Source organism: Saprospiraceae bacterium (genome assembly GCA_016712145.1).
Lineage (GTDB): Bacteria > Bacteroidota > Bacteroidia > Chitinophagales > Saprospiraceae > Vicinibacter.
In genome coordinates this window covers 1,922,501-1,980,171 of record JADJRO010000001.1, presented here as the reverse complement: position 1 = coordinate 1,980,171, position 57,671 = coordinate 1,922,501, and the positions used below count along the sequence as shown (strand labels likewise).

The 57,671-nt window shown below is 37.0% G+C and carries 48 protein-coding genes, 1 tRNA gene and 2 pseudogenes (2 of these 51 running past the window's edge); 27 read left to right on the top strand and 24 right to left on the bottom strand.

Going from position 1 to position 57,671, the window contains the following annotated elements:
* From IPK91_08390 to IPK91_08350, 9 genes are all read left to right on the top strand, one after another.
* On the top strand, positions 1–1,168 hold the final stretch of the coding sequence (locus IPK91_08390) for a hypothetical protein (GenBank protein MBK8297276.1). 4,862 nt of this gene lie to the left of the window's left edge; only the last 1,168 of its 6,030 coding nucleotides appear in the window; its start codon lies beyond the left edge, outside the window; the stop codon is at positions 1,166–1,168.
* A 113-nt stretch (positions 1,169–1,281) separates the two neighbouring features.
* Positions 1,282–2,301: a T9SS type A sorting domain-containing protein gene (locus tag IPK91_08385; protein MBK8297275.1), complete on the top strand. Its 1,020-nt coding sequence runs from the start codon at positions 1,282–1,284 to the stop codon at positions 2,299–2,301.
* A gap of 81 nt (positions 2,302–2,382) precedes the next feature.
* Positions 2,383–3,519 carry a cystathionine gamma-synthase gene (locus tag IPK91_08380; GenBank protein ID MBK8297274.1) on the top strand — a complete coding sequence of 379 codons (1,137 nt, stop codon included), beginning with the start codon at positions 2,383–2,385 and terminating at the stop codon, positions 3,517–3,519.
* Between the two features lie 160 nt (positions 3,520–3,679).
* Positions 3,680–4,369, top strand: coding sequence for a succinate dehydrogenase cytochrome b subunit (locus tag IPK91_08375; protein MBK8297273.1), 690 nt, complete (start codon positions 3,680–3,682; stop codon positions 4,367–4,369).
* 6 nt (positions 4,370–4,375) lie between these two features.
* Positions 4,376–6,379 carry a fumarate reductase/succinate dehydrogenase flavoprotein subunit gene (locus IPK91_08370; protein ID MBK8297272.1) on the top strand — a complete coding sequence of 668 codons (2,004 nt, stop codon included), beginning with the start codon at positions 4,376–4,378 and terminating at the stop codon, positions 6,377–6,379.
* 204 nt (positions 6,380–6,583) lie between these two features.
* Positions 6,584–6,946 (top strand): four helix bundle protein, encoded by a 363-nt coding sequence (locus IPK91_08365; GenBank protein MBK8297271.1) that lies wholly within the window; start codon positions 6,584–6,586, stop codon positions 6,944–6,946.
* 57 nt (positions 6,947–7,003) lie between these two features.
* A complete protein-coding gene (locus IPK91_08360; protein MBK8297270.1) occupies positions 7,004–7,747 on the top strand; it encodes a succinate dehydrogenase/fumarate reductase iron-sulfur subunit in 744 nt (247 codons plus the stop codon).
* A 53-nt stretch (positions 7,748–7,800) separates the two neighbouring features.
* Positions 7,801–7,874 (top strand) — tRNA-Asn (locus IPK91_08355).
* 58 nt (positions 7,875–7,932) lie between these two features.
* On the top strand, positions 7,933–8,871 hold the full coding sequence (locus IPK91_08350) for a bifunctional hydroxymethylpyrimidine kinase/phosphomethylpyrimidine kinase (GenBank protein MBK8297269.1): 939 nt from the start codon (positions 7,933–7,935) through the stop codon (positions 8,869–8,871).
* On the opposite strand, the gene IPK91_08345 is transcribed toward IPK91_08350, so the two are convergent.
* The 3 genes and pseudogenes from IPK91_08345 to rlmN all read right to left on the bottom strand — a co-directional run bounded on the left by IPK91_08345 (position 8,868) and on the right by rlmN (position 10,684).
* Entirely contained in the window at positions 8,868–9,089 is a 222-nt protein-coding gene (locus IPK91_08345) for a helix-turn-helix transcriptional regulator (GenBank protein MBK8297268.1), read from the bottom strand. The two genes, IPK91_08350 and IPK91_08345, sit on opposite strands and share 4 nt — an antisense overlap.
* Entirely contained in the window at positions 9,086–9,553 is a 468-nt protein-coding gene (locus tag IPK91_08340) for a hypothetical protein (protein ID MBK8297267.1), read from the bottom strand. Before IPK91_08340 ends, IPK91_08345 begins: the two co-directional genes overlap by 4 nt.
* Positions 9,554–9,638: 85 nt before the next feature.
* Positions 9,639–10,684 (bottom strand): annotated as a pseudogene (rlmN, locus tag IPK91_08335) (23S rRNA (adenine(2503)-C(2))-methyltransferase RlmN).
* 85 nt (positions 10,685–10,769) lie between these two features.
* On the opposite strand from rlmN, the gene IPK91_08330 reads away from it, so the two are divergent.
* Positions 10,770–11,795: a DUF3089 domain-containing protein gene (locus IPK91_08330; protein ID MBK8297266.1), complete on the top strand. Its 1,026-nt coding sequence runs from the start codon at positions 10,770–10,772 to the stop codon at positions 11,793–11,795.
* A gap of 732 nt (positions 11,796–12,527) precedes the next feature.
* On the opposite strand, the gene IPK91_08325 is transcribed toward IPK91_08330, so the two are convergent.
* From IPK91_08325 to rpsA, 6 genes and pseudogenes are all read right to left on the bottom strand, one after another.
* On the bottom strand, positions 12,528–13,637 hold the full coding sequence (locus IPK91_08325) for an IS110 family transposase (GenBank protein ID MBK8297265.1): 1,110 nt from the start codon (positions 13,635–13,637) through the stop codon (positions 12,528–12,530).
* Positions 13,638–14,019: 382 nt separating this feature from the next.
* Positions 14,020–15,258, bottom strand: a complete 1,239-nt coding sequence (locus IPK91_08320; protein ID MBK8297264.1) for an ABC transporter permease — start codon at positions 15,256–15,258, stop codon at positions 14,020–14,022.
* A gap of 79 nt (positions 15,259–15,337) precedes the next feature.
* Positions 15,338–16,147 (bottom strand): inositol monophosphatase, encoded by an 810-nt coding sequence (locus IPK91_08315; GenBank protein ID MBK8297263.1) that lies wholly within the window; start codon positions 16,145–16,147, stop codon positions 15,338–15,340.
* 103 nt (positions 16,148–16,250) lie between these two features.
* Positions 16,251–17,096 (bottom strand): phytoene/squalene synthase family protein, encoded by an 846-nt coding sequence (locus IPK91_08310; GenBank protein MBK8297262.1) that lies wholly within the window; start codon positions 17,094–17,096, stop codon positions 16,251–16,253.
* Complete coding sequence (crtI, locus tag IPK91_08305; GenBank protein MBK8297261.1) at positions 17,093–18,571, bottom strand: phytoene desaturase; 1,479 nt, start codon at positions 18,569–18,571, stop codon at positions 17,093–17,095. Before crtI ends, IPK91_08310 begins: the two co-directional genes overlap by 4 nt.
* A 560-nt stretch (positions 18,572–19,131) precedes the next feature.
* A pseudogene (gene rpsA / locus IPK91_08300) lies at positions 19,132–21,041 on the bottom strand (30S ribosomal protein S1).
* 190 nt (positions 21,042–21,231) lie between these two features.
* Here rpsA and IPK91_08295 point away from each other — a divergent pair.
* The 3 genes from IPK91_08295 to IPK91_08285 all read left to right on the top strand — a co-directional run bounded on the left by IPK91_08295 (position 21,232) and on the right by IPK91_08285 (position 25,158).
* Positions 21,232–22,890 (top strand): AMP-binding protein, encoded by a 1,659-nt coding sequence (locus IPK91_08295; GenBank protein ID MBK8297260.1) that lies wholly within the window; start codon positions 21,232–21,234, stop codon positions 22,888–22,890.
* Positions 22,891–23,385: 495 nt separating this feature from the next.
* Positions 23,386–24,252 (top strand): hypothetical protein, encoded by an 867-nt coding sequence (locus IPK91_08290; GenBank protein MBK8297259.1) that lies wholly within the window; start codon positions 23,386–23,388, stop codon positions 24,250–24,252.
* Between the two features lie 192 nt (positions 24,253–24,444).
* Positions 24,445–25,158, top strand: coding sequence for a glycosyltransferase family 2 protein (locus IPK91_08285; GenBank protein ID MBK8297258.1), 714 nt, complete (start codon positions 24,445–24,447; stop codon positions 25,156–25,158).
* Positions 25,159–25,472: 314 nt separating this feature from the next.
* Here IPK91_08285 and IPK91_08280 read toward each other — a convergent pair whose 3' ends face one another.
* From IPK91_08280 to IPK91_08270, 3 genes are read right to left on the bottom strand one after another with little or no spacing between them, the layout of a single operon-like run.
* Complete coding sequence (locus IPK91_08280) at positions 25,473–25,766, bottom strand: transposase (protein ID MBK8297257.1); 294 nt, start codon at positions 25,764–25,766, stop codon at positions 25,473–25,475.
* A 25-nt stretch (positions 25,767–25,791) separates the two neighbouring features.
* Positions 25,792–26,319, bottom strand: a complete 528-nt coding sequence (locus IPK91_08275; GenBank protein ID MBK8297256.1) for an IS3 family transposase — start codon at positions 26,317–26,319, stop codon at positions 25,792–25,794.
* On the bottom strand, positions 26,306–26,626 hold the full coding sequence (locus IPK91_08270) for a transposase (protein MBK8297255.1): 321 nt from the start codon (positions 26,624–26,626) through the stop codon (positions 26,306–26,308). Before IPK91_08270 ends, IPK91_08275 begins: the two co-directional genes overlap by 14 nt.
* Positions 26,627–26,870: 244 nt before the next feature.
* Between IPK91_08270 and IPK91_08265 the strand changes: the two genes are divergently transcribed.
* The 4 genes from IPK91_08265 (at position 26,871) to IPK91_08250 (ending at position 30,124) form a co-directional block, all read left to right on the top strand.
* On the top strand, positions 26,871–27,296 hold the full coding sequence (locus tag IPK91_08265) for a hypothetical protein (protein MBK8297254.1): 426 nt from the start codon (positions 26,871–26,873) through the stop codon (positions 27,294–27,296).
* On the top strand, positions 27,287–27,523 hold the full coding sequence (locus IPK91_08260) for a hypothetical protein (protein ID MBK8297253.1): 237 nt from the start codon (positions 27,287–27,289) through the stop codon (positions 27,521–27,523). Before IPK91_08265 ends, IPK91_08260 begins: the two co-directional genes overlap by 10 nt.
* A 353-nt stretch (positions 27,524–27,876) precedes the next feature.
* Positions 27,877–29,376 (top strand): replicative DNA helicase, encoded by a 1,500-nt coding sequence (gene dnaB, locus IPK91_08255; GenBank protein MBK8297252.1) that lies wholly within the window; start codon positions 27,877–27,879, stop codon positions 29,374–29,376.
* Positions 29,351–30,124 (top strand): rRNA pseudouridine synthase, encoded by a 774-nt coding sequence (locus IPK91_08250; GenBank protein MBK8297251.1) that lies wholly within the window; start codon positions 29,351–29,353, stop codon positions 30,122–30,124. Before dnaB ends, IPK91_08250 begins: the two co-directional genes overlap by 26 nt.
* 57 nt (positions 30,125–30,181) lie before the next feature.
* Here the strand turns inward: IPK91_08250 and IPK91_08245 are convergent, their stop codons facing one another.
* Complete coding sequence (locus IPK91_08245; GenBank protein ID MBK8297250.1) at positions 30,182–30,571, bottom strand: DUF4783 domain-containing protein; 390 nt, start codon at positions 30,569–30,571, stop codon at positions 30,182–30,184.
* Positions 30,572–30,680: 109 nt separating this feature from the next.
* On the opposite strand from IPK91_08245, the gene IPK91_08240 reads away from it, so the two are divergent.
* The 6 genes from IPK91_08240 to IPK91_08215 all read left to right on the top strand — a co-directional run bounded on the left by IPK91_08240 (position 30,681) and on the right by IPK91_08215 (position 37,732).
* Positions 30,681–32,252, top strand: a complete 1,572-nt coding sequence (locus IPK91_08240; protein ID MBK8297249.1) for a 2,3-bisphosphoglycerate-independent phosphoglycerate mutase — start codon at positions 30,681–30,683, stop codon at positions 32,250–32,252.
* Positions 32,253–32,260: 8 nt separating this feature from the next.
* The gene (gene nadA, locus IPK91_08235; protein MBK8297248.1) at positions 32,261–33,274 is read left to right on the top strand and encodes a quinolinate synthase NadA; all 1,014 of its coding nucleotides are present in this window, start codon (positions 32,261–32,263) and stop codon (positions 33,272–33,274) included.
* A 45-nt stretch (positions 33,275–33,319) separates the two neighbouring features.
* Complete coding sequence (locus tag IPK91_08230; GenBank protein ID MBK8297247.1) at positions 33,320–34,144, top strand: outer membrane beta-barrel protein; 825 nt, start codon at positions 33,320–33,322, stop codon at positions 34,142–34,144.
* Between the two features lie 388 nt (positions 34,145–34,532).
* Positions 34,533–35,441 carry an ATP-binding cassette domain-containing protein gene (locus IPK91_08225; protein MBK8297246.1) on the top strand — a complete coding sequence of 303 codons (909 nt, stop codon included), beginning with the start codon at positions 34,533–34,535 and terminating at the stop codon, positions 35,439–35,441.
* Positions 35,422–36,744: an ABC transporter permease gene (locus IPK91_08220; protein MBK8297245.1), complete on the top strand. Its 1,323-nt coding sequence runs from the start codon at positions 35,422–35,424 to the stop codon at positions 36,742–36,744. Before IPK91_08225 ends, IPK91_08220 begins: the two co-directional genes overlap by 20 nt.
* A gap of 34 nt (positions 36,745–36,778) precedes the next feature.
* Positions 36,779–37,732 (top strand): hypothetical protein, encoded by a 954-nt coding sequence (locus IPK91_08215; protein MBK8297244.1) that lies wholly within the window; start codon positions 36,779–36,781, stop codon positions 37,730–37,732.
* A 56-nt stretch (positions 37,733–37,788) separates the two neighbouring features.
* Here the strand turns inward: IPK91_08215 and IPK91_08210 are convergent, their stop codons facing one another.
* From IPK91_08210 to IPK91_08200, 3 genes are all read right to left on the bottom strand, one after another.
* Entirely contained in the window at positions 37,789–38,868 is a 1,080-nt protein-coding gene (locus IPK91_08210) for a ferredoxin--NADP reductase (GenBank protein MBK8297243.1), read from the bottom strand.
* A gap of 66 nt (positions 38,869–38,934) precedes the next feature.
* Positions 38,935–39,333, bottom strand: a complete 399-nt coding sequence (gene mscL, locus IPK91_08205) for a large conductance mechanosensitive channel protein MscL (protein ID MBK8297242.1) — start codon at positions 39,331–39,333, stop codon at positions 38,935–38,937.
* A 58-nt stretch (positions 39,334–39,391) separates the two neighbouring features.
* Positions 39,392–41,644: an aconitate hydratase gene (locus tag IPK91_08200; protein MBK8297241.1), complete on the bottom strand. Its 2,253-nt coding sequence runs from the start codon at positions 41,642–41,644 to the stop codon at positions 39,392–39,394.
* Positions 41,645–41,833: 189 nt separating this feature from the next.
* Between IPK91_08200 and IPK91_08195 the strand changes: the two genes are divergently transcribed.
* Positions 41,834–42,349: a hypothetical protein gene (locus tag IPK91_08195; GenBank protein MBK8297240.1), complete on the top strand. Its 516-nt coding sequence runs from the start codon at positions 41,834–41,836 to the stop codon at positions 42,347–42,349.
* A gap of 201 nt (positions 42,350–42,550) precedes the next feature.
* Here the strand turns inward: IPK91_08195 and IPK91_08190 are convergent, their stop codons facing one another.
* The 3 genes from IPK91_08190 to IPK91_08180 all read right to left on the bottom strand — a co-directional run bounded on the left by IPK91_08190 (position 42,551) and on the right by IPK91_08180 (position 49,589).
* On the bottom strand, positions 42,551–45,349 hold the full coding sequence (locus IPK91_08190; GenBank protein MBK8297239.1) for an insulinase family protein: 2,799 nt from the start codon (positions 45,347–45,349) through the stop codon (positions 42,551–42,553).
* 66 nt (positions 45,350–45,415) lie between these two features.
* A complete protein-coding gene (locus tag IPK91_08185; protein MBK8297238.1) occupies positions 45,416–46,177 on the bottom strand; it encodes a TIGR02757 family protein in 762 nt (253 codons plus the stop codon).
* A 112-nt stretch (positions 46,178–46,289) separates the two neighbouring features.
* A complete protein-coding gene (locus tag IPK91_08180) occupies positions 46,290–49,589 on the bottom strand; it encodes a T9SS type A sorting domain-containing protein (GenBank protein MBK8297237.1) in 3,300 nt (1,099 codons plus the stop codon).
* Positions 49,590–50,152: 563 nt separating this feature from the next.
* On the opposite strand from IPK91_08180, the gene IPK91_08175 reads away from it, so the two are divergent.
* Entirely contained in the window at positions 50,153–50,350 is a 198-nt protein-coding gene (locus IPK91_08175) for a hypothetical protein (GenBank protein ID MBK8297236.1), read from the top strand.
* A 418-nt stretch (positions 50,351–50,768) separates the two neighbouring features.
* On the opposite strand, the gene IPK91_08170 is transcribed toward IPK91_08175, so the two are convergent.
* From IPK91_08170 to IPK91_08150, 5 genes are all read right to left on the bottom strand, one after another.
* Complete coding sequence (locus IPK91_08170; protein MBK8297235.1) at positions 50,769–52,382, bottom strand: T9SS type A sorting domain-containing protein; 1,614 nt, start codon at positions 52,380–52,382, stop codon at positions 50,769–50,771.
* A 66-nt stretch (positions 52,383–52,448) separates the two neighbouring features.
* The gene (locus IPK91_08165; protein MBK8297234.1) at positions 52,449–53,303 is read right to left on the bottom strand and encodes a hypothetical protein; all 855 of its coding nucleotides are present in this window, start codon (positions 53,301–53,303) and stop codon (positions 52,449–52,451) included.
* Between the two features lie 100 nt (positions 53,304–53,403).
* Positions 53,404–53,616: a hypothetical protein gene (locus IPK91_08160; protein ID MBK8297233.1), complete on the bottom strand. Its 213-nt coding sequence runs from the start codon at positions 53,614–53,616 to the stop codon at positions 53,404–53,406.
* Between the two features lie 146 nt (positions 53,617–53,762).
* The gene (locus IPK91_08155) at positions 53,763–54,263 is read right to left on the bottom strand and encodes a M24 family metallopeptidase C-terminal domain-containing protein (protein ID MBK8297232.1); all 501 of its coding nucleotides are present in this window, start codon (positions 54,261–54,263) and stop codon (positions 53,763–53,765) included.
* Complete coding sequence (locus tag IPK91_08150; protein MBK8297231.1) at positions 54,164–55,555, bottom strand: aminopeptidase P family N-terminal domain-containing protein; 1,392 nt, start codon at positions 55,553–55,555, stop codon at positions 54,164–54,166. The genes IPK91_08155 and IPK91_08150 overlap by 100 nt, the downstream gene beginning before the upstream one ends.
* Positions 55,556–55,731: 176 nt before the next feature.
* Here IPK91_08150 and rpoN point away from each other — a divergent pair, with 176 nt between their 5' ends.
* Positions 55,732–57,288, top strand: coding sequence for an RNA polymerase factor sigma-54 (rpoN, locus tag IPK91_08145; protein ID MBK8297230.1), 1,557 nt, complete (start codon positions 55,732–55,734; stop codon positions 57,286–57,288).
* Between the two features lie 246 nt (positions 57,289–57,534).
* Positions 57,535–57,671 carry the 5' portion of a lycopene cyclase domain-containing protein gene (locus IPK91_08140; GenBank protein ID MBK8297229.1) on the top strand. 685 nt of this gene lie beyond the right edge of the window, so the window shows 137 of its 822 coding nt (coding positions 1–137); its start codon is at positions 57,535–57,537; the stop codon falls past the right edge of the window.

Here is a 57,671-nt window from a genome sequence, read left to right as displayed (position 1 = left end):
AGGAGTTAGTCAATCGGTGCTTATTAATTCAGGCACAAATTATGACAGTTTGGATGTTGCCATTGTTCCATTTTTATCATTAGGCGGATTTATTTGGGAAGACAAAAATGGAAATGGAGTACAAGAACTAGGCGAACCAGGAATTAAAAATGTTCAGGTTTTACTTTATGATGCAGTAAGTAAAGCCCAATTGAAAACTACATTGACAGATCAAAATGGCCGGTATTTGTTTTCTAAATTAAAATCCGGTACCTATTATGTGAAGGTCAATCCACCAGCAAATTCCAAATTCACAATTCCAAATGCAGATACTGATTTAACAGACAGTGATATTGATAACAGCAACGGATTAAATACCAGTGCTAATTTAATTTTAAGTATCAATTCATTAAACCCCAATTTAGATGGGGGCTTGTATCAATGTGCATCTATTTTCGGAACGGTTTGGAATGACGTAAATTACAATTCAGTTTACAACCCTTCTGAACGCGGAATCAATGGTTTACTGGTGCGTTTGTACAACAATTTAAATCAAACTTTATACGCAGTACAATTGACAGGTCCTAAACCAGGAACCCCTTCAATCGATGGATATTATTCATTTGATTGTGTTCCACCAGGAACTTATTATGTAAAGTTTGAAAATCTTTCTGGATTTTCATTTGGTTCTCCATTTATGACAAATGATCCTTTGTACGATTCAGATGTTACCCATCTGCATGGATCAGGGACTACAAATAATCTGAATTTAATCAGTGGAACCACCATTAAAGGAATTAATGCCGCAGAAAGTAAGATTCCAACCGGTGCGACACTGAAAGGGAAATCGGATCTCAATAATTCAAATCATGCATTTGATTTTGCAGACATACCGAATCAGGATGGTGAATTGCAAGGGGTAGTTCAACATAAAAAATATCTGGATATCTACCCAGTGCCTGCGAGTAATGAACTGTATATCGAACTCAAGGGGCTTGAAGCGTTTCCTGCTTATTTAAGATTTTATGATTTTCAAGGAAATTTAGTTAAGGAGCTATTAGTAAACAGTTTGGAAGAATGTCAGCATTCTTTAAAAGTAGATATTCATTCATTTATAACGGGTCATTATCGTCTTATTTTAAAATCCGGAGATACGGTATTGATGAAGGATTTTGTAGTGATTCGGTAAACAGTTTTGTAAAATGCTAGATTTGGATAGATATTTTTAAGATATTTGCACAAAATATACGTAAGCACCAGTTTAAAATTCAGCTTACTCTTAAATAATTATAAAAACAGCCTATGAAGTCATTTTTTACATTTTTAGCACTGAGTTTATGCGGAATTACGTTTTCGCAAATAAGCTATACCTCGGCCAATGCACCAAAACCGGGTCACAAATCAGAATATAAATTTCTTGAAAATCTTCAGGGGATCGATTTAAATGCCTTGACTCAAGCAGGTTCAGATAAAACATGGAATGTTACAGGTCCGGACGTGGACGGATATAATGAAGGTTTTATTTCTATTGATGCGTATCCATTTAAAAACCTATTTCCTACCGCAAATATGGCATCTATAGATCTGGATGAGCCAGACACAAGCTTTACCATGGTAGAAGTGAATAGTAACGGAGTTTATTGGTTGGGTTCTTACGATACCAGCACAACCATAGTATGGAAAGACAAATATATTTTTGTTCCATTTCCATTAAATTTTGGACAAAATTTTCAAAATGGAACAGAAGCTGACGTAACTCAGGGGACAACCACAGGAAAAATTGAAATTCAATCCAATGCAAATGCAGATGGATGTGGAATGCTAACCACTAACGAAGGAACTTACCCTGTATTAAAAGTTAAAACAAAGCAAATTACAGAAATCACCGTTTCGGGAATACCATTCGGTAGTTCTACCTTTGAATACCATCATTGGTATGCTTCTGGAATTGTTGGTCCGGTTGCTGAGTTTACAATCAGTGAAACAGAATCCATTTTTACAGGAATAGAAAATGATACGACCATTCGCTTCCTTCATAAACAAGAATTGGTTGCAGGTGAAACTATAGAAAAGATAATTCCAAAACTAAACTTAACTCCAAATCCAGCGACTGATTTTTTTCAAATGGAAATCAACGGAATTGATTATGATCAGGCAGTTTATACTTTGATTAATTCAGAAGGGAAGACAGTGGATTCAGGTAATTTTAATAGGAATCAAAATCAACCGATCGCAATTCAAAACCTTTCGGCTGGAAATTATTTTGTACAGGTAATTTTAGATAAAAAAACCTTATTATTTGATATTCTCCATAAACAGTAATTCATACTCTAGACTTATAAACCACAAAGTTTACTATAAGCTTTGTGGTTTTTTTTATTTAAACCATTAATAATAAAATTAATGAAATTCAATACGAAAGTGATTCATTCAGGAGTACATCCGGATCCTTCAACAGGGGCAATCATGACCCCAATTTTTCAAACGTCTACCTATGTTCAGGATGGCCCGGGCAATCATAAAGGATTTGAATATGCACGCACTCAAAATCCAACCCGACAAGTGCTTGAGGAAAATTTGGCAGCACTCGAAAATGGTTTTGGTGGAATTTGTTTTGGCAGCGGATTGGCCGCTATGGATGCAGTCATTAAATTATTGAAAAGTGGAGATGAAGTGCTCGCAACAAACGATTTGTATGGAGGCTCGTATCGCTTGCTTGTGCGAATATTTAAACAATTTGGAATTGATAGCAGATTTATACCCATGCAAGATGCTCAGTTTGTTGCATCCCAAATTAAAGACAACACCAAATTGATCTGGATAGAAACGCCAACAAATCCAATGTTAAATATTGTTGACATTGCTGCCATCTGCCAAATCGCTAAACAACGAAATATCTTAGTTTGTGTTGATAATACCTTCGCTTCTCCATATTTACAAACACCTTTAGACTTAGGTGCAGATTTAGTGTTGCATTCAGCTACAAAATATTTAGGAGGACATTCCGATGTGGTCCATGGTGCGATCATCAGCAAGACCAAAGAATTGTACGAGGCACTTAAATTCATCCAAAATGCCAGTGGGGCCGTTCCGGGTCCGATGGATTGTTTTTTAGTATTGCGAGGCATTAAAACCCTCCATTTAAGAGTTCAACGTTCATGCGATAATGCAAATCAGATTGCTAATTATTTAGTAAAACATCCCAAAATCTCTAAAGTCCTGTTTCCGGGGTTTGAAGATCATCCGGGACATGTGATAGCCAAAAAACAAATGAATGATTTTGGAGCAATGATTTCATTTGATTTGAAAGATGGTCAATTTGAAACGGCTAAAGGCATCCTTTCAAAAACCAAAATTTTTGCTTGTGCAGAATCCCTTGGAGGGGTGGAATCATTAATCGGTCATCCTGCCAGCATGACCCATGCTTCAATTCCAAAAGAGGATCGGCTCGCCAATGGACTTACCGACAGTTTGATTCGATTAAGTATTGGTGTGGAGGATGTAAGTGATTTGATAGCAGACCTCGAACAAGCCATTTAAGCAAATGCCTGAAATTCCAAATTTTTATTAGGTACAATCTCAGTAATTAATTTTATTATTTGGTTTTTTTACGTTGTTGCTGACTTCAATTATAATGCAGTTTGGCATTCCATTATTGGCATTTCCATCATAGCTTTGCCGCTGAAAACCAGTCTAATCTATGAAATGGTTCATTGATTTTTTATTTCGATCATCGATCGGCCGGAAAGTGGTCATGAGTCTGAGCGGGATCTTTTTAATGCTTTTCCTGATCGTACACTTATTGGGTAATTTGCAATTGCTCAGAGATGATCAGGGCATGCAATTTAATTTGTACACCTATTTTATGACGCACAATCCGCTGATTAAATTGATTTCGTATTCATTATATTTTACCATTATACTTCACAGCATTCAGGGAATCTATCTGGCTTGGGTAAATCGAAAAGCCAAAGGAAGCAAGTATGCGGTTTCAACAAATACCAGTGACAGTTTTTTTGCAAGATATATGATTCATTTGGGACTTTTAATTTTAGTATTTCTAGTGATACATATGTATCAGTTTTGGTTGCAAATGAAATTAGGGGCTGTTCCTGTTTTACAATATCCGGGCCATGATCATGATTATCAGGATTTATATACTCCGGTTGTTGAAGTGTATAAAAATATTGGGTATGTAATTTTTTATACTGTTTCTATGATATTCATTGCGATGCATTTAATCCATGGATTTCATTCAGCATTTCAATCATTGGGAATTAATCATAAAAAATACAACGGACTCATTCGGACTCTTGGATGGCTGTATGCTATTTTAGTTCCATTGGGATTTGCAATTTTACCGATCTATATTTATTTAACGCAGGCTTAATTGAATATGAAAACCATCCAATCAAAAATACCGGAAGGAACGCTTGATAAGAAATGGACCAGTTATAAATCTAAAGTACCTTTAGTATCACCGGCCAATAAACGTAAAATAGACATCATCGTGGTGGGCACTGGATTGGCAGGAGCTGCAGCAGCTGCCAGTCTGGGTGAATTGGGTTACCAGGTCCATTGTTTTACATTTCATGACAGTCCCAGAAGAGCACACAGCATCGCTGCACAAGGTGGAATCAATGCTGCTAAAAATTATATGAATGATGGAGACAGTGTCTATCGTTTATTTTATGATACAATCAAGGGAGGGGATTATCGTGCGCGCGAAGCCAATGTGTATCGTTTGGCCGAAGTCAGTGCAGCCATTATAGATCAAGCCGTAGCACAGGGGGTTCCTTTTGCCAGAGAATATGGAGGCTTGTTGGAGAACCGCTCATTTGGTGGGGTTCAGGTGAGTCGTACCTTTTATGCAAGAGGACAAACCGGACAACAATTATTAATTGGTGCCTATCAATCCTTGAGCAGACAAATTTCTTTGGGGAATGTAAAAATGTACAATCGCCATGAAATGTTGGAATTGGTTTTAATTGATGGGAAAGCCAGAGGCATCATTGCGCGTAATTTATTGAATGGTAAACTAGAACGTTTTGGAGCGCATTGTGTGGTTTTAGGAACGGGCGGTTATGGAAACGTTTTTTACTTATCTACCAACGCCATGGGTTCTAATGCAACTGCCATCTGGAAAGCAGTGCGCCAGGGAGCCTATTTGGCAAATCCTTGTTTTACACAAATTCATCCAACGTGTATTCCGGTATCTGGCGATTATCAATCCAAATTGACGCTGATGTCTGAATCGCTTCGAAACGATGGTCGCGTTTGGGTACCAGCCAAAAAAGAGGATGCTGAAGCCATTCGGAATGGAAAAAAATCAGCAAATGATATTTTAGAATCGGATCGTGACTATTTTTTAGAACGTCGCTATCCTGCATTTGGAAATTTAGTTCCCAGAGATGTGGCTTCCCGTGCTGCAAAAGTGGAATGTGATAAAGGCTTGGGTGTAAGTCCTACCGGACTTGCGGTTTATCTTGATTTTACTGCCGCGATCCAACGATATGGAAAATCAAAAGCACATGTTTTGGGTTTACATAATCCCGATGAATTAACCATTCGTTCATTGGGTGAAAAACAGGTCGAAGAGAAATACGGCAATCTGTTTGAAATGTATGAAAAAATTACTGGTGAAAATCCATATAAAACACCGATGAAAATATATCCTGCTGTCCATTATACGATGGGTGGATTGTGGGTAGATTATAATTTGGAAACCAATATTCCGGGTTTATTTGCAACGGGAGAAGCCAATTTTTCTGATCATGGAGCCAATCGCCTGGGTGCATCGGCTTTGATGCAAGGACTCGCAGATGGTTATTTTGTGTTGCCCTATACCATTGGTAATTTTTTATCAGAAGATATCCGCACTGCAAAAATTGATCCGAATGATGCTGCATTTATAAGTGCAGAAGAAAAGGTTCAACAACGATTAAATCAATTGATTGGCATAAAAGGAAATACATCTGTTGAATCCTTTCATCGCCGTCTTGGAAAAATTATGTGGGATTATTGCGGAATGGCACGAAGTGCAGAAGGATTGCAAAAAGCCAGAAAATTGATTCAGGAATTGCGCACGGATTTTTGGAAAGATGTATTCGTACCAGGATCAACAAATGAATTTAATCCAGAATTGGAAAAAGCAGGTCGCGTTGCAGATTTTATTGAATTGGGCGAACTAATGATTGTAGATGCCTTGCATCGAAATGAATCTTGCGGTGGCCATTTTAGGGAAGAATACCAAACGGGTGAAGGTGAAACTTTACGCGACGATGAAAACTTTGCCTATGTCGCTGCCTGGTTCTGGCCAAATCTCGAAAACGAACCGGAATTAATAAAAGAAAAATTGGAATTTGAAAATGTAAAAATTGCAAGCAGAAGCTATAAATAGGGGATAGTTGATAGTTGTTAGTTGATAGTTGATAGTTGATAGGTGATAGTTGATAGGTGATAGTTGTTAGGTGATAGTTGGAAGTTTGAAGAGATGGATGTTAGGTGTTAGGGAGAAGATAAATTATAAATAAAATTGGGGCTTATTTAGTTTGTCAAGAATAGTTTGAAAATATTTAGTACGAATTATTTTAAAACTAATTTGATGGATTACAAAGACCTGATTGTTTGGCAAAAAAGTCGTTTGCTTGTGAAGAATGTTTATGAAATCATTAATACGATTGAAATTTTTAAAGAGCGGGTGTTGATAGATCAACTTTCAAGAGCAGTGGTGTCGGTACCTTCAAATATAGCTGAGGGTATTGGAAGACAATACAAAAAAGAAACCATTCAGTTTTTGTCCATATCAAAAGCATCTTTAAATGAAACAGAAACACTTATTTTTTTGATTGCGGATAAGGAATTGATTGATGCAAATCATCTTTTAAGAATGATAGATTTAGTTACAGAATGTAAAAAACTAATTCAGGGACTGATAAATTATTACAAAAATTCAAACCTAAAATAACTAACACCTCAAACTGTCAACTAACAACTGTCAACTAACAACTATCAACTATCTAAAATGAAACTTAATTTAAAAATCTGGCGTCAAAAAAATAGTGAAGCAAAAGGTGCTTTTGAAAATTACGAAGTGCTTGCTAATGAACACATGTCGTTTTTAGAAATGCTGGATGTATTGAATGAACAATTGATTGATGCAAAAAAAGATCCGGTAGCTTTTGATCATGATTGCAGAGAAGGAATTTGTGGAGCTTGCAGTATGGTGATCAATGGAAGACCACATGGACCAAATGGAGGGACTACAACCTGTCAATTGCATATGCGCTATTTTAAAAATGGAGATGATATTGTCATTGAACCATTTCGTGCGAGGTCGTTTCCTGTTGTTAAGGATTTGGTGGTGGACCGCTCTGCTTTTGATCGCATCATCCAGGCAGGTGGTTTTATTTCGGTAAATACAGGTCAGGCACAGGATGGAAATGCGATACCGGTTTCCAGAGAGCAGTCTTCTAAAGCGTTTGATGCGGCTGCTTGTATTGGTTGTGGGGCTTGTGTTGCAGCATGTCCAAATGGTTCGGCCATGTTGTTTACAGCTGCTAAAATTTCACATTTGGGTTTGTTGCCACAAGGTAAAGTCGAACATCTGAGGCGGACACAAGATATGGTTAAGCAGATGGATGCTGAAGGCTTTGGCTTTTGCAGCAATATAGGAGCCTGTGAAGCAGAATGTCCTAAAGAGATCAGCCTTGAAAATATAGCACGGATGAATCGGGCCTTAATTCAGGCAAGCCTTAGTTCAGAGTAGATTTTTTTTCCGGAATTGCACATTGGGTTTATATTTGCAGTCCGTTTTAATAAGCCTCCTTAGCTCAGTTGGTTAGAGCGTCGGACTGTTAATCCGCAGGTCCTTGGTTCGAGCCCAAGAGGAGGCGCAAAAAAGCCCAAGAGGTATTACCTGTTGGGCTTTCATTTTTGTTTAAAATCTTGATTATGAGCATTCTCACGATTGGAAGCATGGCTTTCGACAGTATTGAAACTCCTTTTGGTAATGCCCCTAAAGTCATTGGCGGAGCTTGTACTTATATCAGTTGGGCTGCTTCATACTGGTATCATGACATTAAATTATGTTCAATTATAGGAGACGATTTCCCTGAAGAAGAAATCCAGGCACTTCAAAAAAGAGGGGTCAATATGGATGGATTGGTGCGGGTTCCTGGTAAAAAATCTTTTTTTTGGGCTGGAAAATACCATCAGGATATGAACAGTCGGGATACCCTGACAACCGATTTAAATGTATTGGCAGATTTTGACCCAAAACTTCCGGAATCTTATAAAGCCAGTGAATACGTGATGCTTGGAAACTTGACCCCGGATATCCAAATGGCGGTATTGGATCAAATAACTAAAAAACCGAAACTTATCGTCTTGGATACGATGAATTTTTGGATGAACAATGCCCTGGAAACCCTTTTAAAAGTAATCGCTCGGGTTGATGTCCTAACCATTAATGATGAAGAAGCCCGTCAATTGTCTGGGGAACACAGCCTGGTAAGAGCTGCAGCCAAAATTCATCAATTGGGTCCGGCATACCTTGTAATAAAAAAAGGGGAACACGGCGCTTTGTTATTTCACAACGGACAAATATTTTTTGCACCCGGTTTACCGGTAGCTGACGTGATCGATCCAACAGGAGCAGGCGACAGTTTTGCAGGTGGTATGATCGGGTATTTGGCACGGACCGATAATACCAGTTTTGTCAATATGAAAACCGCCATCATCTACGGGTCTACCATGGCTTCGTTTTGTGTGGAAGACTTTAGTCTGAATAACCTCCGTAATTTAAAGCAAGAGCAAATTCACGAGAGAATTCGGCAATTTGAACAACTCTCCACCTTTGATGTAAATGAACTTACCCTTGCTACAAATTAAAATGAGTCTTTGTTAGAAAAATCAGACGGCTCAAGTATAAATACATTTTCTACCGCTGTTTCAAAAATTGCAGCCAGTTTTAATGCCAATATAGTGGATGGAACATATTTTGATGATTCGATTGCATAAATCGTTTGTCTGCTGACAGATACCGCTTTGGCCAATTCATCCTGAGTCATATTTTTTATGGCCCGAAATACTTTCAGTTGATTTTTCATTCGGCATTTGAATTTGAGCGATGAATTAAATAACTAAATCGCAGAACATAAATCGTCGGAATGGAAATCATATTAAAAATCATACAAATAAAAAATCCAGTTCCATAAAAAAACAACAAGGTGAATCCTAATAAAAAGCAACTCATCAAAGTAGACCACATCAATGCATTGTATCGCATTTGAATGGTAAACTCATCTTCGATTTGCAATTTGGAAAAACCGGTGAACAACAAACCCAAAACATAGCAAACGCCAATTAATTCCATGGTGAGATTATCCTCAACCAAACTGAAATAGGAGGTTTGACCCATAAATTGATCCTGATAAATTGCAAACATGGGTAATTTTAAAAAATCCACTTCAAAATCCGTGAAAATGCAATACAATCCAGCTAAAAAGGATGGAATTAATAGATACCAACCCAGTTTACGGGTCCAGGGAGGAAAAAACAACAAGATTTTCATAATTGTAAATTAAACTTTACATTATATAAAGTAAACTTTACAATATTGTTGTTTTAGGATTATATATTTACAAATTATTAACAAATTAAGCCTCCTGATTGGCCAACTGTCCGCAGGCTGCATCGATGGCTTTCCTCTGCTTCTTCGAACCGTAATCATGATACCATGTTTCCGAACTTCTTGAGCAAATCGATTGATTTGATCCTCAGTGGATTTGGTAAAGTCCATACCCGGCACTTGGTTATATTCAATGATATTGACTCTCACTGGAAATTGACTGCACAAGCGGATCAAGTTTTTAGCATCCGATATTTGGTCATTAAAACCATCAAAAGCTATGTATTCATAACTGATGCGATTACCGGTTTTTTTATAAAAGTATTTCAACGATTCAATCAGACTGGCCAAATTATTTGTTTCATTAATAGCCATCATTTTATTTCGTTTAAGATCATCTCCAGCATGCAAGGATAGTGCGAGATTCACTTTCAATCCATCATCTGCCAATTTTTTAATCATTTTAGCTATGCCCGCTGTGGATATAGTAATCCGTTTTGAGGAGAGCATGGGTCCATCCGGAGAAGTCAATTTTTCAATGCTTTGTATTACATTTTTATAATTGAGCAAGGGCTCTCCCATTCCCATATATACGATATTACTAAGCGGTTTGCCGTATACTTCGATGCATTTTTTATTAACCAAAATATACTGGTCAAAAATTTCTGAGGCTGTCAGTTGTCGGATTAAACCCATTTGTCCGGTAGCACAAAATGTACAGGAAAGGCTGCATCCAGCCTGAGAGGAAACACACACTGTAAATCGATTTCCTTCAGGCACTGGAATCAAAACTGATTCAATAAATGGTCCATCAAAGAGTTTAAAACGGAATTTCATCGTTCCATCTAATCTGGTTTGAATTTTACTTTCAATCAGGGCAGGTATATAAAAATGTTCGTCGAGATAAGCCCTTTGCGTTTTCGATAAATTGCTCATGGCCTGAATGTCGCGGATTGCATGTTTCCAAAGCCATTCGTCCAATTGTTTTAAACGGTATTTTTCCCAACCCTGTGTTAAAAGTTCTTCAAACAATTTATCCTTAGGAACATTCAATAAATCTTTTTTCTCAAGCATCGTCCACAAAAATAATACAGAGTATTGGTCAATTTTGAAAACAATATCCCATTTCAGTTCGTATTTACTATGTTAGCATCAGTTTATGAAAATTAGAATTGAATTCCTGGCACTCACAGCCTTAGTTTTTATCAGTTGTGGTAGCCTTCGGCCTAAAAAGGTATTTGAGCAAATTCCCATACCCGCAGCTCCGGATTATTCCAAACCTGAATCCTGGGCGGCTTTACCTCAAAAAACCGATCCGGCCGATTCAACGCCAGAAGGTTTGAGGGACGACCAACTCCTCAGTCAGGCTGATGTGTTCTTTTTACATCCCACCAGTTATCTGGACGGTAAAAAGCACAATACCTGGAATGCAGCTCTGAACGACGAAAAAATTAATAAAAAAACCGATTTGGGAAGTATTTTATATCAGGCAAGTTTGTTTAACAATGTTGGAAAAATATATGCCCCTCGATACCGTCAGGCACATTTATATGCTTTTTTTTCCAAAGACACAAGCTCTTCAAAAAAAGCATTGGATTTAGCTTATAACGATATAAAACAAGCATTTGAATATTATCTGGAACACTACAATAACGGAAGGCCGATCATACTTGCAGGACACAGCCAGGGAGCAAGACATCTGATTCATTTGATGCAAGATTATTTTGACAATAATATTCTCAGAAGAAAATTAGTTGTATGTTATGCAGTAGGATTTCCAATTCCGACAGACTTGTATAAATTTTTAAAACCATGCGAAGACTCAAATGAAACCGGATGTATTTGCAGTTGGAGAACTTATAAAATTGGACACGAACCCAAATTTCTTGAAACTGAAAAAGAATCCATCGTCATAACCAATCCATTGGATTGGACTACACAAAGAGGCGTTTACTCTGATAAATCAAAAAACAAAGGCTCTGTCATTGACAATATTCAAGAAGCACCGGTCCCAGGATTGTCCGGAGCAGAAATTTTCAAAACGATCTTATGGGTTGATAAACCAAAATTTAAAGGAAGTTTCTTGTACCCCTTTTCAAATTTTCACAGAGGAGATTTCAATATTTTTTACATGAACGTTCGTGAGAATGCACAACAACGATTAAATGCTTTTTGGAAACAATAAATGATCAATGCTAAAATGCTGCAATACTGCAATGTAATAATGTTAAAATTGTATAATGTTATATCTATGGAATAAATTGTAATGTGTAGCAACCGATTAAATTAATGAATGCAAAAAAATTTATTATTAAAATACATTTAGAATAACCTGACCGACCAATTGAAGATTAATTTTCAATTATAAGAGTTGGATTAGAATCAGTCAGGCAAGTATTTCAGATTTATAGAATTGCAGCATTGCAAGATTGTAGCATTTCCCTATAGACTTCCATTCCAAAGACTCTCCTGCATGATTCACAATAGCAAATATCCTCTAACCTCGGCGGGGACGCCTTCGGTAACTAGTTGTTACATTCAATTAAAACATTTAAAATTTAATCCATTCCAGCATTGCAAGATTGTAGCATTTCCCTATAGACTCCTATGAATAAAATATGCAGGAGGTTGCCAATTCCCTTGTTTTCTAATAAATTCCTTTGAAAGTAGAATGGCATAAATTAACCATTCCACTTCCTTTGGATTTTTGTTGTCTCTTCAAATAATCTTTTCTTTACTCATCAAACTCCTATTAGTAGTCGAAAATCTCTCTTCGCTACAAGAATCTTAATTAGTTATGTAAAGAATGGTAAGCCGCAATCTTCATTGCGTAGGTTAAACTACAGTCTATAGTGAGCGGTCTTACCATTTTTTAACTTTTATTCATTTCTGGGATGGTAAAGCTAAGATTTATTTTTTACTGTTTAATTTGATTTTGTTTTTTGATTTTATTGGTGGCCACAACACCTATCTCATATGGTTTTTCGTTATTCCAAACCATTCTGATTCTGGATACTAATTTTCGTGCAATTTTTACAATAGCCCTCTTTTCTCCCAATTTAGCTTTAGTTTCACTATAATATAACAGCAGAGCGGGGTCATTACGAATGGCTATCCAGGCATTCTCAATTAGCAATGAGCGGAGTCTTTTGTGCTGTCTAAAAGACATTCTTCCTTTGCGTTCTTTGTCTCCGCTGGAATATTCATTTGGACAAAATCCTATAAAACTATTTAATTCATCAAAATTGTTAAATCGTTTCATGTCCACAATTTCAGTTAGCAAAGTAATTGCTGTCATTGGCCCTATGCCTGGAATACTCGTTAATAACTTAAATAATTTTGAATACCGATCCTTGTTCTGTAGCCTCCGAATCTGTCGCAAAGCATTTAGCTTTTCTTGTCGCAAGTTAAGTAAGGTTTGAAAGTATAGGTCTAAAGCTAGTCTGGTTGATTCATTTTCAAAGCGAAGATCCTTTAACCATGTCATAAATTTATTACTCCAGTTTCCATTATTATATTGTTGTGGTATTGATATTCCAAGTTGGTATAACATACTCTTGATGCGATGCTTACATGCTGTAACATCATTTCCCAATTTTACATTACATCGAACTAATTGACGGTCTGATTCTGCTTCTGCTTCGGGAATGTATATACCTCGCAACATACCGCTTCCCAATGCAGCTCCAATCCTTTTGGAGTCCATTTTGTCTGTTTTAAAATGCTTTCCTTTGTTCGTCTGGGGTACATCTGCTGCATGAACCACAATACACTCAATTCCTAACTGCTCCAATTGACGCTGTGCCCAAAATCCACTAAATCCGGATTCATATGCACATACATATTTCGCACCTGGATAATGCTCATTTAAATAATTTGACAACGTCTTTGGACATCCTTCTTGCCGGAAACTCTTTATAAGTTTCTGCTCATAATATAATGAAACATGCCAATTTTTTAAATGTATGTCGATACCGATAAACATAATGCGGCCAGTAAAGTCCGCTTTTACTTGTAAATTTGTCATAGGCTTGGTTTTAAGTTGATTATTAAATTGAGAATTTTCAACCCTAAACTAAGCCTTATTTTATTACATGGATTCTTCCATTCTAAAGACTTCTGCATGATTCACAATAGCAAATATCCTCTAACCTCGGCGGGGACGCCTTCGGTAACTAGTTGTTACATTTATTATTGAATTCTAAAATTAATAATACTTCGATGGAAATATGGACGTAGGTTCAACTTACGTCCAGCTATTAATAAACATTTCAGCATTTCCTACAGACTAAAGACTTCTTTTCTAAAGACTGAAATTGCAGCATTGCAGCATTTCCTTCAGACTATAAACTTCTTTTCTAAAGACTAAAATTTCAGCATTGTAGCATTGAAATTTTGCAGAATTACAATTACTCATATCTCAAAGCTTCAACCGGATCCAATCCGGCTGCTTTTAATGCAGGATAAATTCCGGATAAGATGCCAACAATCATACAAACCACTAAACCTAAAATAATCCAGGCCCAAGGGATTAAAAAGTCGCCCCCAATAATGATGGATACAATATTGCCTACCGGAATTCCAAGTAAGATTCCCAGAATACCACCCAATTGGCAAATAATAATGGCTTCGGTTAAAAACTGATAAATGATATTTTGACGGGTTGCACCCAATGCTTTTGCAATACCAATTTCACGGGTCCGCTCTGTTACGGAAACCAACATGATGTTCATTAGTCCGATAGCGGCACCTAGTAAGGTCATCAATCCAATGGCAATGGCAGCGCCTCGAAGTTTGACGGTATTGTCTTTTAAAAATTCAACAATGCCATCGCTTTTGATGATTTCAAAATTATTATCCTGGTAAGCTTTTAATTCTCGAATGACACGTAAAATTCCAATGGCCTGAGAAATGATATTATCCATATCCAACTGATTGGAAACGGCCACATCCATGTTGTAATTTGAAAAGGCATTGGCATAATTCATTTTTGCACGAAGCAATGGAATAAAAATTCTCCGGTCTGCACCCTCATTCATACTGGCACCTTTTGATTTTAGTACGCCTACGATTTGAAAATGTTGTCCGTTGATCAAGATGGTTTTATTAATTGCCTTTTCTGGTACTTCATCAAACAGACGTTTAACCAATTCGGCTCCAATAATTGCTTTGGGATTTCCATCTTCCAATTCATGACTTGAGAAATTTCTGCCGCTTTCAATTTCATATCCATTGACCTTAAAGAAATTTTCATCAATTCCTTTAATTCGCGTTGTCGGATTTGTTTTTTTATCGAGATATTGTGCTACAGCGTTTGAGCTTCCATTAAATGAAATGGTCACGGTCGCGCGATCAGAAAACCGATCTTTAAAATCGGTGACTTGCTGAAATGTAAATGGTGGAGATTCTTTGTAATTATTGTTTCGGCCATGCCTGCGAAACTCAGTGGATTTTCTTGAAATATTAAAACTATTGGCACCCAATGATGAAAAATTACTGCTCATGCTGTATATCATACTGTCAATGGAAGTAAGTATACCCACCAAGGCCATGATCCCGAGTGCTATAATCACCAAGGTCAAAATAGAACGCAATAAATTGGCGCGAACATTGGACCAGGCTAGTAAAAAAATTTCGAAGTAATTCATCCGGTATTCAAAGATACAAGACAAGGCCTAGACTTGCCAGGATTTCGATCACCGATACATTGCGCTCGACCAAATCGGTTTATTGTCCGAGAATTGCATTTTTAGTTAAAACAGCTAATTCATCGTGAATTTTGCCATTGCTGGCTAAAATATGGTGTGATTTTAAAATGCCTTCCGGATGGTCTTCAAAATTAGTGACCCTACCACCAGCTTCCCGAATTAATAAGATGCCGGCAGCCATATCCCAGGAATTTAATCGGGTTTCGTAATACCCATCAAACCGGCCACATGCTGTGTAAGCCAAGTCAATGGCAGCAGATCCCAAACGCCTCACACCTCTTGATTTATTTAATATGGTTATGAGAATTTGAGCCAAATTATCCATCCATTTTCGTTGGTATGGAAAACCGGTTGCAATGACCGCTTCTTCTAATTGCTTAACATCACTTACTTGAATTTTTTTTCCATTGCAATACGCGCCACCATTCAACCAACTGTAGAAACATGCATCTTGCATAATATCATGGACAATGCCAATTAAAATTTCTTCTCCTTTGACCAAAGCCAAGCTGATAGAAAAAATTGGAATTCCCTTTAAAAAATTAGTAGTCCCGTCCAATGGATCAATGATCCATTTTAATTCTCCGGGTGGCAAGGAATCTGTTGTGTTTTCTTCCGTGATGTAATCAGCTTCTGGAAGCAGTAATCGAAGTTGTGTAACCAGTTTTTTTTCTGTTTCAATATCGACGTAGGATACTAAACTGTGTTTTTCTTTTTCAAGGATTTGATCATCTTGTACCTGGCCTAATTCCGCTTTAATAAATAAAGCTGCATCTTTGACAATGCCCACTGCTTTGCAACAAATTTCTTCAATACGTTTGGAATCCATCCTGTAAAAGTAATTAAGTTTAAGAACAACAATTAATGGGATCTAAAAAAAGGGTTCGAAAATGCTTTATTCTTAAAAGATGGATACCAATTTTAGATCCAGGCTAGAAATTTAAATTCAATCGAACCTTTACAAAGGATGTACTCAACAACATGAGTTTCTGAAAATTCGGAATTCGAAATCTTTTTTTAAGTAATTGTTCCGGTTTTGCGTGTTGAATTTTTAAAAACAATCGCCAATAATAAGTATACGCTAAATACACACCAAGCCTGACTGGAGTAGGTAACAGACGAATGCCTTTTAAACCTTCTTTAAATTCGTCTTCAATTTCTTGTTCAATCGCTCGTTTGTCAGAATGACTAAAATTTGGTAATTGTAAATCTGGGAAATAAACGCGTCCCCGCTCCTCAAAATCCGATTTGATATCTCTTAAAAAATTTATTTTTTGAAATGCAGAACCTAAGCTGCTTGCATAGGTTTTAAGTTTTTCATAGTGCGCCGTGTTGCCATTTACAAATATGCATAAACACATCAATCCAACCACTTCAGCTGATCCATAGACATATATTTTTAATTCTTCTCTTGAAAATGTTTTTTTATGCAAATCCATTTCCATGCTGTCTAAAAAAGCATCGATTAAATGCATTGGAATTTGGTACTTGTTTACAATTTCCTGAAAGCTTTGTAAAATTGGATTTAAACTAATTTGATATTGAATGGCATTTTTAGTTTCTTCCCGAAATTGTTTCAATAAAAAATCCTGATCCGTTTTATAAAAGGTATCAACAATTTCATCGGCCAATCTTACAAATCCATAAATAGCACATATCGGACTTCGATAAGGCTTTGCAAACATCCGGATGCCCAAAGAAAAGGAACTGCTGTAACGATGTGTTATCTCTTTACTGCAGTGACGGCTAAAATCCTGATACATTTGAATTGAACTCATAACTTAAGATCTTTTAGTAATTGTAAGGCACTTATCTGACCTGAAATTAAACAGGGAGGTAAACCAGGACCGGGATGACTCAGTTGTCCGGCATAATAGAGCCCTTTAACTTTTTTCGAACGAATGCGTGGTTTTAAAACAGCGGTTTGCAAAAGGGCATTGGATAATCCATACGCATTTCCTTTGAAACTATTGTATGCAGTATAAAAATCTGCTACAGACATTCGTTCATTGACAACAATATAATCCCGAATAGACTGACCTGTATGTTTTTCAAGATGGTCAATTGCAAATGAAAACAAGGAATCTTGCTCGGTTTTAGAATCCTGAAGCCCGGCTGCCAATGGAATTAAAATGAATAGATTTTCCATCCCTGTGGGAGCGACACCAGCATCTGTTTTACTTGGTACGCAAACATAAAACAACGGATTTTCCGGCCAGGCTGGATGATCGTAAATGTTTGCGGCGTGTTGATTAAAATCTGATTTAAAAAATAAATTATGATGTAAGAGTTGATCCAGTTTTTTTGATACACCCAAATAAAATATTAAAGCGGAAGGAGACATTTTTCTGGATTCCCAATAGGCATCGGAATATTGACGGTAGGCCGGATCAATTAATGCGGATTCTGTATGATGATAATCTGCAGCAGATAAAATAGCATCACAGGAAATTGATTGATTTTGAATTTGAATACCAACGGTTCTTCCTCGTTCGATATTTATTTTTTCGATGGCAGTATTAAAGTGAAACTGAACCCCTTTCTCCAGAGCTAATTGATACAAGGCTTCAAATAATTTATGCATACCCCCTATAGGATACCAAGTTCCTAATACCAAATCCGCATAATTCATTAAACTGTACAATGCCGGTGTATCAGAAGGCTTAGCGCCTAAAAACAACACAGGAAAACACAATAGCTGCCGCAATCGGTAATCCTTGATATTCTTAAAAATACTTTTTTCAAATGATTTAAATAATTCAATTTGAAATGCAGCTTTCAACAAGCGCAATTCAAAAAATTCATGCCAGTGTAAGGAAGGTTTTCTTACAAAATCCTTCATGCCGGTTTCATATTTAATTCGGGCCTGGTCTAAAAATTTTCGCAAGAAAATGGAGCTTCCCGGTTCAATGGATTCAAACAAGGCATAGGTTTCTTCTACCTGTGCCGGAACAACAACTGGTTCGTTTTCAAATAAGATTTGATATGAGGGATCCAGGCGAACCAATTGAAAGTAATCTGCACAGCTTTTCCCAAACTCATTAAAAAAATCTTCAAACACATCGGGCATCCAATACCAGCTGGGTCCCATATCAAAAAAGAAACCCTCTTTTTGAAATGCCTGACCCCTTCCTCCAAAAGAAGCATTCTTTTCATAAATGCTTACCTGCATGCCCTTAGCTGCCAATTGAATAGCAGCTGCCATTCCGGAAATACCGGCACCAATTACGGCAATGTTTTTCGTTTCAGGCATAACTAAAGGTAAACCACAACTTTCGGCATTTTGTTTAAACTTTTTATAATAATAGTTAAACAAAAAAGCCTCTGGGCTTAATCAGAGGCTTTTTATTAAATTTCGAATGAATCCTATTCTGCTTTTCCAGCTTTCAGATGGTCTTGGAGGACTTTCAATTCATCCATTTTTCCATCTGCTGCGAGTCCAGCTTGTTGAGGCCAGCTGGTTGGATCGTGCATTTTGTAACGCGCACCTGCTTTTTCAAGGATCTCCTTAATCCGATCAACTGGAGCATCTGCCAATTCTCTGAAATTACTGATGCCATCTGCAATCAACAATTCAGCAATTTTTGGTCCAATTCCTTCAATAAGTTTTAAATCATCTCCTTTAGAAGCTTTTGTAGGTTTCTTGATTTCTTCAGAAACTTCTACAGCGGGAGCTTCGGTTTCAGCAACAGGGGCTGGCGTTTCAACCACTGCTTCCGCTGTTGCTTCAACTACAGATTCAGTTACAGGTTCAACTTTTTGCTCTGCATTATTTGCTAGCGGACTCGCTGCTGCTAATTTAGCTTTTGCATTTTCCTGAAACTGTTCTTTCAGTGCACTAAAGCCTTCAATTTCACCCAGGGTAGTCGCTTCAATTTTTGATTGTTGCTTTTCAACCGCCTTTTTAACTTTTACGGTTTCGACGTCTTTCTCTTTCTTCACATTGTCATCAGCTTCTTTTTTAACATCTTCCAGATATTTAGCATGTGAAACCATGATTTTCTTATCGTCGCGGTTAAATTCAATCACTTTTACAGTAAGAATTTCTTCTACGTTTGCCTGAAGATTGTTTTCTTTCTTCATGTGTTTAGCTGGAGCATAAGCTTCCAAACCATATGGTAACTGAACCGTATAACCCCGATCGTCTTTTTAAGTACGGTCGCTTCATGGTAAGATCCAACTGGGAATACATTTTCAAAGGTATCCCATGGATTTTCTTCCAATTGCTTATGACCTAAAGACAATTTGCGACTTTCCGCATCAATTTCCATGATCATAACATCCAGATTGTTTCCAACGCGGGTGTATTCTGATGGATGGTTAAAACGTTTAGTCCAGGATAAATCTGAAATATGGACCATACCACCAATTCCTTCAGACATTTCTACGAAAACACCGTATGGTGTCAGGTTTTTAACCACACCAGAGTGACGGGAACCTGCCGGAAATCTTTGTTGGATGGTAGTCCAAGGATCTTCAGTCAATTGTTTTAAGCTAAGCGACATTTTACGCTCTTCGCGATCCAGGGTAACTACTTTAGCTTCAAACTCTTGGCCTAAAAAGAAGAAATCCTTCGCATGTACCGGTTGGCTGTTCCAGTTTACTTCAGAAACGTGGATAAGCCCTTCAACACCTGGTTGAATCTCAAGGAATGCGCCGTAATCTTCGATATTGACGATTTTACCTTTAACAGTAGAACCTTCAACGATATCGGCAGGCATTACTTCCCATGGGTGTGGTTGTAATTGTTTCAGACCCAGAGAAATTCGTTTTTTATTCTCATCGAAGTCCAATACCACCACATTGATTTTCTGATTTTTCTCTAAAACTTCATTTGGATGGTTGATACGACCCCATGAAATATCGGTAATGTATAATAAGCCATCGACACCACCCAGATCCAGGAATGCTCCAAAATCGGTGATGTTTTTAACTGTACCTTCCAATACCTGGCCTTTTTCAAGACCGGAAATGATTTGTTCTCTTTGTTCTTGTAAGTCACCTTCAATAAGGGCTTTGTGAGAAACCACTGCATTTTTAATGGTTTCATTGATTTTTACCACTTTAAACTCCATGACTTTACCGACATATGCATCGTAGTCCGTAATGGGTTTAATGTCAATTTGCGAACCAGGAAGGAAGGTTTCCAAACCGTTACAATCTACAATCAGACCGCCTTTGGTTTTACTGATAACCGAACCTTTGATAATGGTTCCGTTTTTGTAAGAATCCACCAGATTTTCCCAGGCGCGAAGCAATTTTGCTTTTTTACGGCTGAGGACCAGGTGTCCTTTTTCGTCTTCTGTTTTTTCTACATAAATTTCAATATGATCCCCTGTTTTTGGATCCAGGTCACGGAATTCGGTTTTCGCAACCAGTCCGTCTGATTTATAGTCAATATCAAGGATTACGCTGTTTCCAGTAGTTCCCGCCACACGGGCCTGAAGTACCTGACCATCGATGATGGTACGGAAGGTTTTATCGTAGTCTTTAATGTATTTTTCCTGATCTTCAGGTGAGTAGTTCAGGGTATTTTTGTTACTGATAGACCAGTCGAACTCGTCGTGCGCACCGGAAAAATCATCGGTTTCAACGAGGGTTTCCAAATCAATAACTTCCTCCAGCAAATTGACTACAGCTTCTTCTTTTTTAGGGGCTTGAAGGAGCTCGTCGTCCTTGATTTCGGGATCATTGTCAGGAATTAAATTTGTTTCGTCCAACATTTTGGAATTTTTAAAAGGTTAAGAAATAATTTTTTAGCGGGGCGAAATTAATACTTTTTTGAGGAATGGCTCTAATGTTTTTTTGAAAATCCGCCTGATTAAGCTGATAATTTAGACTCAAATACATGATTTCAACCGGGTAAGCTAATTTTCATCAGTTTCCATTACTTTCACAAAAAATATTAACAGCATGTCCGACTTAAGGCCCTGGCTTAAAAATTATCCTGCCGGCATTCCAGCTAATGTGAAAACGGATTTATACCCCTCTTTACGAGAATTTGTAGCAGAATGCCTTGTCAAATTTGCTCCCCTTAAGGCTTTTACGATTATGGGTCAATCCATGACGTATAAGGAATTGGATGACAAGTCAAATGCATTTGCAGCGTATTTGCAGTATCGTGGACTAAAACCCGGAGATCGGATGGCCTTGATGATGCCCAATTTATTTCAATATCCGATTGCCATTTTAGGTGCCATACGGGCCGGGGTTGTAATCGTAAATACCAATCCATTGTACACTCCTCGGGAAATGGAATTTGTGTTTGTCAATTCCAAGGTCAAAGCCATTGTGATTGTCGAAAATTTTGCATCCAATTTGGAAAAAATACTATCTAAAACTGCGATTGAAGTCATTATTACTACCACAATAGGTGAATTGATGGGCGGACTGAAAGGAAGCATCATAGACTTTACAGTAAAATACATCAAGCGGATGGTTCCGCGCTTTAAGCTGCACAATACGGTCAATTTTTCTACTGCTTTAAGACAAGGAGCCAGACAATCCATCAAAGCATTTACCGTAAAACCAGACGACATCGCCATTTTACAATATACAGGAGGTACTACCGGAGTCAGTAAAGGAGCCATGCTGACCCATCATAATTTATTGTCCAATATCGAGCAAATCCGGGCAGTCATTTGCTATTATCTGAAGGATGGCAAGGAAACGACTTTATCCCCACTCCCTATGTATCATATTTTTGCTTTTGCGGTTAATTTGATGGCCATGATGACCATTGGGGCTAACACTGTCTTGATTCTGAATGCCCGGGATCTTGGTTCGATTATCAAGGCTTTTAGGCAGCATCCAATCAGCTTGATGACTGGGGTCAACACCTTGTACAATGCCCTCATGAATCATCCGGACTTTGGCAAGATCAATTTTAGTTCGCTGAAAGTCACGGTTGCCGGAGGCATGGCTTTGCAATCCAGTGTAGCGGAACGTTGGAAGGCTTTAACAGGATGCGGTTTGAGTGAAGGGTATGGCATGACGGAAGCTTCGCCCGTGGTAAGTCTGAATCCCATTGATGGGAATGGCAAACCGGGATCGATTGGATTGCCGGTACCCTCCACGGATGTCAGGATTGTAGATGAATCAGGCAGGGTGTGTGGATTTGGAGAAATTGGAGAAATTCAAGTGCGGGGACCACAAGTCATGCTGGGTTATTTGGATCGACCGGACGAAACTGCTAAAACCATTATTGATGGGTGGTTATGTACCGGAGATATAGGCTCCATGGATGCCGATGGCTATTTTAGAATTGTGGATCGCAAAAAAGACATGATCATTGTTTCAGGCTTTAATGTATTCCCGGCTGAAATTGAGGAAGTTTTATCCCGACATCCGAAAGTGCTTGAAGTTGCTGCTATTGGTATTCCAGATGAGAAATCGGGGGAGGTAGTCAAAGTCTTTATTGTAAAACGAGACAAAAGCCTTGATGAAGAAGAAGTTGAACGGTATTGCCGTGAAAATTTTACAAATTATAAACTTCCAAAAGCCATTGAATTTCGGGAATCATTACCTAAGACAAATATTGGAAAAGTTTTGCGTAGGGAATTGAGAGGATAAATAAATATTATAACAAGCTTCTGGATTTTTTACTAGACATATATACCATTTAAATTAGGCAAAAAAGAGTAATTTTAGTATTCTCAATTAACTTAAATTTATTCATCATGTATTCGTGGTATTAATTCTATTTATCGCCACGAATGCACGAATTAAGGACGAATGAATAGTGAATATTAATTTGTAGTATATCTAAGTTACCTAGTTAAACAAATACCATTTTAACTCAAAATCATTCGTGCATTCGTGGCTAACAAATTTACAAAATGTAACTTAAGTTAACAGGATTATAAATTAATATCAATTTGTTTCGAAACTATATTAGCCAAGGTAATTCAATAGGTAGAATATCAACTAGTTTGATCAAACAAGGCTTTTTATGTCAATAGTTTGAATTAAAAAATTTGGTTTCCAAGGCAAAGGGCATTGCATTTTTGTTTATTTTGCATCCGATTTACCTTCAAAATCATTCATTCACAATAAAAAACCATAATTATGAGGCAGTTTTCTAATTATTTATTCTTGCTTGCTCTGGCAGTTGTATTTACCATAAGTTCTTGCAAAGAGGATGATCCAATCCATGTAAATCCGGGTATTAATTTTACAAGTGGAACGGACTTAATTTCAAGTGACATTTCAGTTCCAATCTATACTCCGATAAAAATGAGCCTGTCAGCGGTTAAAGGAAGTCAGCAATTAAAATACATTCAGATTAAGGTAGATGGCATTTCTTTGGGTCCTCTGGAATTTAAAGTGAATGGAGTGGACGCTCCTGCCAATCCGGCCTTATTGATAGGCACCGACAAAGATGGGATTAGCAATACCTATGAATTTAAAACATCCACAGAACCAGATACCATAACCTATGAATTTACCATCGCAGATGACAAGGACAGCTTAACTGTTAAATCCATTTCAGTCATATTTACGGCCATTCCGGCTTCAGTAAAAGCCAGCGGATTGATTGTATATAATTTTTCCGGACCCAGACAAGGAGGTCTGGATTTATTTACAGCAAAAGTGGTTTCAGGAAACGATCCCAATGCCCATGTCAGAGATTACGGAGTTGTTGATCCACAATCTAATTTTTTATGGGTTAAAAAATTCACGCCTCGAAACGGATCGATTGTTAAAAATCCAGGTGCAGGATTGAGCTTTGCAGAAATTACCTACCAGGAAGATATCATTTACTTATTTGATAATGGATCAAATGATGTGGGATCCATTGATACCAAAGTCCTGGCAAAAGGAGATTTTTTTGTTGTTAAAAACGGTACGGCCTATTTTGCTGTTTCAATCGACAATTTAACGTTTACTGCAAACGACAATTTGGACAATTACGAAGTTTCAATTAAGCGATGATTAAAATGTAATTCAAATAAAAAACCCTTCATGTGCATGAAGGGTTTTTTATTTGAATTAAATCACTTGCAATTTTAAATAGTTTACCAATTGCATGCGAATGGGTTCTTCTGATTCTTAGGATACAATTTTTGATTATTTATCAGCCAGACATTCAAATAGTTTAAACGATCTTTAATAAAAATAGCCAACGTGCAAACCTTATCCATAGTTATTCCAGTTTATAATGAAGAGCGGACCATTCACTTGATATTGCATGCAATTGCAGAAGTCAAATTGAGCAATAACATTCAAAAAGAGATTATTTTAGTAAATGATTGTTCGACTGATCATACGGAAGCAGCGCTTAAATTTTATATGGAAAGCAATCCGACTCAAAATTTAAAGTACGTTGCCCATGAAATTAATAAAGGCAAAGGAGCTGCATTGCATACCGGAATTCAACAAGCAACGGGAGATTACATCATCATTCAGGATGCTGATTTAGAATATGATCCCAGGGAATACAACGACTTGCTTAAACCCATTTTAGAAGGACATGCAGATGTGGTATACGGGTCAAGATTTACGAGCGGACATCCGCACCGGATTTTATTCTTTTGGCATTCAATTGGAAATAAATTTTTAACCTTTATTTCAAATGTCTTTACCAATCTCAATTTGACCGATATGGAAACCTGCTATAAATTATTCAAAGCAGACATCCTGAAAGGACTTACTCTAAAAGAAAAGCGCTTTGGTTTTGAACCAGAAGTTACCGCTAAAATTGCACGGATCAAAGGCCTTCGCATCTATGAAGTCGGCATTTCATATTACGGTCGCACCTACCTTGAAGGGAAAAAAATTAACTGGAAGGACGGTTTCAGGGCCATTTATTGTATTTTGAAGTATAATTTGGGTGGATAGTGGTCTGGCCGTCTGGAGGTCTGGCCGTCTGGAGGTCTGGCCGTCTGGAGGTCTGACCGTCTGAAGGTCTGGCCGTCTGGAGGTAAAGAGGTTTTTTCCATTACAATTCGATCAAATGCTCGCAGAGACGCAAAGGCGCAAAGAAATGGAGAGGTCCCAAATGACTAGTAAGCCAAATTTACATCTTTCAACTTTCAACTTTCATCGACCAACTATTCCTCAGCCTCTAACCCCAAAATCAGTAGTCAGTAGTTAACAGTCAGTAGTCAGTGAATGTGGACCTTGGAATTGCTCAAAAAACCGGACACAAAAAGCTAAACATCTAGTCTGTTAGTTAATAATTTATTTTTCTGTAAAGGACTCATAAAACCAATTGAACTGTGTTTTCTATGAGTATTATACCATCTTTCGATATAATCAAATATGTGCTTTTTAGCTTCATAAATATCTTCAAATATCTGATTTTTAATGCATTCTGATTTAATAGTTTTAAAAAAACTTTCAGCTACTGCATTGTCCCAGCAGTTTGCCTTTCTGCTCATGCTTTGTTGTATGTTTTTATTTTTATTTAAAAGGTGCCAAAACCAAGCAACTATATTGAATTCCACGATCGGAGTGAAAAATCAGCTTTGCCTATTCTATTTTTTCCAGTGCTTTGTTCATAGCTATTACAATGGTATGTTCGGCATTTAATGTGTTGCTTAGATGCCAAGAAACTACCATTCGATCAGCCAAATCCAGGATGGCTGTTAAATAACACCATCCTTGTCTGGTAGCAATATAGGTGTCACTAACCCATTTGTGATTAACCCTACTTGCATAAAATTCTCGATTGAGGATATTTTCACTGATTGGGTTGTCGTGATTAGAATCAGTTGTTACTACAAACTTTTTCTTAGGCTTTGCTACCAATCTAAGTTTGTTCATGATCCGTGCCACTGTGGATTTAGATGTTTTAATATGTTGATCTCTTAATTCCTCAACGATTCGTGGGCTTCCGTAGGAAGATTTGCTTTTGTAAAATATAGTCCTAATCTTGCTTTCTAATTCCGAACCTGAATCAGGTACTCGTTTAAGCCAAGCATAGTAGGAAGATCTACCCATTCCAAATATATTGCACATCTTTTCAACACTAACTCCCCATTTATTATCTCGAATCATTTGATAGAGGTTGTGTCTCCCAAGGAAAAGATGTGGATAGCCTTCTTAAAATTTGGGTCTCTAATCGAGAATCCGCCAATTCCTTACGCAATCTCCTAAGTTCTTGTTCCTCTTGACTCAATGCCTCTTTTCCATTTCCAGGAAAACTTAGTTTTTCACCTGATTTGAGGAATTCACGACGCCATCTACTAATCATATCAGGGTGAATTGATAGTTCTTCACCTAATTTATCAATGTTATTGCATTCCAGGCTCCTATTTACAACTTCAAGTTTAAATTGCCTGTCGTATTTTCTTCGAGTTTTCATAATCATAAAAATAATGTTTTATGACTAGAGACTTAACTTTGTGTCCAGTTATTTGAGGACGTCCACCTCTAGCCTTTAGCCTCTAGCCTCTAGCCTTTAGCCTCTAGCCTTTAGCCTTTAGCCTCTAGCCTCTAGCCTTTAGCCTCTAACCTAACCCACCACCAAACGCATAGTTTACCAAAATTTTAACTGATTTGGGAATTTAATGTATCAATTTTGTGTATTAATAGAATAAACCCGCTTTATGAAACAATTTGTAATTTGCTTTTTTTTCAGTTTACTGATACACGTATTTTCTTTTGCCCAGCCCAGAGAAAATAAGCTTCAAATGAGTTTAGGCATTCAAAATGGCTTGAGTGTAACCATTCCGGATGCTGATGAAGATTTAATTGACAAAGTTTGGAAAAAGTACACAAAAGGATATGGAAAGTTGGCTCGAAATAAAAAGGCCAAGGAGGAATATATTGAAGGGGCTGTGATTCAATCTATTCATGGCTCAAATGCCATGGATGTTTATGTTTCTACTGAGGACAATAGCATTACTGCATTTTTTGATTTAAAAAATGGTTTTTTAAATTCTGAGAACAATCCTATGGAATTTAAAGGAGTTTTGAATTTATGCAGGAATTTTCTTATGAAGTCCAACGAGAAAAAACCCGCATGGATTTAGAGGAGGAGCAAGACAAGCTTAAAAAACTAAACAAGAAAATGGGCGATCTGCTATCCGATAATAAAAGTTACCACAAAGATATTGATGAAGCCAATGCACGAATTAAGAAAGCAGAAGCTAACATCATAAGCAACGAAAAAAATCAGGACCTGACTAAATCAGAAATCGCTAATCAAACCAAGGCAGTTGAAGCCGTGCAGCAAAAACTGAGTAAGATTGGAAAATAAGGCGGTCGCAATGCATGAATAATTTTTTACAAATTTTATTAACACAGGAATCCATCCTTTTTATACAGCCCGGCCTTTCCGGGCTTTTTTTATTTTACCAATTAGCTCCGGATATATTACAGCTTTAACTAATAAGTCCCTGATTCCCAAACCAGACACATCAAAATAAAATAATATTTATTTTATTTATAATATGTACATTAGAGGCAAGTTTCAACCGGACTAGTTTTCAACAGTTTTTCCACAGGATTTTAGCCTGTTTTAAACATTTTCGGTTTTCATATAAATATTTTTTATTATTTGTTGTATTTTACATTTGTGCCTGTTTACAACAAGAACCAGGGCTATTGACTATGGCGGAATCCATTAAAGATACTTTATCTATACAACGGGGGGGCTTTAAACCCAGACAAGCTGATCTGAGCAGTCTGGCTTATGAAAAAATTCAACCTCAGGCGGTTGAATTGGAAGAAGCCATCTTGGGGGCTATTATGCTGGATAAAGATGCCATTTCAGTTGTAATGGACATTTTGAAAGCGGATAGTTTCTATAAACCGGCCCATCAAAAGATTTATAAAGCCATGATTCAGTTGTTTCAATCCAATCAACCGATTGATACCCTGACGATTCGTGAAATCCTCCATAAGTCTCAGATTTTGGAAGAAGTAGGCGGATTAGCTTATGTCCTTGAATTGGCAAATAAAGTGGCTTCGTCTGCCAACCTGGAATACCATGCAAAAATTGTAGCCCAAAAATTTGTTCAACGTGAGTTGATTAAAATTTCGACCCTAACCATTCAGGATTGTTTTGAAGATACCAAAGACGTGTTTGACTTATTGGATTCTGCAGAACAAAGTTTATATGACATAACAGACAATTACCTCCGACGTGGATATGAATCGGTGGGTTCACTCATTATAAAAGCACAAAAAAGACTGGAAACCATGTCGCATCATGAATCCGGTTTATCAGGCATCCCAAGCGGATTTCCTGAATTGGATGCGATTACCTCGGGTTGGCAAAAATCAAACTTAATCATCGTAGCAGCTCGTCCGGGTGTTGGTAAAACGTCCTTTACCCTGGCACTGGGTAGAAATGCTGCCATGGATTACAATACCCCGGTGGCCTTGTTTTCTTTGGAGATGAATAATCTCGAGTTGGTAAACCGTTTAATTTCTATGGAAGCAGAAATTGAAGGTACTAAGATGCGAAATGGAAAATTGGATGATGACGATTGGACCCGTTTAAATCAAGTGATCAATAAACTGGGAGAATCACAAATTTACATTGATGATACTCCTTCTTTAAACGTATTTGAGTTGCGTGCAAAATGCCGCAGACTCCATCAACAATATAAAATTGGTTTAGTCATCATTGACTATTTGCAATTAATGACCGCAGGATCCAACGATAAAAAAGGAAACAGGGAACAAGAAATTGCTACAATTTCCAGAGCGCTTAAAGGTCTGGCAAAGGAAATCAACATTCCGGTAATTGCACTGTCACAATTAAACCGTGCAGCTGAAACACAAAGCAGGGAAAATCGCAGACCCCAATTATCAAACCTTCGGGAATCGGGTGCGATCGAGCAAGACGCAGATATGGTTATGTTTATTTACCGTCCGGATACCTACGAATTAGAGAATAATTATGAAATGCCAAAAGGCTATACCGAATTGATTATTGCAAAACATCGTAACGGTGCTACCGGAACGGTTGGAATGAAGTTTATTGACCACTTTGCAAAGTTTGTACCTTTGAAACAAAACTTTGATCCATTTGGCTCCACGACCGTTCCAAATGTAATTATCAAACAGTCCAAAATGAATGAAGAAGACGAAATTCCATTCTAAAAAAGAAATTAAAAAACCTGAAGCTGAACGCGAATTTCCTTTCAGACTTAATAAATATGTAGCTCATTGTGGAATTTGTTCGAGACGGGAGGCGGCTGAATTGGTTAAGTCTGGTAAAATCAAAGTAAACGATGCCGTACAAACCAATCCGGCATATGAATTACAGGAAAAAGACAAGGTGTATTATGAGGATAAATTAATCAAACTTAGTCAAACCCTTTTTTACATCTTGTTAAATAAACCCAAGAATGTCATTACCACTTTAAACGATGAACGCGGACGCAAAACGGTCTTTGATTTGATCAAGCAAGACATTAAGGATCGCGTATATCCAGTCGGAAGATTAGACCGCAATACAACAGGTTTATTGTTGTTGACCAATGATGGCGATCTCGCACAAAAATTATCCCACCCATCACATAAGATGAAAAAAATCTATCACGCCACGTTGGATAAAAATTTAACAAAAGCGGATATGGATAGAATATTAATGGGCGTGAAATTAGAAGATGGCATTGCAGAAGTGGATGGAATTGAATACGCCAATGATAAAAAAAATGAAATTGGTGTTGAAATTCATTCCGGTAAAAATCGAATCGTTCGACGCATATTTGAACACCTCGGTTATGAAACCATTAAATTAGATCGGGTTTATTTTGCAGGACTTACCAAAAAGAATATACCGCGCGGAAAATTTCGTCACTTAACAGATAAAGAAATTATCCAGCTCAAACACCTCAAGCATTAAAAATTAGAAAAACAATTTGCATTCGCGTGTTCTAGTAAGAAAGAATTAGCCTTCTCCTTAATTAACTTTATCAATTCGCAATTCCTGTACGAGGGTTTTCCCCTGAATGGTCTCTGCATAAATGTAAAACCGGAATTTTTTACCATTGGTGGATTCCATAATTGCAATTGCAAAATTGGAGTCATCCCCTTTTGAATTTCCTTTATGCATTGGAGTCATGGATTTTGGAGCATTTCGCTCTAAAAAAGCTTTAAGAGCTTTTAATGCGATGGTTTTATCCACAAATTCAATTTGATTGTCATAACAATATTCCATTTTATTGTCAAATAATACATTTAAGGCAACCAGGTCGACCTTGCGAATTGCTTCAAAAACGCCATTAATATTTTGACCAAAGGCCAATTGACTTAAAAACAGAAATACACAGATTCTTAAGATTCTCATCATCTTTTATTTATTAGTACCATTTAGACCGGGGTGCGTTCCTTAATTGCCTTAAAATTAAGTTAAATGAATGAAAACGGCTGTTTTTTTATTCAGAATAGTTTTTTAAAGAATGCTGAAAAGGAGGCAACTTTGCAATCCAAAAAATTGTTGGAATATTGTGTTTAAACGAAGTTTATTAGTAATTCTCGATGGTTGGGGAATTGGAAAAGTGCCTGAATCAAATGCCATACAACAGGCCAAGACGCCATTTTATGATCAATTGATCCAAAACTACCCGAACGCTCAATTATTAACCCATGGGGCTTTTGTAGGATTGCCTGACGGACAAATGGGAAATTCAGAGGTAGGCCACATAAATCTAGGAGCAGGCAGAATCGTCTATCAGGATTTAGTAAAAATCAACAAAGCCATCCAGGACCGTCAACTTGAAACCAATGCCGAATTTGTCAAATTGATCGAGTATTGCAATTCCAATCAAAAGCCCTGTCACCTGATTGGCCTGTTGTCCGATGGAGGAGTTCATAGCCACATTAGCCACTTTTTTGGATTAATTGATTTGTTAGAACAGCATATCCGGGTTCCGGTTTATCTCCATATAATCTCAGATGGACGGGATACGGATCCACACAGTGCCGTGCATTTTGTCACTGAAATGCAGGAATTTCTCAAAGACAAGCGAACTAAAATTGCAAGTTTGATTGGGCGATATTTTGCAATGGATCGGGACAAGCGCTGGGAGCGCATTCGAAAAGCATACGATCTGTATGTATTAGGCAAAGGAACAAAAGTTGACAATGCAATAGAGGCAATTGAACAATCCTATGCCGCAGGAATTACAGATGAATTTATAGAACCTTTTCGAATCCTAGATACTCCGGATGGATGCATTAAAAATGGCGATGCTGTCTTATGTATCAATTTCCGGACCGATCGGCTCAGGCAATTGACTCAGGTATTAAGTCAAACTGATTTTGAGGAGTACGAAATGAAAAAATTGCAGCTGCATTATGTTACCATGGCCCGATACGATGAATCTTTTGAAAAGGTCTCTGTATTATTTGATAAAACAGATGTTCGAAATACCCTTGGAGAAATGCTTTCACGTTATGGTTGTACCCAGGTACGGATTGCAGAAACTGAAAAATATCCCCATGTCAGTTTTTTCTTTTCAGGAGGCCGTGAAAAAGCGTTTAGTGGAGAAAAACGAATTTTAGTTCCTTCACCTAAAGTTCCAACCTATGATTTAAAACCAGAAATGAGTGCATTCGAACTTGCAGAAAAAACCAGTCAAATCATAACAGATGAATTGCCAGACTTTATTTGTTTGAATTTTGCAAATGCAGATATGGTTGGGCATACGGGTGTTTTTGCCGCTGAAATGAAAGCAGCAGAAACAGTGGATGCTTGTTTAGAAAAAATTATTCCACTTGCATTGAAGAAGGATTATGCAATTATTATTCTGGCAGATCATGGCAATGGAGAATACATGATAAATGAAGATGGTTCGCCGAATACGGCCCATACTAAAAATCCGGTACCTTGTATTCTTGTTTCCAACAATACGGCATTAAAAATTCATGATGGGATTCTTGCAGACATAGCTCCAACCCTTTTAAAAATTATGGCCTTGCCCATTCCAGTTGAAATGAATGGTAAAGTCCTTGTTGAATCTAAATCCTGATACAAACCATGGAATTTAAATCTAACTTACAAATAGAAGCTGATCTTTTTATCAAAGGATATCTTGATATTCAAGTGGATCCTGAATTGGATTTAATTGCAGAGATTAATAAATTAAAGAAAGAAAAAAATGCAGTCGTATTAGCTCATTATTATCAAGATCCCGATATCCAGGATATTGCGGATTTTGTTGGAGATAGTTTACAATTATCTCAGGAAGCAGCACGAACGCCTGCAGCCATGATCGCATTTGCCGGAGTTCATTTTATGGCGGAAACGGCTAAAATTTTATCTCCTCAAAAAAAAGTGGTCATACCGGATTTAAAAGCGGGCTGTTCTTTATCAGACTCATGTCCGGCTCCTGTGTTTGCTAAATTCAAGGAACAATATCCGGATCATGTTGTCGTGAGTTATGTTAATTGTACTGCTGAATTAAAAACGCTTACGGATATTTGTTGTACATCTAGCAATGCAGTCCATGTAGTAAATAGCATTCCTAAAGATCGCGGAATCATTTTTGCGCCAGACAAAAATTTGGCTGCATACATTGAAAAGGTGACCGGAAGACACATGGTAAAATGGGATGGAGCCTGCATGGTGCATGAAATTTTTTCAAGAGAGAAAATTACCAAGCTTAAAATAAAACATCCGGAAGCAAAAATCATTGCACATCCTGAATGTGAAGAACCGGTACTTGCTTTGGCGGATTATATCGGATCAACCAGTGGCTTATTAAAATTTGTTCAATCCAATGCATCCGACTCATTTATTGTTGCAACCGAAAGTGGCATTCTTCATCAAATGCAATTGAAATGCCCCAACAAAACTTTTATTCCAGCGCCTCCAAACAATCTGTGTGCTTGCAATGAATGTCCGCATATGAAACGAAATTCTCTGGAGAAACTCTACCTTTGTATGAAATATGAATTGCCTGAAGTTCAATTATCAGAATATGTAATCCGGGAAGCTCGCAAAAGCATTGATCGAATGCTGGAAATCTCCGCACAAGCTGGTCTCGGATAAAATAAGATTGAAAATAAATCGTTTGTTGGTAGATAATTCAGCCGGATGCATTTTAAATACAAAATTTATTTAATAATTCTTGCCCTTCCATTCGTACTAAATGCGCAAAAGGGCTTTGAAGCAGGGGTTTGGGCCGGCTCCGCCAACTATTTTGGTGATTTAAATAATTTATACCGTCTCAATGAACCCGGATTGGCTGGTGGAATTATGGGTCGTTACAATTACAATACAAGGATTTGTACCAAATTGCAATTAAACTATTTACGACTTCGGGCTCAGGATTCGAAATCAAACAATGCTTTTGATTTAAGAAGAAATCTAAGTTTCTTTTCAAATGTAATTGAAATCGCTCCAAGTATGGAATTCAATTTTTTTAGTTTAAAGCATGGCTCCAAGGATGATAATTTAACACCCTACCTCATGGCCGGATTCAGCGTTTTTTATTTTAGTCCAAAGACGAATTACCAGGGACAAACCTACAGTCTCAGAAATTTAGGCACGGAAGGCCAATTACCCGGACAAGAATACAATGAAATTAGCACCGCTTGGTTGGTGGGAGGAGGTGTCAAGTTTGACCTAAATGCGGCGTGGAGTATTAATGTTGAACTAGCTTATAGAAAAGCAAAAACAGATTTCTTAGATGATGTCAGTGGTTTTTATCCGGATTATATCGAACTTTTAAATAACCGGGGCGATGTGGCAGTGCAATTAGCAGATCGTTCGGAAGTCACGGTGGATAATTCTAAAATTGGTTTGAGCGGCACACAACGCGGAGATTCAAAAGACAAAGATGCCTTTGTATCTTTAGGAATCAATCTGGTTTATTATTTTGGTAAACTGCGATGTCCTGATTTATCAATTCCCAAATAGTAGCTATTTAGCTGTAAAGCGCTGTTTAGTCTATAGGAGTCTTTTGTTTTTAGCTATTTAGCAGTAAAGCTATTAAGCTAATAAACCATAAAGCTGATTCGTTGTTAAGCAGGTAAAAGACTGTATAAAAATTAGAAATTGGATGTAGGTTCAACTTGTGCCTAGCCAGGGTAATCAGCAGTCTGCAGTCAAAAAATGAAGAAGCTAATAAGCAATAAAGCTGATTAGCTTGGAGTTAACAGTCAGATGAAAGCATACTAAAAACCAAGTTCATAAATTTTCAACATTGCAGTATTGTAGAATTGCAGAATTCTTTGTCCTCTTCTTCCGTAAGACTCCTATCTACAGACTCTTATTTCTAACTATATTCGCATCCAAATAGGATGTGATGGCAGATTTATTAAGGCTTGAAAATGTAGTCAAAGAATACGGCAACCTTAAAGCCGTTGACCATGTGAGTTTTAGAGTCCCCGAATCTTCAATTGTAGGTTTATTAGGTCCAAATGGAGCGGGGAAAACCTCATTGATCAGAATTATTACAGGAATTACTCAAGCCGACTCTGGAAATGTGTTGTTGCATGAGAAAGACATTTACAAAATCAAGGATCCTTCCGTTGGATATATGCCAGAGGAGAGGGGTTTGTACAAGAAAATGAAAGTTGGAGAACAGCTTATTTTTTTAACCCGCCTGAGAGGTCTTTCCAAAGAAGATGCAGAAAAAAACGTGGTTTTTTGGATGAAGAAATTTCAAATTGAATCCTGGTGGAACAAAAAAATAAATGAATTATCAAAAGGGATGTCTCAAAAAGTTCAATTCATCGCTACCGTGAGTCATAATCCGAAATTAATTATTTTGGATGAACCTTTTTCTGGTTTGGATCCAATCAATACCAATTTAATTAAAGATGAAATCATTCGGTTAAAAGACGAGGGTGCAAGTATTTTGTTCTCAACACATCGGATGGAACAAGTGGAAGAAATGTGTGAACACATTGTTTTAATCAATAAAGGTAAAATAGTCCTTAATGGGGAAGTGAATGAGGTTCGAAATTCATATAAAGAGAATATTTTTGAACTCACTACTTCCAATACCATTCCAGAAGAATTTTTCGAAGAATTTGAATGCAGTATTAAAAAGGAACGACATTACCTTATTAAACTAAAACAACAGCAGTCAACGAATGATATTTTAAGTTGGCTATTGCATCATGAAATCAATTTAGTTTCATTTAATGAATTGTTACCAACATTTAATGAAATATTTATTAAAACTGTAAATGAAACCAGCCATGAATAAATTGGGCTTGATCATAGCACGCGAATATCTTACCAAGGTTAAAAACAAGAATTTTATTTTTACAACCTTGCTAACACCCTTAGGATTTTTAATCTTCTTTATAGTAATAGGTGTAATTTTTAGTTATGAAGGTTCGAAAACCTATCGCATCGCGCTTTTAGATAAGAGTGAAATGAATATTAAATTTCCGGATTCAACCAAGAAATTTAGTTTTATTAAAACAACGGAGACTCTTGAACAATTAAAGACCAAATATAAAAATGGTGAGTTGGATGGGATTTTGGTTTTGCCTAAATTTTCCGGAGTTGATGTGAATGCCTATACGGTATATTATCATTCCGATAAAGCAATGGATATTGAAATTGAGTCCAGTCTCGAAAAATATTTGCAAGATGGCGTAAGAAATTACAAAATCCAATTGATGAATCTACAAAATGAACAATTGGAAAAATTGAAAACTGACATTGCGATTGATCCGGAACCGGTATCCGATACAGAAAAAGATCGTTCGAGTTATACGGATAAAATAGCTACCATGTTAGGAGGCATTATGGGTTATGTAATTTTCTTTATTATCTTTTTGTACGGTGCTTCCGTAATGCGTTCTGTGGCTGATGAAAAAGTAAGTCGTATTGTTGAAGTAATCATTTCTTCTGCCAGACCGGTTGAACTCATGTTGGGTAAAGTCATAGGAGTTGGTTTGGTTGGCTTGACTCAAATTGTAATTTGGTTGGTATTAATTCCGCTGATTTATTTTCTGGGAATGTCCATTGCAGGGATTGATACACAACAATTGCAGGAAGTGAGTCAAACAATGGGCCAACAGGCACCCATGGATACGGATGAGCTGGCACAAATCATTCGCGAAGTAGGCGCCATGAATTGGTGGCGTATTTCTGTTTTGTTTGTATTTTATTTTGTAGGCGGTTATTTTATTTATGCCTCTATGTTTGCAGCGATCGGTGCAGCTTCCGGAGACGATATAAATGATGCACAATCCTTGACCATACTTGTTACCATTCCCATTTTATTGGCTATGTATGTTATGTTTCAGGCAATCCGGCTGCCAGATAGTTCGTTAGCAATGTTTGCATCCTTGTTTCCATTTTTTAGTCCAATTGTAATGCCTGCCATGTTGGCTTTCGATCCACCCTGGTGGCAAATTGCGTTGTCATTGGTCTTGCTTTTTGCGTTTAGTTATTTTATGATTTGGATTGCTGCACGGATTTATCGTACCGGAATTTTAATGTATGGTAAAAAAGCAAGTATAAAAGAATTGGGCAAATGGATTTGGAGAGGTTGATTCTAATTTCGTCCAATCTTTGCTTTATTAAACCATGAAAATTAGTGGATTCACCTTCATGAGGAATACAAGTACTTTGTATTACCCTTTTCTGGAATCCATCCAATCGATATTACCCATTCTAGATGAATTTGTAATCGCGATGGGAGATAACGATCCCGATGATCAAACAGAATTCTTGGTACGAGGATTAAATTCTGATAAAATTAAAGTTATCAAGACGTTTTGGGATTTGGATAAGTATAAAAATGGAACCATCTATGCGCAACAAACGGATTTGGCAAAAGAAGCTTGTACCGGTGATTGGTTGTTTTACTTACAATCAGATGAAGTGGTTCATGAAAACTATTTGGAACCCATTGTAACACATTGTAAGAACTATTTAATGGATTCCTCGATTGAAGGATTTTTATTTGACTACAAACATTTTTGGGGGGATTACAACCATTACATTCAATCGCATTGTTGGTATCCACAAGAAATTCGCATCATTCGCAATCGAAAGGATATTCATTCGTACGGGGATGCACAGTCTTTTAAATCAATTGAACATTTTGATTATGTAAACTATCGAACCAAAATAGGAACCCGAAAGTTGCAAGTAAAAAAAATACCCGCCTCCATTTATCATTATGGATGGGTAAGACCTCCTGAATGCATGCAAACTAAATCAAAAGTGATGGACGGTTTTTACCATGATAAACAAAAGGTACAAGCCAGTTACAATGCCAAACCGATGCATTTTGATTATGGAAATATGAGCAAACTCACACGTTTTAAGGAAAGCCATCCTGCAGTTATTCATTCATTTATTGAAAAATTTAATTGGGCAGAACAGTTAAACTATTCAAAGGATTACAAACCAAAACGGGCTTTGTTAAAACATGAAAAAATCAAATACAAAATACTCAGTTGGATTGAACAAAAATTATTAGGCGGCAAGCAATTATTTGGTTATTCGAATTGGGTGATTTTGAAAAACCAGTAATTCAAGAAGCGGACTTATTATGCTTCAAATTTTAGAAAATTTGAACTTACAAATTCCTAATATTTAATTTCAATTAATTCTGTTAAAGGCCTGGATTGGCAAGTAAGTATGTACCCCTGTTCGATTTCTTCTGGTTCAAGTGCCAGGCTAACATCCATATGCACATTGCCTTGAATAATTTTAGCCATGCAGGTAGAACACGCACCGCTGGAACAGGAATAAGGTGGATCTAATTTAGCATCTAAAATGCTGTCTAAAATCTTTTTATTACCAGGAACTTGAAGTTCGTGTGTTTTATTATTTAAATGTACAATTAAGCGAACTGAACTTAAATTTGAAATTTTAGAATCACTTGATGGATGCAGCGGTATTGTAAAGTATTCTGCATGCACCGCTTTAGGATCAATATTGGAAAGTAATAAATTTTCTTTAGTACCTTCTATAAAATCACCAGGACCGCACAGGTAGTATTGGGAATTTAAATTGCGAGGAGGATATTTTTCGAAGAATTTCTGAATAGAATCTTTATTGATGCGACCTTTTAATCCTTCCCAAATTTTCTTTTTACTTGCTAAAAAAGGAAGTAAATTTCCTTTTAATCTGCTTAATGTAAATTCAACATAAAACTGATCCTGATACTTTTTGCTTAAATCAATCAGCTGTTTATGAAACATAATGTCTTCTTCGGTTCGGTTTCCATAAAACAGGTAAACATTTGATTTTGGCTCATTTTCCAACAAAGATTGGATCATTGAAAAAATAGGAGTGATACCACTGCCTGCTGCAAAGAAGTAATAATTCTGTCTTTTTTCTGAATCTGGTTTAATAAAGAAATGACCTTCAGGACCTGATAATTCCAGGGAATCACCGGCATTAAGTTTATCAAAAATAAAATTTGAAACAATGCCATCATCTACTTTCTTAATGCTAATACTGATTTCATTCTGACCGGGGGCAGAACTCATCGAATAGGATCTGCGATATTCTTTGTCTTTAATTGTTAATTTAAGAGTCAGATGTTGACCCGGATGAAATGTATTAAATTCTTCAGGTAATTCAATTGCTTTGAAATGTAAGCTGACGGAATCTTTGGTTTCAAAGGTTTTTTCTGAGACCGGAATTTTGTAAAAATGCATGACCCTTAATCGATTTAATACAAAACCGATAAATCTATGATTTGTTTAGGCTGCAATGGAAATGGTTTATTTTTTCAACAAATCTCTGATTTCAGTCAACAGATCGTCTGTAGTGGGTTTAGGCAAACCAACAGGTTCTACAAATTTGATTCGGTTTACAAACTTTATAATCAAAAACATTACAAATGCGATAATAAGGAAATTGATGAATGCTGAAATCATCCGTCCATAAAGAATGGCAGACTCTGAAGTGGTCACTTTACCATCCGGACCTAAAATTTCAGGCGACAAGACCCATTTGGCTTGCGCTAAATCACCCATTTGAAAAATTTGGCCAACCAATGGCATGATGATTCCATCAACAAATGCTGAAGTAATTCCTCCGAATGCTGTAGCCATTACTAAACCGATGGCGATGTCAATCAAGTTTCCCTGAAGTGCAAATTTTTTAAATTCTTTAAACATGATCTATGTTTTAAATTAAAGAGCCACTCTTCAAAAATACAGTTAAAAAACAATTTGACTATGAATTCACCAATTCCTGGCGAATTTTATTTAAGGCAGAGCCTTCTTTTATCCATTGAATTTGTTGAAGGTTGTAGGTATGCGCAAGATCAAACGATTCTTCTGAACCATCAGAATGTTTCAATACCATTTGAAAGTTTTTACCTGGAGTCATAGAATCCAATCCAATTAAATCAATTTGATCATCCTGTCTTATTTTATCATAATCTGCCGGATCGATAAATGTTAAAGCCAGCATGCCTTGTTTTTTCAAATTGGTTTCGTGAATCCGGGCAAAGGACTTCACAATAACAGCTTTAACACCTAAATAGCGGGGCTCCATAGCAGCATGTTCACGCGATGAACCTTCACCATAATTTTCTTCCCCAAACACGACAGTTGATATACCTGTTTTTTTATACAATCGCGCCGAATCAGGAACGGCCGAATATTCATTACTTACAAAATTTAATACCTTGTTACTTTCGCCATTAAAAGCATTGATCGCTCCGATAAAACAATTGTTGGAAATATTCTCCAAGTGTCCGCGGAATTCTAACCAAGGGCCAGCCATTGAAATATGATCGGTAGTACATTTTCCTTTTGCTTTTATCAGAATGCGCATATTTAACAATTCTGACGATTGAATCGGTTGAAAGGGTTGTAGTAGTTGAATTCGTTGACTTTGAGGATTGACCAGGACTTCAATAAATTCCGAATTGGCAGCGGGAGCTTCAAATCCGGCATCAGCCACTTCAAATCCAAACACTGGAAGTTCTACACCAAATGGTGGGTCCAGTTTAACCAATTCGCCGTCTTCATTTTTTAAGAAATCCGTCAATGGGTTAAAGCTTAAGCTGCCTGCAATCGCAAGCGCCGTAACAATTTCAGGGGAAGCAACAAAAGCATGCGTACTGGAATTGCCATCATTTCGTTTTGAAAAATTGCGATTAAATGAGGTAATAATCGAATTTTTTCGGTTGGGATCATCCATGTGTCGTTTCCACTGACCGATACACGGGCCGCACGCATTTGCCAGAATCACGCCACCCATTTTTTCAAAAGATTCAAGGATTGAATCCCGATCCACGGTATATCGGATTTGTTCAGAACCAGGGGTTACTGTAAATTCTGATTTAACTTTTAAATTTTTAGAAACTGCTTGTTGCGCAAGAGATGCTGCACGAGATAAATCTTCATAAGATGAATTGGTGCAAGATCCAATCAATCCAACTTCTAGTTTATCCGGATAGTTGTTTTCTTTTACCGCTTTTGCAAATTGTGAAATGGGCCAGGCTAAATCGGGTGTATACGGACCATTAATATGAGGTTCCAAACGATCTAAATCGATTTCTATAACCTGATCAAAATAAGTAGCCGGATTTTGATAACATTCCGGATCTCCGGTGAGATCATCTTGAATTCGGTCACAAAGATCCGCAACTTCTGCACGATGGGTTGCCCTTAAATAGCGGCCCATCGATTCATCATAACCAAATGTTGAAGTCGTTGCACCAATTTCTGCGCCCATATTGCATATAGTTCCTTTCCCGGTGAAGGAAAGTGAACGAGCACCGTCTCCAAAATATTCTACAATGGCACCAGTACCCCCTTTTACAGTTAAAATTCCGGCAACCTTTAGAATAATGTCTTTGGAAGAAGTCCAACCCGATAATTTACCTTTTAAATGAACGCCAATAATCTTAGGCATTTTTAATTCCCAGGCCATACCGGTCATTACATCCACAGCATCCGCACCACCAACTCCTATGGCAACCATGCCAAGTCCTCCAGCATTGGGTGTATGAGAATCCGTTCCAATCATCATCCCACCAGGAAATGCATAATTTTCTAACACAATCTGGTGAATAATCCCAGATCCAGGTTTCCAAAATCCTATTCCGTATTTATTGGAGATCGATTTCAGAAAATCATAGACCTCTTTATTTTCACTATTTGCAGTACTTAAATCTCTGCTAGCCCCATTTTCAGCAAGAATTAAGTGATCGCAATGGACCGTTGAGGGCACCGCTGTTTTGCTTTTACCGCAGGTCATAAATTGCAATAAGGCCATTTGGGCCGTTGCATCTTGCATGGCCACGCGATCCGGGGCAAAAAAGACATAATCTTTTCCGCGCTGGTATTCTTTTAATGGAGAATCTTCGTGTAAATGGCTGTATAGGATCTTTTCTGTAAGCGTTAAGGGTCGGCCCAAGCTTTGTCTTATCAAATCAATGCGTTCACTCAGACGGGCGTAATGGCTTCTGAGCATATCTATATCAAATGGGGAAGTATTCATAAAATGGCTATTGGTTTAATTGATTTTGAATTCCATCAGGATCGATTATCCTAAAACAAACAATCAATTGATCGTTAGAGTTGGAAATAGGGCGGCAAAATTAAGCTTCGGGGCTCATTTTACAAAATAGGAACGGGGTCTTCTGACGTTGTATCTTTGAATATGCTTAAAAACGTTTTTATTTTAACTTCCTTGGTTTTGGTGTTTTCTTGCTCAAAACAAGAAGAAGGACAATTTCAATTGGAATATCGAATGAGTCTCGAACTGCCACCGGATGCAAATCCGCTTTTTACCCATGTATTTGAAAAGTCAATTGCTTCCGACTGGAACAATTTTTTAGCAGCTCACAATCTCAGTCAAACGGATATTTTAAAAATCAGGCCCAGGTCAGTGATTCTATCACCCGTTTTTAACAATGCCATCAGTTATGGTATTATATCAGAAGCTCATGCTTCCATGTATGATCTAAATGATCCGGGAGGATTGTTACCCATCGGGGATCTATACGATAACATCCGTTCAGATGATGAGCTGGTTTTATTACCAGGCCTTGCGGATGTAAAAGATTTAATAAAAAATGAGGAGTTTGTATTAAAACTGGAATTCAATTTGCGACAATTTCCAGGATCTGTATCGGAACATTTTCTTACCGTACAGTTTGATGTTTTTGTAAAATAAAAATTAAGGGAATCTCTAATAACTCCTTATACTTCGTTATGCGATTTTTTTAAACACCTCATTTACAGTAGTAAAATCAGCGTTTAAAAAAATCGCAAGCCTCGTCTAAGAAGTTATTAGAGGTTCCCTTAAGAATTAAGAATTGGTACTTGTGGCATTCTTAATTCTTAATTTTTAATTTTTAATTCTTAAATATCCCCTCTAGGGTTTTTTCATTTTATTCGCAAAATCACCGCCTTTAAATACACTCATTTTAGCAGGATCTACAAATTTATTCATTGCCATTCTTATTTGCTCTGGAGTCAGGTTGTTGATTTTGGATTCAAAATCTTCTGTAAATTTCATAGTTCTGCCAATATTTAACATTGAATTTAAAGTACCTGAAAGTTGAGCATCTTGAGATCTGCCCACTTTACGAGATTGCAGGTAACCGGATTTAGCATCTTTTAATTCTTGTTCGGTAAATCCTTCTTTAAGCATTTTTTCCAACTCTTCTTTATAAGCAGCTTCGAGGCGATCGCGATTTTCAGGAGCATAAATTGCGTAAATCATAAATCCGCCGCTTTTATCCTGAGAGTCAGCAAATAGCTGGGAGCCAACACCATAACTAATTCCTTCTTTTTGGCGGATTCTGGTTGCCAGTCGGCTGTTTAAAAACCCACCACCAAAAATATAATTTCCAAGTACCAATGCAGGATAATCCGGATCGTCATCACGAAGATTCAGATTCATACCAGCTAAAAACATGGCATTTGCTTTATCAGGAGTTTCTATGTTTTCATTGGTTGGTTTAACGTCTACATAAACATCTTCAAGACGTTTGTATGCATTTGCACTTTTCCAATTGGCTAGTTGTTTAGAAATGGTTGATTTTACTTCGGCTTCTTCAAAATCGCCTACAATGGCAATGGTAGCATTATTAGCTCCATAAAAATCTTTATAGAATTGTTTACAATCCTCCAATTTAACGTCTTTAATTGCTTGAATTTCTTCTTCAATTGTTTTTATATATCGAACATCATCTTTTGGATAAGGATTTAAATGCCTTTGAATGGCATTGCCAACCAATGCCTGAGGATCTGATTTTTGTTCTTCTGTTCCAGCCAATTCTTCATTGCGCAATTCTTCAAATTCTTTTTCATTAAACGCAGGTTGTTTTAAAACTTCCGTTACTAAATTCATAACTGCTGGTAAATTTTCTTTAGTTGTTTGAATGTTGACACTTAAAGTGCCCCCTGAACCAAAAAATCCAACACGTGCTTTCAATTTATCAAATTCATCTTTTATAGCTTGTCTGGATTTTGTTGTAGTGCCTTTATCCAACATACTGGCTGTAAAAGAACTGATCGTTGATTTGCCTTTTAAATTCATTTCATTGCCAAATCGAAGGGTGATGTTGGCATTGACTACATTTCCTTTTGTTGCTTTTGGAAGCAAAGCATATTTAATTGAATTGGCTTCTTGACCCCGATGGGTGCGGCTTTCAATATTAGCTGGAGATGGATCGAATTCTTCACCTTGTGCAACCAAAGGATCTCCTTTGTAATCTTTTACCAAGGCTTTAATATCAGGCGCTCCAGGAATTTCAGCACGATCAGGTTTTGCTTCTGGATAAAACATTCCAATGGTCCGATTGTCTGGTTTAAAATAAGTTGATGCAACGCGTTGTACATCTTCAGGTGTAATTTTTCGGATGTTGTCTCTATAAATAAAGGCCAACCTCCAATCACCCATTCCGATGTATTCACTGATAGACCTACCAACAAATTCGGTGTTTCTAAAAGATAATTCAAAATCTTTAATCTGTTTGTTTTTTGCACGATCCACTTCTTCTTTGGTTGGTGGATTTGTACGAATGTCGTCAAGTGTTTTAAGGAGAATGGTCCGAGCTTCTTCCAGTGAATTTTCTTTACGTACCTGAACGCCAAAATAAACAAAGCCGGGTTCTTTTAATGTAGCGCACCAACCAAATTGACTAGACGCTTTTTTGGTTTCTACTAACGCTTTGTATAATCTTCCGGAAGGTTCGTTGGTCATGATGTCAGCAAGGATGTCAGCAGCAGCTGCATCTTTGTGCGATCCGGGTGGTATGTGATATAAACAAGAAACGACTTGCACGTCACCAACACGTTTCAATACGACATTGCGTTCTCCATCTTGTGTCGGCTCATCGGTATAAGTAGGTATTAATTCACGACTTGGTTTTTTAAGTGGTGAAAAATATTTGTGAATCAACCACAAGGTTTTCTTTTCATCAATTTTACCTGCCACCATTAAAACGGCATTGTCTGGTTGGTAATATTTTTTATAAAATCCCTGTAAACGTTCGATGGGTACCTTTTCAATATCGGCACGCGCTCCGATGGTTGATTTTCCATAATTATGCCAGAGATAAGCTGTTGATAAGACCCGTTCCATTAAAATACTTCCTGGATCGTTTTCACCACTCTCAAATTCATTGCGCACCACAGACATTTCTGTATCCAGATGTTTTTTCGCAATAAATGAATTAACCATCCGGTCAGCTTCGAGATCCAATGCCCAATTCAGATTTTCATCAGTGGCTGCAAAGGTTTCAAAATAATTCGTACGATCATACCAGGTAGTACCGTTTGGTCTTGCTCCATGTTTTGATAATTCGTTTGGAATGTCCGGATGTCTGGGAGTTCCTTTAAAAACCATGTGCTCTAAGAGATGGGCCATACCCGTTTCTCCATAGCCCTCATGTCTGGAACCTACTTTATAGGTAATGTTTACGGTCACTGTTTGTTTGGATTGGTCAGGATACAATAATACCTGCAAGCCATTGGGTAAAAAGTACTCGGTAATTCCTTCAACGCTTGCACCTTTCGTAAAACCAGGGGGCATGCTTGAATAATCCATTGCAGTTGTTTTTGCTTTAGCAGGACCTGCTTTTCCTGCTTTGGATGGTTTGCCTGCTTGGCCGAAAACCAGGCCAAAATTTAAGGCCAAAATTAAGATTAATAAATAATTACGCATATGATTTTTATTTAATATAAATTTTTAACTACCTTGTCTCCTGCAAAATTACATCACATCTACGAATTATTTCGTAGATGATGTCTTTTTTTCTGAAATGCCCAGTCCGAATAGTGCAAAATCGTATTTCACCGGATCCATTGGATCCAATGTTCTGCAATGGGCACTTAATTCTAAAACAGCGTTCCAATCCGATTGTTTGCGGGTTAACATACCCAACTTTCGGGCATTTTTCTCGACATGAACGTCTAAAGGCATTAATAATTGTGAAGGCTTTATGGTTTTCCAAATTCCAAAATCAATTCCTTGGGGATCCGATCGAACCATCCAACGTAAAAACATGAGCAACCGTTTGCATTTTGAATTGGATTCCGGGGATGCTATGTGCTTTAAACATCGTTTTGCCGGATTGCAATATTTTATAAAATTTGCTCTGAATCGAATGAGTGATGGACCGACATGTTCTTCATCTTGTAACGAACCGTTTGTGAATGCGGATTCTAAACTGGTATGTTCCTTATAATAGTTTTGAAAAAATTCTAAAAAGTATAATGCATCCTCCCCATTAAACGTGCGATGTACAAATTTTAAAAAGGGCTTTCTTTCTGATTCAGTATGATGGATAATAAATTCATATGGTTTTTGGTCCATCCATTCCAATAATTTTGTACCACTTTGGAGGATGGATTTGCGATTTCCCCAAGCCAATAATGCGATCCACAAACCACTGATTTCAATATCCTGTTTTAATTCAAATCGTTTGGGAATTGAGATCGGATCCAGTTCAATAAAATCGCTTTGATTAAATTGACTAACCAATTGATCCAGATAAATTTTTAAGTCGAAGGGCTTTGCTTTCAGTAAAATGTAGATTTATTCTAAAATGAATTGAAAGCTCCAAATACCTAATTATATACTTTTAAGTATTTGGAGCATGGAATTATTTTACAAATATTTTTTTATACAATCGATTTTTATAATGTAATTCTAATAGATACACTCCGGAAGCTAATTCTTCCGTTAGAATGTGCAATTGATTTCCTTTTGAAATTAAATTCGTATGAATGTCAAACAAGCGCCAGGTGATATCAGGATTCGAATTATTTAAAATTTCAATGTGCAATTTATTTTTTACAGGATTCGGATAAATCAGAATGGATTCAATTTTTTTCAAATCCTCATTTCGAATGATAACAGGAACCGTAAAGTCAAGACGGGTTTCACAACCATTTTGATCATAGACATAAACCCAGTAATCTCCTGGTGCCAAATTCATTATAGAATCTGTTTTTTCTCCGGTACTCCAAAAATAAGTATAAGGCATCGTACCACCATTTACCGTTGTTTTAGCGCTTCCATTCTGACCACTGCTCCCAACTATATCAAGTTGAACAAATAATAATTCAGGTGAACGGACTTCAATTTCTGAGGTGGTTTGACAGCCATTGGCGTCTCTGGCGAAGACCGTATATTTACCAGCTTTCAAATCAACCAATTCCGTAGTATTTGGACCATGGCTCCAGTTTATTAAAAAGGGTGAAGCACCGGAAATAAAATCAATAAATAATTTTCCATCTTCTTTTCCGAAACAACTGACGTCAAAAACCAAGGAACTGATTTTTACCGAGTCGAGGTTTTTTAATTCAATCTCTTTCTCAAATTTACAACCACTGGAATCTTGTACACTCAAATGGTAGGTACCGGATGGCAGTGCGGTGATTCGTGCTTCCGTTTTACCATTAGACCAATTGTATTGATAATTTTGACCGCTACCACCTAGTACAGTTGCTTCCAATGAACCGCCAACTTCAGGACATGCAGGTGTAGTAATAAATTCTATATCCAGTGCAGGATTCACTTTTAATTCTACATATTCTGTACTATCACAACCATTTACTGCTTGAAAATGAAATTGCAAATTCGTATCTCTAGTATAGGCGACATTTCTAAAACTGTCAGCATAACAAATAAATTCCAGGTGATCGCTTCGTTTGTTATCCAGAATGTTTAATTGTGTTTGAACGATGCTGTCGCAAGCATTGTAAGAAAACAAACTATCCGTATACAAACCACTTTTCGTATATACATTCTTTCCAACGGAAATGGATTCTCCATCACAAATGGTAAATTCCTGTTGGTAATGGGTATTGTAATGATATAGATTTATGGTGTGACTTGCTTTTTGATTTCCACGGGTCACTGTTACGGAAAGTGGACCCACTTGATTTGCAGAAATGCTTTTTGTGGTATCACCGGTTGACCAGTTATATTTTGCATTTCGGATTTTTGTATCAAATAATTTTGATTGCCCATCACATACAGGAATATCACAACTTGTAACGGAATCTTTGCTGCGCCAGGAAATCACGATGCTGAATTGAACTTTTGCATCCACCCCATTATCAAATTTATTGTCATTGGTTGTAAAATACCAGGTTCCTTTAGGATTGAATTTTCCCAGAATCCGTTTATAAGTTTTAATTCCTTTAAATGTAGCGGGTTCTGATGCATTGGGTGTATATCGGGCATTGGATATATCAATTGTTGGCGGACTTTGATACGCAGCAATGATATCGCGCGTCCAGGAAGTGCCTTGCGGCTCAATTTTCATTTGCAATTCAACCAATACATCCCGTCCCCATTGCGGAACATTTTTATACAAACTATCCGGTACAAACAAACTATCAGATTGTACACCCTGATCTGCATTCATTGTGACACTAACAACAAAAGAATCTCGTTGACCAGGAATTATTGGACAACCCAGATTTACCAAAAAGTCAGAAATAATAATAGTATCAGGTTCAGAAAATTCAGTACAGCGATCAGAAACAGCCAGTTTATAAATTCCACTATAACTTGGTTTTAATATTGAATCCTTTGGTAAGGGCATCAGGTAATCGTAATGAAACCAATCGTAGGTATAGAGTGATTTTAAAGGTCGCGCCTTTAATAAGATGGTATCTCCTTCAAAATAAGGTGTTGGAAGACTTTCTACAATATCCGGAACAATCCGGTATGACAGGCAGGATCTGTTTTCAACATTTGAACGAATAAGATTTCCGGGTTCTATTCCAAATCCTTTGGTGAAATTAATTCCAACTCCGGTAAGATGGCAGTAACTCATGATGGTCCCCCCTCCATTGGGAGTTGGCCCAGGAGCACATAAATTGCCTTCCGGAGCCTGGCAATTATCTAAAGCAGTATTCCGGTTAGGACCCCACTGGCAGGCATGTGTATGAGGGGAGCCTAAATTGTGACCCATTTCATGAGTCATCACCTCCACACTCCAGGAATAGGTAGGTAAAACGGAATACGAATTATAAACGAAAGCAAATGAATGCGGTCCCGATTGTCCGTTGTAGGGTTGACACAGGGTACCCAACCAGGCGATGCCCCCTTGTTGTTGAGGAGGATAGGTCGATACCAATTGGGCTAAATTTCCGGTAAAATTATTTTTGCGATAGGAGGTATAGTGAAAAATAATGGACTGTAAATCGGTGTGTAAGAATGGATCCGGAGTGGTCCATACAAAGATCTCAGAAATTTCCAGTGTAATGTACTCGTTGTAATAAAGGGTTTTAACCACATTGAACAGTCCGGAAATATAGGTGGTGACCTGGTTTTTTTGACTGCTGCGATCCGTGTACATCCTGTAATCACATTCCAGAAAAACCTTGACACTTTTACAAGCATTGTCAAACATACTGTCTGGAACAAATTGAAGATTTTTTAAGTTTTTTGGTGATTCAGGCAATGCATCAGAACCACATTGGAAGCCCGAGTTGACCGGCAATTCGTTTTCATAATAGAGAACATGAGCAGGTTCATTTTCTGTTACTGAATTTTGAGGAATCAATTTTCCGAGAACCAGATTTCCTTTTTCAGGTATGGAAAGCACCCCCATAATTTCACTTCCGGAAATTGTGATGGCAGCAAAAGAACCCGGCCTGTTTTGAATAATACCTCTATAAAATAGGGCCTGCTGAGGCATAGGTTCTCTGAGATCGGGTCGATCTGAACTAATGACACCAGCATCCGGACTGTAAATGTCCTGACGAATTAACAACAGTTCAAGTTTTTGCTGATGGCCGTCCTGAAGTTCAAATTGAAGGTAAGCAGGTGCTTTTGTGAGGACTTCCTGGATGGCAGTATTTTGAAGTGTAGAGAAAGAAGACCCGGGCATGGATTTTACAAAATCAGGGCGTTTAAAATTTGGAAGAGATTGCAAAAGCTCCATTTTGTGGAATTCAGGATTCTTCTTCAATAGGACCTGCATTTCATTCCAAATTCGGGAAGCTTGGACGGAATAAAAACCCAAGAATAGAAAAAAAGCAAGCGGTAGTATCCTGATTAAACGCATGGAAGGTATTTTTTGTAAAGATCTGTTTTTCCTGGAAATTGTTTGAGTATAAGCTAAAGGGAAGTTTTAAAAACCTTGTTAACCTTGCCAACCAATTATATGAATCCACTCATTCATGAATCAAGCCTTATAAAAAGAATTGTAAACCAAGCAAAAAACTAAAAAAAGGGCCTTTTACATCCTAAAATTAATAGCAAGAAGTCTGAAAACATTAAAATCCAGCATTTGGAGCTGATTCTCAGACCTTGAAATGTTATTTTCAGGCAATTAGCCATATTGAAAAAGACGCATGTGTAATTTATATGACAACTTAAGCCCATTATTTGAACGAATTGCCTATAAAATTGAGCTTAAATCGTTATTTGAAAAAAATAATTTAAAAATAATTACATATTAACAAAAAAACATATATAAATTTGTTCTGTTGTAAAAATACAATTATGCAAGGATGGAAAAAAATCATGTCTCTGGCCGACGCTTACAAGGCCGAGATCAAAAGACTTCAGCTTGTTAAAAACGGGATTGAAGCGATGGTAACCACCAAAGCCCTGTTAAATAAGGCCAGTGCGGACCTTTATGTAAAGGAAGGGCAATACGAAATCGCTACAATCCTATTGTTTGAAAATGAGGAAGATTGAGCCGGTTTAGAAGCTCAGTTGGAAGTTTTTATTGTAGATATAGACCAGGAGGCTTATAAATAAGAAAAGGAACAACAGGAAAAAAATAAAGCATTTTCCTTTACTGCCCTTTTTCAATTGCTGGATTTCCATGATTTGCTTTTAGTTCCGCAAAGTAAATTAATATTTAATTATTATACAAGGGTCATAATGTTTTTATTATTTATTTGAGTGTCAATTTATTCGTACAATTAACGCGCTATGCAAATATTTCAAGGATTCAATAAATATAGAATAAATCAGTCCGCCAGGAAATCAATTAATCTGATCTCATTCATTCTATGAGTATAAAATAAATAGATCGTTACCTGAATAGCTTCTTTGATTTAAATAAAATTGAATTTGGTAAGTTTCATTTGTTGCATGTCAATTTTCAAAACTATTGTTTTATAAATAAGGTTGAACTCCTACCGGAATTATTTTCTGCTTTGATAAAGTATGAACCTGCCTTGTAATTGTGCAGCGGCATAATTACTTGCTCCCCTTGTAGATAAGAAGAAAATTCATCCATAATTTTCCCATCACTCGAAATAATCTGATACTTGGTTTTTTCATCAGATGAATTCACAAGTACAAAATAATTACTTGCGGGATTTGGAAATATTTTTAGTTCGTCTTTCGATCCTGGATTTTTAGTGCTTACTATGTCACATCCGGGTATTAAACAGCCATAATCATCTACTCGAAGAAGCCAGGGCATGAAGTAGGGTTCTTTAAATTTTTCGTAAGCTTCTCCATTAAATGACTCCGCGCCAATAATATATCCGCCGCCAGGGAATGATTTAATATCGTGTAGCAAACCATGATCATAACCATTTCTTATCCTATAATATCTTTTCCATCCAATTTGATTGGTACTATCAATTTTGAGGATAGTAAGAACATAATGTGTTATCAATGATGTATCAAGCCGAGCTAAAGAATCAATGTAGTTAATAATCGTATCTTTTCTAACCGTGAAGCCACCTACAATAATGCCTTTTTCATCATTCGAATTAATAACCTTTTCAAATGTTTTGAGTGACGCTGGGGTACTCAAGCTTGTATCGTAGTTCAAATTAATATATCCCATGAAATTAAAGTCGGAATCTAAGATTTGAATTATTCCATAACCCATATTAGCATAGGGATATTGAGGTTCATTCCAATTGTAATTAGAGGAAAGATATAACCACCCTTTTTTATTTTCAACAATATCATAAATTTGATTAAATCCTTCTTCTGTCAAACTGGAAGTGTAAACATTCTTAATATTTCCATCCGAATCTAATTTATAAAGTAAACTTTGATATTTTGCTTTCCAGCCAACGCCAGTATAATCATTAAATCCTACTCCAACATAAATATTGCCACTCAGGTCTGAATATGCAGAAAAACAATGATTATTAAAAGTATTAAATGGCTCTTTTCCTATAACTGATTGCCAAATAATTTTTCCAGATGTATCTATTTTCGTGATTTGTATTTTATAATTATAACCTGCTGAATCAATTGCTATATCGCTTGCAGTTATCAAACAATCTTCAACTGTGGCAACCAAATTTCCTCTTAAAATATCACCGTTATTAATTTTACTATTTTTAATTTCTAAAACATCCTGTTTTCTGGTGAATCTATTAAATTTGAGGATTGATTGCTCGCGGTAAAAATTATTAAATGAGGTATAGAAAGTAATCCCATCCCAAGTATGGATTCCTTCTGGGTAGAAATAATTGTATTTTTCAGAGTCTTTAATGTGATAATATTCCAAGAGATCGCCATTAAGAGCAAAAACAAAAAAAGCTGTCCCCTCAATATTTTTGTATGTCGTATCAGTTGAATAACCAAATGCATAAATAAGACTATCAGTAGGAAAAACTGCGGTTAGATAATTAGGCCATTGATTTACTAAACCTGTACCATCCTCTGGCACAGTATAAACTTTACTAAATAGGTCCTGAGACTCTACTGTGCCTCCGGCAATTAATAGGAAAATTAGAATTTTAAGGTTCATTGATTTTAAAAAGGATGAAATCGGAATAAAAATAAGCTTTTCATCTTAATTATTTATTCCGACTCATCATTTATTTGAGTTGCTCATGCCTCCGAGATAAATTCTGTTGTTAATTAAACCATCCATACTTTCACCCCAATAACATGTTTCTTTAATGCCATTGTAAGTTCTTGCTTGATTTTGAATATTAAATTTGGAATCTAGTTTAAAGAGTTCAACACTTTGAGTATCTGATTGACATCCTGTAACAGCAAAATAAAATGAATTGCTCCAACTAGGAACAAATAGACTTGTTGGACCACATTGCTTAAAAAACCAGGGAGACTCAATAGAATCAATAACATTCAAATTCTTATCAATTTTCAAATTAACAGACCCAGAACCAATAAAGCCCTCTGAAATTTTATCTTTGTCAATGTCATCAGCCATACTGCTGGAAATTCCTGGTTGATAAAATTTATAATTAATAAAATTTTGATTCCAATCTAAATGGATGAAAAGATTTAACCATATACCACCAGTAATTGGTGCTGGATATTTGGATAAATTGACTGATGCTACAATACCATCTTTCTCTAAAGTAGTTCCCATGAACCAATAGGGCTCAATATTGGCAGGTAAGTCGATGATATATTCTTTAGTAATTTCAAATTTAAAGTTTAAACTAAGTATTTGTATTTGAAATTGATTTGGTTTGGATTTTAATGATAATGCCCCTAAAGTTATATTTCCAGAATCCAAACTAAAAATTCTAAAAATTTTGGAATTGTATAAAGGGTATTCAATTTTTAGTTCCTTAATTAAATTACAACTTGAATCTATTAATACCAATTTGGAATATCTAAATGAAGGATTTAAACTATAATCCCAATTTATAGAACAAAAAACCAGATTGCCATCTTTGCTTTCATCAATATGCATAATTTGTTCATGAGAACTACTATCGCTATTTGAATAGCAAAATATTGATTGAGATTGGATTTCATTTATTAAAAATCCCCAAAATATAATGAGTCTAATATTATTCATCGGGACAATCAGTAAATGGTAAATCTAAAGCTAATGGAGCAACATCCATTCTTATTCCAATCCTAGCATTAAGTTGCCATTCTTCATTAGTGCACTCTGAACAAAGGTTTTTATAATGATTAATTGCCAGGACCATTAGTTTTTTATTTTTATTAGATTCAATACAATCAAAGTAGGCCCCTACGTTATTCATATACCAATTCATTTCTTGAAATTCAATAAAATGAATAGCTTACCAAATATTTCCTTGTCTGACCATGTTACATCAATAAGCAGAATTATAATTAATATCCTAAAAATATTGTAAGGAATAAAATGTTTTTAAATTGAAAAATTAGAATGAATTTAAACTCAAATCGCCTTACATTTTTCCTTCAACCATTTCTTTTCACTCGCATCTAAATGAGGTGCGATGCGGTTATAAACTTCTTTATGGTAATTGTTTAACCAGTTGATGCATTGTTTTGTCATCATCGGACTGTGCACCAGTTTTAAATCAATTGGAAACAAAGTAACCGTTTCAAATTTTAGATAATTGCCCTTTGCACTTTTAGTGTGGAGGCTATTGATCACCAGATTTTCAATTCGGATTCCATGGGATCCTTCTTCGTAATATCCGGGTTCGTTAGAAGTAAGCATGCCTTCCAGCATTTCACTTTGGCCGCGTTGATTCCAGCTGGTGACAAAACCCTGAGGAGGCTCGTGTACATTCATAAAATAGCCGACCCCATGTCCGGTTCCATGACTGTAATTCAAGGACATATTCCATAAATATTGACGCGCCAGGATGTCAAGTTGGATACCTTTAGTCCCTTCCGGAAAAATGGCATCTGCCAGGGCGATATGTCCCATGAGCACTGCGGTATATTGTTTTTTACTTCTGGCGCCGGAGCGCTCAAAGCAATGGTCCGGGTGATGTCCGTTGTTCCGTCCTGGTATTGTCCGCCGGAATCTACCAATAAGATGCCCTTGGCTTTGATGGTGGCCGATTTTTTGGCATCCGGTTTATAATGTATGATGGCACCATTTGCCTGATAACCAACGATGGCGTCAAAACTTTCCCCCACATACAAAGGCTGTTGACTTCTGAATTCCATGATTTTCATGGCAAATTCATGTTCTGAGCAATTTTTGGATTTTTTCAACAGATTTTCCAGCCATATAAAGGCTTTTACCAGTGCAGCTCCGTCTTTTTCCATGACTTTTCGAATGTGTTCAATTTCCGGCTTGCTTTTAATGGCTTTCATTTTCATCACCGGACTGACATCGCTGAGAAGACTGCCTTCAGGAAACTGAATGGCGAGTTTCGCATTCATCGTAGATGGATCTATTAAAATCTTTTTACCCGGTTTGATGGCTTGAACCACCGATTTTATCGTAAAATAGTTTTTTACATGGACTCCGTCTTCTGCCAGTTTTTTCTCCAAGGCTTCCGGAAGTTTGTCTGGTGGAATGAATAAATCACAATGATCCATGGTTACCAGCAAATAGGAAGTAAATACCGGATTGCAATGCACGTCTTTTCCTCGTAAATTCAACAAATAAGCAATTTCATCCAATGCAGAAAGCAAGATGTAATCGGCTTTTTGAAGTTTGAGCTGTTCGCGAAGGCTTTTTAATTTGAGCTCGCGGGATTTGCCTGCATATTTTACAGCATGTTCATAAATGGGTTCGGGGCTCAGCGCAGGACGATCTTCCCAAATATCCTGCATTAAATCTCCACAATCTTTCAAGTGTAGTCCTTTTTCGGTTAGTTTCTTATCAAAAGCACGAATTTGAGCCAGTGAAAAACACCAAAAATCACATCCTACGGTCTGACCGGATTTAAGCTGACTGCAGATCCAATCCATATATTCGGCCTGGGCTTGAGCCAGCAGTTTATGAAGTGTGACACCACTTCCTTTGAGTTCGAGTTCTGCTTGTAAAAAATAGCGGGAATCTGTCCAAAGTCCGGCATGGTCGGCAGTCACCACCACGGTTCCGGCGGAACCATGAAATCCTGAAATCCAGTAACGGCCGGCCCAATATTCCGGCACATATTCACTTTGGTGGGGATCCGCTGTCGGGATAATGTAGGCATCTACTCGAGCCTTGTTCATTACGGTTTTTAAAGCGGCAATACGGGGAGGAATCAGGCTTGTCATATGAAGATATATTAAATATTTTTATAATATGTAGTTATTTTCTTTACATTTGCCATGCAATGTTACGATTTTCCGGTAGCAAAATCTCAATCATTCCTTATTTTATAAGGATTTGATACCCGTTTTTTGAGAACTAAGCCCGGGATTCGATTGTTCATTCAGATAGTATAGCGCACATGATTAAGCAGCAATTAAGCCAAAGTCTTTTACAAAAACTTTCCCCACAGCAGATTCAGCTGATGAAACTATTACAGGTTCCAACAGCGATTCTCGACCAACGCATCCAAGAAGAAATCGAATCCAATCCGGCTTTAGAAGAAGGCAATGAATACGATGAAAATTACGATGCTGATTTAAAAGAAGGCGTCAATGATCAGGACAATGAATTTGACTTGACGGAGAAAGAGCAATATGAAAAGGAAAGTCAGGATGAGTTGATGAACAGCGACAGTTTCGATGACTATTTAAACAATTACATGGATGACAATACAGCATCCTATAAGTATAAAACCGATGATTATGGGGCACACGAAGAAGAACATCGCAGTTTGCCCATTGCAGTTGAAAATACCTTTCATGACCATTTGCGCAGGCAAATTGGTTTATTAAAACTGAAAGACGAAAATCAATTTAAAATTGCAATGCAATTGATTGGAAGCATCGATGATGATGGGTATTTAAGACGAGAACCCAATGCGATTATCGATGATTTGTTATTTTCCCAAAACATAGTCGTTACGGAAAAAGAAATACTGGAGCTGTTGTATAAAATCCAATCCTTTGATCCGCCCGGTGTTGGAGCCAGAACGCTTCAGGAATGTTTGCTGTTGCAGATTCGGGTTAAAATTAAAATCGCAACAAGTAAAATTCAGTTGAAAGTATTAAAGTTAACCGAGTTTATTCTTGAAAAATATTTTGAAGAATTTACTAAAAAACACTATACCAAATTGCAGCGCGTTTTAAATCTCACCGAAGCACAATTGAAAGTAGCTGTAAATGAAATTATAAAACTGAATCCGAAGCCCAGTTCAGGATATGTAGATCAATTACCTACAAATCTGGTTGCTGGTCATTTTATCGTACCGGATTTTTCTATCGTAAATCGAGACGGAGAATTGGAATTAAGTTTAAACAGCCGCAACGCACCGGATCTCCGGATCAATGACCAATATTTGGACATGTTGCGGCACTATAAAGACCATAAGAAAACGGGCAATTCAAATAAGCAAGAAAAAGAAGCCATTTTATTTATCAAACAAAAGATTGAAAGTGCCAAATGGTTTATTGATGCCATCAAACAACGGCAGGATACGTTGTATAAAACCATGTATTCCATCATGCAGTATCAGCATGATTATTTTATGACCGGAGATCAGAAAAAAATCCGGCCCATGATATTAAAGGACATTGCAGAAATCACTTCATTAGATATATCAACGATATCGAGAGTTGCCAACAGTAAATTTGTACAAACTGAATTTGGAACCAAACGATTGAAAGATTTCTTTTCAGAGTCGATGCAAACGGAAGAAGGAGATGAAGTATCCACGCTGGAAGTCAAAAAAATACTTTCCGATTTGGTTCAGAATGAAAGTAAGCGCAAACCGCTCAGTGATGAAAAATTAAAGAATCTATTGATGCGCAAAGGCTATAACATTGCCAGGCGTACCATTGCAAAATACCGCGAGCAAATGAACATCCCTGTAGCCCGTTTGCGCAAGGAACTTGTCTAAGAAACATTTAAATAATATTTACCTGTTGAAGGGAATGTAATGGCTGATCCCGTTAATTGAGAGCTTCTCGTTTAAAACGAAGGGTTTATTAGAGGGCACTGAAACGTTTCGTTGTTTAATTCAATTCAGCTAAATTTTTATTTTTTAAAACCCGATAGTTTTTGTTCAACCGCGGCTCTGGAAATGAACAAGCACCTATCATTTAGGATACTTGTCCTATTTTTGGCATCTGAACGATTGTAAATTGTGAGAAATCCCACCATTTCTAAAATAGCTTTCTATTGGATTCCCGCTGCGATGATCCTTGTAGGGTATCCCTTTATCGGATTTGATATTATTGCGGGTGGATTTGAAAGCCAGGGAAACCAGCTCGTATCCATGCA

Bases quoted from the DNA above. Each gene is read 5' to 3' on its own strand.
- IPK91_08385 (MBK8297275.1), top strand. From the start codon at position 1,282: ATGAAGTCATTTTTTACATTTTTAGCACTGAGTTTATGCGGAATTACG.
- IPK91_08380 (MBK8297274.1), top strand. From the start codon at position 2,383: ATGAAATTCAATACGAAAGTGATTCATTCAGGAGTACATCCGGATCCT.
- IPK91_08375 (MBK8297273.1), top strand. From the start codon at position 3,680: ATGAAATGGTTCATTGATTTTTTATTTCGATCATCGATCGGCCGGAAA.
- IPK91_08370 (MBK8297272.1), top strand. From the start codon at position 4,376: ATGAAAACCATCCAATCAAAAATACCGGAAGGAACGCTTGATAAGAAA.
- IPK91_08365 (MBK8297271.1), top strand. From the start codon at position 6,584: ATGGATTACAAAGACCTGATTGTTTGGCAAAAAAGTCGTTTGCTTGTG.
- IPK91_08360 (MBK8297270.1), top strand. From the start codon at position 7,004: ATGAAACTTAATTTAAAAATCTGGCGTCAAAAAAATAGTGAAGCAAAA.
- IPK91_08350 (MBK8297269.1), top strand. From the start codon at position 7,933: ATGAGCATTCTCACGATTGGAAGCATGGCTTTCGACAGTATTGAAACT.
- IPK91_08345 (MBK8297268.1), bottom strand. From the start codon at position 9,089: ATGAAAAATCAACTGAAAGTATTTCGGGCCATAAAAAATATGACTCAG.
- IPK91_08340 (MBK8297267.1), bottom strand. From the start codon at position 9,553: ATGAAAATCTTGTTGTTTTTTCCTCCCTGGACCCGTAAACTGGGTTGG.
- IPK91_08330 (MBK8297266.1), top strand. From the start codon at position 10,770: ATGAAAATTAGAATTGAATTCCTGGCACTCACAGCCTTAGTTTTTATC.
- IPK91_08325 (MBK8297265.1), bottom strand. From the start codon at position 13,637: ATGACAAATTTACAAGTAAAAGCGGACTTTACTGGCCGCATTATGTTT.
- IPK91_08320 (MBK8297264.1), bottom strand. From the start codon at position 15,258: ATGAATTACTTCGAAATTTTTTTACTAGCCTGGTCCAATGTTCGCGCC.
- IPK91_08315 (MBK8297263.1), bottom strand. From the start codon at position 16,147: ATGGATTCCAAACGTATTGAAGAAATTTGTTGCAAAGCAGTGGGCATT.
- IPK91_08310 (MBK8297262.1), bottom strand. From the start codon at position 17,096: ATGAGTTCAATTCAAATGTATCAGGATTTTAGCCGTCACTGCAGTAAA.
- crtI (MBK8297261.1), bottom strand. From the start codon at position 18,571: ATGCCTGAAACGAAAAACATTGCCGTAATTGGTGCCGGTATTTCCGGA.
- IPK91_08295 (MBK8297260.1), top strand. From the start codon at position 21,232: ATGTCCGACTTAAGGCCCTGGCTTAAAAATTATCCTGCCGGCATTCCA.
- IPK91_08290 (MBK8297259.1), top strand. From the start codon at position 23,386: ATGAGGCAGTTTTCTAATTATTTATTCTTGCTTGCTCTGGCAGTTGTA.
- IPK91_08275 (MBK8297256.1), bottom strand. From the start codon at position 26,319: ATGATTCGAGATAATAAATGGGGAGTTAGTGTTGAAAAGATGTGCAAT.
- IPK91_08270 (MBK8297255.1), bottom strand. From the start codon at position 26,626: ATGAAAACTCGAAGAAAATACGACAGGCAATTTAAACTTGAAGTTGTA.
- IPK91_08265 (MBK8297254.1), top strand. From the start codon at position 26,871: ATGAAACAATTTGTAATTTGCTTTTTTTTCAGTTTACTGATACACGTA.
- IPK91_08260 (MBK8297253.1), top strand. From the start codon at position 27,287: ATGGATTTAGAGGAGGAGCAAGACAAGCTTAAAAAACTAAACAAGAAA.
- dnaB (MBK8297252.1), top strand. From the start codon at position 27,877: ATGGCGGAATCCATTAAAGATACTTTATCTATACAACGGGGGGGCTTT.
- IPK91_08250 (MBK8297251.1), top strand. From the start codon at position 29,351: ATGAAGAAGACGAAATTCCATTCTAAAAAAGAAATTAAAAAACCTGAA.
- IPK91_08245 (MBK8297250.1), bottom strand. From the start codon at position 30,571: ATGATGAGAATCTTAAGAATCTGTGTATTTCTGTTTTTAAGTCAATTG.
- IPK91_08240 (MBK8297249.1), top strand. From the start codon at position 30,681: ATGCTGAAAAGGAGGCAACTTTGCAATCCAAAAAATTGTTGGAATATT.
- nadA (MBK8297248.1), top strand. From the start codon at position 32,261: ATGGAATTTAAATCTAACTTACAAATAGAAGCTGATCTTTTTATCAAA.
- IPK91_08230 (MBK8297247.1), top strand. From the start codon at position 33,320: ATGCATTTTAAATACAAAATTTATTTAATAATTCTTGCCCTTCCATTC.
- IPK91_08225 (MBK8297246.1), top strand. From the start codon at position 34,533: ATGGCAGATTTATTAAGGCTTGAAAATGTAGTCAAAGAATACGGCAAC.
- IPK91_08220 (MBK8297245.1), top strand. From the start codon at position 35,422: ATGAAACCAGCCATGAATAAATTGGGCTTGATCATAGCACGCGAATAT.
- IPK91_08215 (MBK8297244.1), top strand. From the start codon at position 36,779: ATGAAAATTAGTGGATTCACCTTCATGAGGAATACAAGTACTTTGTAT.
- IPK91_08210 (MBK8297243.1), bottom strand. From the start codon at position 38,868: ATGCATTTTTACAAAATTCCGGTCTCAGAAAAAACCTTTGAAACCAAA.
- mscL (MBK8297242.1), bottom strand. From the start codon at position 39,333: ATGTTTAAAGAATTTAAAAAATTTGCACTTCAGGGAAACTTGATTGAC.
- IPK91_08200 (MBK8297241.1), bottom strand. From the start codon at position 41,644: ATGCTCAGAAGCCATTACGCCCGTCTGAGTGAACGCATTGATTTGATA.
- IPK91_08195 (MBK8297240.1), top strand. From the start codon at position 41,834: ATGCTTAAAAACGTTTTTATTTTAACTTCCTTGGTTTTGGTGTTTTCT.
- IPK91_08190 (MBK8297239.1), bottom strand. From the start codon at position 45,349: ATGCGTAATTATTTATTAATCTTAATTTTGGCCTTAAATTTTGGCCTG.
- IPK91_08180 (MBK8297237.1), bottom strand. From the start codon at position 49,589: ATGGAGCTTTTGCAATCTCTTCCAAATTTTAAACGCCCTGATTTTGTA.
- IPK91_08175 (MBK8297236.1), top strand. From the start codon at position 50,153: ATGCAAGGATGGAAAAAAATCATGTCTCTGGCCGACGCTTACAAGGCC.
- IPK91_08170 (MBK8297235.1), bottom strand. From the start codon at position 52,382: ATGAACCTTAAAATTCTAATTTTCCTATTAATTGCCGGAGGCACAGTA.
- IPK91_08165 (MBK8297234.1), bottom strand. From the start codon at position 53,303: ATGCATATTGATGAAAGCAAAGATGGCAATCTGGTTTTTTGTTCTATA.
- IPK91_08160 (MBK8297233.1), bottom strand. From the start codon at position 53,616: ATGAATTGGTATATGAATAACGTAGGGGCCTACTTTGATTGTATTGAA.
- IPK91_08155 (MBK8297232.1), bottom strand. From the start codon at position 54,263: ATGGGACATATCGCCCTGGCAGATGCCATTTTTCCGGAAGGGACTAAA.
- IPK91_08150 (MBK8297231.1), bottom strand. From the start codon at position 55,555: ATGACAAGCCTGATTCCTCCCCGTATTGCCGCTTTAAAAACCGTAATG.
- rpoN (MBK8297230.1), top strand. From the start codon at position 55,732: ATGATTAAGCAGCAATTAAGCCAAAGTCTTTTACAAAAACTTTCCCCA.